Raw genomic sequence first — 57,671 nt, forward strand, 5'->3', positions numbered from 1 at the left:
TCATAGTTTCTGCTGCGAAAACCATATCGCCTTCATTTTCGCGGTTCTCGTCGTCGAGCACCATCACACCTTTACCAGCACGAAGGGCTTCTAGAGCAAGTTCAACACGCTCAAATGGATTACCGAATTCGGAAAGTAGCGTCTGATTCATGGTAAAAAAACCTCAATAATTAATGAAAGTTACCAGAACCAGGGCAGTCTTAGGAGTGGATCTCTGCTTAATAAATACATAAGCAGAAACAACAGGAATGGATACAATGATCCTACTGATGCTATTTTATTCTCTCCCATCCAGACTTTAACTGTCGGCTCCAGAATCACACTGGATCTGCTGACCTTTGCATCACAATGGCAACACAAAGCGCTCGCGGGCTTTACCTAAGAATTCAGGTATCTACCGCCGGTGGGGACTTTCACCCCGCCCTGAGATTAACAGTGAAACTATACGCTTTAAAATTATAAGAGGCAATCATCAATCGGCGACAATCTTTGTTTCATCACATAATCATTTTATGACATACGGTTATTTAACTATTTATAATAAAAAGTAACAATAATCTTGATATCTGGTTTTATTCCCTCTGTCCTCATATTACACTTAGCCTCAGCTTTCTATTTTATTTGTGAGGACTTCCCATGCTGGACCCGAAAAAACTTGAACAAGTCGCGCGCCAAATCCAAAACGTCCTGCCACAGGGCATTAAAGATTTTGGTGATGATATTGATAAAAAAATCCGCACTGTTCTACAATCTCAATTAAACAAATTGGATTTAGTTAATCGCGAAGAGTTTGATGTACAAACTCAAGTCTTATTACGTACTCGTGAAAAACTTAATCGTTTAGAACAACGTTTAAATGAGCTAGAAGCTGGTCTGCAGGCAAAACCTCAAGCTGAAATTGCCCAAGTTGAAGAAGTGGAAATTGTGGTAGAAACTCCAGCAGAAAATAAAGCTTAATCTATTCACTTTATTACTTGTTTTAGTAATAAAGAAATAACCCTGTATCTTACAAAGATACAGGGTTATTTTTTATATACTCAAAATATCCATCAATAGCTATTTTAACGCTGGCCAATAGTCTTTATTCGCTTCAATTAAATCGTCTAAAATCGCTTTTGCAACAGTCGCACTTGGCACTGTTTTAGACATTGTAATCGCCTGCCAAAGTTTCAAATATGATTTTTCAATCCAGGCTTCTACCACTAATTTTTCAACTGCAACTTGTTGGCTCATCATCCCTTTTTGGAATAATGGAATTTTACCCATAACTAAAGGCTCTGGGCCATGACTTCCAACAATGCAAGGGATCTCAACCATTGCCTCTGGATCAAAATTAATAATTGATCCGTTATTAGGAACAATCAGTAGCATTCTTTCTTGAGTATTAAACGCAATAGCTGTTGCTAGATCGACGATGTAAGAAGCATGTTCATCAATCTCAAGATGCCCTGCTGATGATTTACCTGCACTCGTAATGGCACGACAGGCGCTAAATACATTCTTCTCTCTGTGCTCCATCACTTCATTTGCACGAGTATGATGAGGATCAGAATGCGCAACAACATAATCTGGGAATAAATAATATTTCAAGTAAGTATTCGGCATAGTTGTCGGATCTAGTGCCCACACATCTTTTGCTTTCCCGAATGTATCATTCCAACTCGCTTCAACTGGCTCACCTGCCACTTTGGGAATATACCCATGTTCCGCAACATGTTTACGAATAACTGGCAGTAAATCATTACCTTGTAAATCTTCAACCTGAGTCCACCAGCCAAAGTGATTTAAACCGTAATAACGGACACGCATCTCTTTGCGTGATTTTAATCCTGCAATTTGTGCCATACGTGATTCTATGCCAATTGGCATATCGCAGATATTTAAGATCTTCGCATTCGGTTTTAAACGACGAGTAGCTTCAGCGACAATGGCAGCTGGGTTAGAATAATTTAGCATCCAGGCATTTGGCGAATATTTTTCCATATATTCAACCAACTCTAATACGCCACCGATAGAACGCATACCATAAGCGATACCACCAGGACCACAAGTTTCTTGTCCTAATACACCATGGCGCAAAGGAATTTTTTCATCTTTTTCGCGCATTGGATATTTACCAACACGGATATGCGCCATCACAAAATCAACATCTGTAAAGGCCGTTTTGGGATCAGTGGTATAGCAAAAATCAATTTCAGGTGCTTTTTCAGTAAGAATGATTTCACAAGCTTTAGCAATGATTTCTTGCCGCTCAGCATCATTGTCATAAAACTTGATAGCTCTTAATGGAAAACGTTTTAAGTTTTCCAGTAGCATCAAAATAATACCGGGTGTAAATGTACTACCGCCACCTGCAATTACGACTGAGAACTTCTTCATTATATAGCCTCCGACAAGGTGTTATTTTGTCTATCTTCTTTCATAAGTTGTTCAATTTTGTCTCTCACTTGAGAAACGTGTAGCCCGATAATAATTTGCAATGCATGACCTTTACGCACTACACCATGTACACCGAGCCCTTTAAAATAGGCATCTGTTTCAATTATCTCGTTATCTATCACTTCGATACGTAAACGTGTTGCACAGTTATTTAAGGATTTGATATTTCCACTTCCCCCTAAGCCTTCAAGGATGCCTTTAGGAAGTGCGAGCTTGCGATCTTCTTTTGCTGTTTTTGAACTATCCGAATCTTGTGACTTTTTATTTTTATAATCTTGTTTGCTATAGAGCTTGATCTCTTCATCATCCTCTTCACGACCGGGTGTTTTTAAATTAAGTTTGATAATTAATGTTCTAAACACCACAAACCAAATCATTGTAAAAATAAGGCCTATGACTATTTGCGTAATAATCATCCCGTAATGGTTATGAAACATTGGGATCCAATTCATAGGTAGGAAATTATCGATGATCCCTCCGCCCATATTTCCGACAACCCCAAAGTGATAAAGTGTTGTCGCTAATGTGGCAGCTAACACGGCATGAATGGCAAACAATAACGGAGAGATAAATAAGAATGTGAACTCTAAAGGTTCTGTTATTCCCACGAATACAGCGGTCAATGCAGAGGGTATAAGCAAACCTGCAATTTTGGCTCTATTTTTAGGTGCAGCAGTAAAATAAAGAGCAAGTGCGATACCAATAGAACCAAAGACTTTGCTATTACCATGCAATGCAAAGCCACCTTCTGGAAATAACGCTTTTAAAGATTCAGTACTTTGACTGAAATATTGCATATTTTGAGCCCAATCAACTTGAATTCCATGTTCAGTGACTGCGGGGCCAAAAATAAAAGGACCATAAATAAAGTGATGTAGGCCAGTGGGAATTAAAATACGTTCAAGGAAGGTATATATCCAAACACCTAAAGAACCCGATCCAACCATAAATACTTGCAAAGATTGAATGCCAATTTGCACTTTTGGCCAGAAAAATAACGTTATCCACGCTAGCGGTAACATGACAAAGAAACTAATTAATACAACATACGAAGTTCCTTGAAATATACCTAAAAAAACAGGAAGCTGTTTATCAAAATAACGATTATGTATACCTGTTACAATACCCGCAATAATAATCGCCCCAATAATACTGGTATCTAATGTTTTAATTCCAGCTATCATTGTTAAGCCACTATTTCCACCAACATCATTTGTAAAGTCCACACCAAAATAACTGCCCCAAACCATTCCCATTGCATTAATAAAATAATTCCAAGTGAGAAAACTTACCATAACGGCAAGGCAAGCTCTTGCTTGTGCTGTTTTGGCTAAGCCTATTGGTAAACCAATTGCAAAAATAAGAGGCATATTACGAAAAACAGTCCATCCACCCTCTTCAATAATATGAACAATTTGGAAAAATAAACTATCGGGTCTTAATAAATCTTCACTAATAAATAATGGATTCTGTAATAAAATGGCAATGCCTACAACAATACCTGCAAAAGGAAATAGCAGGACAGGGGTAAACATGGCTCCACCAAATCGTTGTATTTGACTGAGCATAAAAATATCCTCTTATTTACTGCTACTAAAACGACATGCTATTTAATTCATATTTTTTCTGTAAATTCAGATTAGATTCTTTTCTCTTTATTCTCTCATCTAAAATGAATTATTCGTGATCTGATTCATACTAATCTTTCAGGCAAAGTGATCTCATTTTTAGTCAAAAATCAGATCACTTTTTATTTTTTGATAACGTTCACATTTTAGAGGTATAAATGATTATCCTATATATCAAAAGATTAGATTCATATAAATTAAATAAAGAAAGCCGGTTTTAAGAATAAAAAGAGGTATAAAAGTGATCTACAAAGACATTGCAAAAAGCCTAAGAATTCAAATAAATTCGGCTGGATACCAAATTGGTGACCCTTTACCAGCAGAAAAATCATTAGCACAGCAATACAACGTATCGAGAATGACAATACGTAAAGCGGTGGATTTATTAGTGGCCGCAGGATTATTAGAACGAAAACATGGTTCAGGAACTTATATTAAAGAAAAAGATGTTCATCATGAAAATGCAAGCTTAAAAGGCTTTGTCGAATTAATGGCAAATACAGGCCACAATGTAAGAAGTGAAGTTATAGAATTTCGTGTTATTCCCTGCCCTTTATCTATCTCCAGTAAATTACGTATCAACTCAAATGAACGTATTTTTTATTCAAGGCGAATACGTTACGTCGATAATAAACCACTTATTGTTGAAGACAGTTACATGCCTGTTAAATATTTTCGTAATTTAACCTTAATGCATTTAGAAGGATCTAAATTTGATTTTATTGAAAATATTTGCCAAATAAAAATATCAGGAAGTTATGAAACTTTTCACCCTATCATGCCTGATAACAATATTTGTCAATTATTAAAAATAGAAACTAACATTCCAATATTAAGACTTAGTACATTATCATATAGTACTCAGGGTGATTATATTAATTATTCGATTATGTATAGAAACACTCAAGATTATATTGTTGAGTATCATTTAAAAAGAGAACAATAACCATTAATAAAAATGTCATTAAAAATGATAATAGTTAGATCCTTTATTATAAAAAAAGCACTCCAAAGAGTGCCTTTCATCGTTAATTTATATCATTATTTCTTTTTAATCGCATTAATAATATTTGTTGTAGAAATGCCATCTTCAAAATTCAGCACTTTTACTTCACCGCCAGCAGCCCAAACTTCTTTGCTACCTGCGATATCCTCAGGCTTATAATCACCACCTTTAACTAAGATATCTGGTAATACTGAGGCAATTAAACGCTGTGGTGTATCTTCTTCAAATGCAACAACCCAATCGACTGCACCTAAAGCGCCTAACACTGTCATGCGCTGTTCTAATGGGTTAACAGGGCGACTTTCACCTTTTAAGCGCTTAGTAGACGCATCACTATTTACAGCAACAATAAGGCGATCACCGAGTTTGCGTGCATTTGCTAAATAGCTAACATGCCCTGCATGAAGAATATCAAAACAGCCATTCGTCATAACAATACGCTCACCACGTTGACGCGCTAATTCGACTGCTTGTTTTAATTGCTCTTCTTCCATCATACCGAAGCCGTTGTCCGCACGACCACGAATAGCATTTTCAAGCTCAATAGGTGATACAGTGGATGTTCCTAGTTTACCCACAACAACACCCGCAGCTGCGTTAGCAAGGAAACAGGCTTCGCCTAAAGGTTTGCCAGCAGCTAAAGAGGTTGCTAATACGCCAATTACCGTATCACCAGCCCCCGTCACATCATAAACTTCTTGTGCTTGAGTTGGTAAATGCAGCGGGGCTTCATTGGCACGGAGTAAGCTCATTCCACGTTCTGAGCGAGTGATCAGTAATGCTTCAAGATCTAAATCTCTAACTAATTTTGTACCTTTCTCCACCAGCTCATCATCAGTTTTACAAACACCAACAACTTGTTCAAATTCAGACATATTTGGTGTTAATAGTGTCGCACCGCGATAACGTTCAAAATCAGATCCCTTAGGATCTATTAATACAGGGACACCCACTTTTTTCGCCAGTTGGATCATCTCTTGAACATGAGAAAGCGCACCTTTGGCATAGTCTGATAAAACCAATGCACCAATAGAAGGTAATGCTTGCTGAATACGTTCATAAATAGGTTGAGGATCAACATTGCTAAATCCTTCTTCAAAATCAAGACGGATTAATTGCTGATTACGAGAAAGAACACGTAATTTTGTGATCGTTGGATGTGTCGCAACAGAGACAAAATCACAACGCACATTGACCTGATTTAATGTATTGCTCAATGCTTTTGCGGCTTCATCAATACCTGTTAAACCCACTAAACGTGAATTAGCACCAAGAGACGCAATATTCATTGCAACGTTTGCAGCACCGCCTGGTCGCTCTTCTGTGGTATCTACTTTGACCACTGGCACTGGGGCTTCTGGTGAAATTCGACTTGTTGGGCCATACCAATAGCGGTCTAACATGACGTCACCGACAACCAACACATTGGCCTTATTAAAATCCGGCAGCGTTACTTTCATCCCATACTCCACATTTATTTTCAAAATAAGCCGAAATAATACCATAACTTGTTAGGCAAAAAGAGATACACATAAGACTTCATTGCCAACAAACCATTACTCTTGTTCACCGAGCCACTTCAGTTTGCTTTTTAATACGCACTCGCGCTCTGCGATAAAACAATGATTATCCACAATAGCAGGTAATGCTTGTAGCGCCAGATGATGTAATTCATTGCGCAATGTGACATAAGCATGTGTTAAAGCGAGAGCTTCATCTTTATCCATCACTTGATGTTTTGCCATTAACTCAAAAATACGCACATTATCCGACCAACGAGTTAAAGCCGGGTATTGGTGAGAAAAACGCAATACTAAATATTGCGCGATAAATTCAATATCGGTAATACCGCCAGATGAAGTTTTTAAATCAAATTTGTCTGCTTGTGTTGGTGCAAGATGTTGCACCATTTTTCTACGCATATCGCGCACTTCATTTTGTAACACATCAGCATCACGAGAAAGACATAGTGTTTCATGACGAATACGTGAAAACATCTGTTGTAATTCATCATCACCATAAATCATTCTGGCACGAATTAGCGCTTGATGTTCCCAAGTCCAAGCCTCATTTTTCTGATATTCATCAAAAGCTTGAATAGTACTAACCAACATACCAGATTCACCTGAAGGGCGTAAGCGCGCATCGACTTCATACAACACACCAGAAGATGTTCTGGTACTAAATAAATGGATAATGCGCTGTGCTAAACGCAGATAAAATTGGCGAGCATCAATCTGTTTTGCTCCCGTTGTCACCGTATTTATTGGACAATCTAATAAAAAGACCAAATCCAAATCAGAGCTATATCCTAGCTCCCATCCCCCCAATTTACCGTACCCAATCACTGCAAAACCCAGTCCATCACGATGAGCTAAATGTTCAGGCTCACCATAACGTTTCACCATATATGACCAAGCTTGATGAACAACAGCATGAATAATAGCTTCAGCCAAATAAGTTAGGTGGTCGCTAACCTTCATGACTGGTAATACACCTGTAATATCTTCAGCGGCGATACGTAGTAATTGAGCTTGCTTAAACTGACGTAATGCTTCTAATCGTTGCTCTTCGTCTTCTTCCGGCACACGTAATAAATATTGTCGTAATTCATCACGATACGCATCTAAAGGTAGGGGTTGATAAAGAGAATTGGGATCAAGTAATTCATCTAGCAATAAAGGGTGAAGCGCTAACTGTTCAGCGATCATCGGAGATGCCGCACAGAGTCGTATAACATGCGTTAAAACTTCATCCGACTCTTGCATCAACTCTAAATACGTTGTGCGACTCACAATGCTTAATAACAGAGGCGTCACGCGTTGTAGTGTCACTAGAGTTTGAGGTTGTTGGCAAATTTTAGCTAATAGTTTTGGCATTAAGGCATCAAGAACATCACGCCCTCTCGGCCCGATCGTTCGCTTGCCAATATCTTGCCGAAAATTCTGCAACGTCTGATTTATCGCTTCAAGAGCTTCGATGGTTAATGTTTCATGAAATAATGACGACGTTTCAGGCAAACGCCCTAATAACCAAAGACGCTTAAATTCAGAGATATCGTCTTCATCATCGTTCTCGTCTTCTTCACCAATTAATTGCGTGAAAATCACGGAAACAGCCTGCATCTTGTGGCTAATTTCTTGATAAAGCGTTTCCCAATCATCAAATCCCATTGCAAAAGTTAACCGTGCTTGATCTTCTTCACTTTCTGGTAAGGTTTGGGTTTGTTGATCACCAATAGATTGCAGTAAATTTTCTAATCGGCGAAGGAAAAGATAACTTTCAGTTAGTTGCGCGGTTTCTTGTGATGTTAACAGCTCAAGTTTAGTGATGACATTAAGCACTGTTAATAATGAATTACTTTGTAACTCGGGCTCTCTTCCCCCACGAATTAGCTGGAAAACCTGAGTAATAAATTCAATTTCACGTATCCCCCCAGAGCCCAATTTTATGTTATCAATCATGCCACGACGACGGACTTCGCGACTGATCATGGATTTCATATTTCTAAGTGATTGAATCACACTAAAATCAATATAACGACGATAAACAAAAGGACGCAACATTTGCCGTAAAACTTGGCAATATTCTTTCTTTTCAGCACCTAGAACACGCGCTTTGATCATCGCATAGCGTTCCCAATCGCGCCCTTGCTCTTGATAATAATCTTCCAGTGCTGCAAAACTCATTACCAAAGGACCACTTTCACCAAAAGGACGTAATCGCATATCAACACGATAGACAAAGCCATCAATAGTATGTTGATCCAAAGCCTTAATAAGCTTTTGACCTAAGCGAGTAAAAAACTGTGCATTATCTAATTCTCTGCGTCCACCTTGTGTAAATCCATTTTCAGGGTAGGCAAAAATTAAGTCGATATCAGAAGAAAAGTTAAGTTCAAACCCACCTAGTTTTCCCATTCCTAAAATCAGTAATGGCTGAGGTTTTCCCTTATGATCACAAGGTGTTCCCCATTGTTGGCAACATTGCTGATAAAGCGTATCTCTCGCAATACAAATTAATGTTTCAGCCAATACGCTCAAATGTTTTAGCGCACAAGGAATATCGCCTAATTGAAAAAATTGTAGCCATGCAATGCGCACTAATTGTTGATGACGAAATTGGCGTAAGATCCGCATCACATCATCTTCATTATCAACATTGGCTAATTTTTCTGTTAATTGAAACTCATAACTCTGCCACTCCACACTGGTTGGTGGATTTTGCCTGATATCAGTCAACCATTGAGGATTAACGCGTAAATGCTCTGTTGCAAAAGGGCTAAAAGCAAAAAACTGTTGTTCGAGCTCACTAAAAGGTGCTAACGCGTTTAATTGAGAAGAGAACCCACACTGTGCTTTATTCCACAATTGTTGAAATACACTGATAACAGACATAAATAGACTCTCAAGTTGTCAGAAAATTAAGCAATAGATAGTAACCACGCCATAGAAGATAACTTAAAGTTCAACCATAAAACATGATAATAGTCGGTTGCAGTTGTAAATGTTAACGGTGAAATACCATTGAGCGACTGTTGCATAGATTCAGGCAGATGAGACTGTTTTTTACACCAATCTGAAAATAGCGCCAACATTGCTGGCATAGTAATTGTCGGTGGTGTTGGGTTAGCAAAAATGGCTTCTTCTAATGCTTGTATTGCACTTAACCATTTTGTGAGTTGCTGAGCGGTTGTATCACTAGGAGAAAGGTTCACCACACTCAACGATAAAGCAGGTTTATCTTTCGCTAAATAATAACCTCTAGCCGCTTTACTGCGAGAAGCTAGGCGCAATCCACCCTTTTCACCTAAATAAGTTGCTAATGCAATAATATCTGACACATCGCCTTTTTTAAGCTCTAACTCGAACTCTTCAATCGGCAACTCATATTGATGAGCACGAATAGTACCTTTATCTAATACCACTTCAATTTGGCTATTTTGAAAATCCACCAGCCAGATTTCGCGATAAAAATCGGTATTAAACAGCACATTGAGTTGTGTTTCTAATAGGGTTAAATCTGTATTTTCAGGCCAGATTTCTGCTGGAAAGCGAGCTAAATCTAATTTAGGTTGCTCTAATTTCACGTTATATTCTGGACGTTGATGCAAACCAGCAACCACTTTACCAGCTGTTTTAATTGTCATTTCATAACTTTCATCAACACCACGAATACGCAATCCCATATCCCAACGACGAATTTGATTATCTGTCGTCTCAAAGTAAAGATTAGTCAGCTTTTTAGGGGCAGAGTGCTGATGAGGTAGAGTCAGAATGCGCTGAATAATGTGAGGAATAGCGGCAGGTATGGCGCTCATTTTGAGTTCAATTTCTAATTGGCTCATTCTATTTCCCTTAAGTAAATCAATTGATTAGTAAAATATTTGACGCATTTTCATTTTGCAAGTGATAGCCTAATAACAATAATGAATAAAAGGCAGATTATCCCTATATTCTACCAGTTAAGAGTGTTCTCATTCTGGTTTACTATTTGCTTACGCAAACTTTACTCTTTAGTATCAGTAAAAATATTCTCTTGTATAGATAAAAAAGTTGAAAACATAATGCGAAAATTACCCTTACTTTTTCTTTCATTACTTAGCTTAGGCGTTTCTCTGAGCTCACACGCAGAAACTCGTTATGTTTCCGATGAATTATCCACTTATGTACACAGTGGACCAGGAAATCAGTATCGAATTGTTGGCTCTTTAAATTCGGGCTCAACCGTTACTGTCATTTCCCGTAACGCAGCAACGGGTTATGTACAGATTAAAGACGATAAAGATCGTACCGTTTGGCTACCAGAAAGCCAACTCAGTGCCCAGCCAAGTATGCGCACTCGTATTCCTGCTATGGAAAAAGAGATCCAAACACTGCGCGATAAACTGGCGAATATCGATCAAAGCTGGAACCAACGTACCACTGATATGCAAAATAAAGTTTCAAACAGTGATGACATCATCAATGGCTTGAAAAAAGAAAATGAACAAATGAGAACAAAGCTCGCTGTCGCAGAGAAAAAACTCGATTTTGCTAATCAACAATTAGATGACAGACAACGCGATATCATCTTACAGTGGTTTATGTATGGTGGTGGTGTTGCAGGCGCAGGTCTTGTTTTTGGTCTGATCCTTCCACATATTATCCCGCGCCGTCGTAAACGTAATGATCGTTGGATGAACTAACATCCAGCCAAAGGAACAGTGATCCCGTGAATATATACCTTGTTGGTGGCGCTGTGCGCGACCAACTATTACAGATGCCAGTAAAAGACAGAGATTGGGTTGTTGTTGGTGCAACACCTCAAATGCTGTTACAACAAGGCTATCAACAAGTAGGCAAAGATTTTCCTGTCTTTCTTCATCCAGATACTCATGAAGAGTATGCCCTTGCTCGTACAGAACGAAAATCAGGCTCAGGTTACACGGGTTTCACTTGTTATGCGGCACCAGATGTCACGTTAGAAGACGATCTCGCCCGTCGTGATCTCACCATTAATGCCATTGCTTATTCTGCTAATGGTGAATATGTCGATCCTTATCATGGCATAAATGATATCCATGCGAGACAACTTCGCCATGTCTCTGAGGCATTTTCAGAAGATCCTTTAAGAGTTTTGCGGGTTGCACGTTTTGCTGCACGATTTGCACCTTTAGGATTTAGTGTTGCACCTGAAACACTACAATTAATGAAAACAATGGCACAAAGTGGCGAGCTAAATGCGCTGACTGCTGAACGTGTTTGGAAAGAAACAGAAAAAGCCCTTGAGAGCCCCGCGCCTCAAGTCTATTTTGAAGTTCTACGTCAATGTGGTGCTTTAAGTATTCTTTTTCCTGAAATTGATGCTTTGTTTGGTGTTCCTGCGCCTGAAAAATGGCACCCAGAAATCGATACAGGCATTCATGCCATGATGGTACTCAATATCGCTAGCCAATTAACCGACGATATTGCAGTGCGCTTTAGCGCCTTATGCCATGATTTGGGAAAAGGATTAACACCTGCTGAAAATTGGCCTCATCACCATGGACATGGCCCTGCTGGTGTTCCTTTAGTTGAAGCCTTATGCCAACGTTATCGTATTCCTAATCATATTCGTGATTTGGCACGCTTAACTGCAAGATTTCATGATCATATCCATCGTATCGATAGAATGCGCCCTTCAAAAATAATCCGCTTATTTGATGCTATTGACGCATGGCGAAAACCTGAACGTGTTGAGCAATTAGCGATGGTGAGTGAAGCCGACGCCAGAGGACGCAAAGGATTAGAAAATCTCGTTTATCCACAACGCGCGTTTCTTTGCCAAGCTTTCGCAATTGCAAATAATGTGGATATTAAGCCAATTATTGAAAGTGGATTAAAAGGTAGTGCAATACGAGATGCGCTAACCAAGCAACGAGAAGTCGCGATTATAAAATGGAAATCGCGACTTAATCAGGATCAGATTTAATTAAGCTTTACGCTCAATAATTACACCCACATTTTTGGCTTGTGCAACAGCCCCGGGTTTCGCTAATTTAATTTTTACTCTAGGTACAGCAAATTGAGTTATCAATAGCTGTGCCACTTCTTCTGCTACACGTTCAACTAATTCAAAACGTCGAGTCTCAACATAATCAATGATTGCGTTGCTCACACTGGCATAATCTAAACAATGAACCACATCATCGGTTTGGGATGCGCGTTTGTTATCCCATTCCATTTCGATATCGAACACTAATTTTTGTTTTATGGTTTTTTCCCAATCATAAACACCGATTGTGGTTATTACTGATAATTGCTCAATAAATACGATATCCATCACGTCATCTCTTATTTTTTCTGCTCATCGGATACCACTTCCGATGAAATATGCGTATTATCCATACATGCCTAACGAACTTACATAAACATTGGAGAATACAAATGAGTGCTAACGCACTTGGAATGATCATCTTCGCCTACTTGTGCGGCTCAATCTCCAGCGCGATATTGATTTGCCGACTGGCAAGACTACCTGATCCAAGAAAATTTGGCTCTGGCAATCCCGGAGCGACCAACGTCCTACGTATTGGTGGAAAAGCGGCCGCAGCGGCAGTACTTATCTGTGACGTCCTAAAAGGGATGCTCCCTGTTTGGCTCGCCTACTACTTAAATGTGCCTCCTTTTTACCTCGGCATTGTGGCAATCGCGGCTTGCCTTGGGCATATCTACCCTGTTTTCTTCCACTTTAAAGGCGGAAAAGGCGTCGCCACTGCATTTGGTGCTATCGCTGCCATTGGTTGGGATTTAAGTGGTCTTATCGCAGGAACATGGTTACTCACTGTCTTACTGAGTGGCTATTCATCACTTGGCGCGATCATCAGCGCACTACTTGCTCCTTTTTACGTTTGGTGGTTTAAACCAGAATTCACTTATCCCGTCGCGTTATTATCATGTCTTGTACTTTACCGTCATCATGACAATATTCAACGTTTATGGCGTGGCCAAGAGAGTCGGATCTGGCACAAATTGAAAAAGAAAACCGAAAAAACGGAAAAAGAGATCATTCAAGAAGCGAAAGAGCAAGAAAAAGAAGATTAATTAACGTCCGTTTAAAATTTGAATTGAAAAAAGAAAGCCACTTATAAAGTGGCTTTCTTTTGCAGATATTGAGTGTCAAATTAGAAATAGACACTTTACAATACATTATTTATTTTCAAGGGCAGGCAACTCAGCTAAAGGCCAGCGTGGTCTTACAGTCACACTTAATGGGCCTTCAGTGCCGCCTTTAAAGCGGATCATCCCCGCTAATGCAATCATTGCACCATTATCAGTACACAGCTCAGGACGCGCATAAAAAACTTCGCCGCCTAATTGCTTCATCACGGTTTCCATTTTTGCACGTAATGTCCGGTTAGCACTTACACCACCCGCCATCACTAAACGTTTAAAGCCCGTTTGTTCTAAAGCTCTACGACATTTTATCGCTAACGTATCAACAACAGCATCTTCAAATGCCCGTGCAATATCAGCACGAGTTTGGTCTGAATCGTCATTTTGACGAATGGTATTAGCCGCAAAGGTTTTTAAACCAGAGAAACTAAAATCAAGCCCCGGTCTGTCTGTCATTGGACGAGGAAAAACAAATCGACCTTCTGTGCCTTGTTGCGCCATTTTCGATAATACAGGACCGCCGGGATAATCTAATCCTAGCAATTTTGCTGTTTTATCAAATGCTTCACCGGCAGCATCATCGATAGATTCACCTAATAAAGTGTATTCACCAATTCCTGTCACACTGATTAATTGTGTATGACCACCAGAAACCAAAAGAGCCACAAACGGAAATTCAGGTGTTTTCTCTTCAAGCATTGGTGCCAATAAATGGCCTTCCATATGATGAACAGGAATAGCTGGAACATCCCATGCAAAAGCTAATGAGCGCCCAATTGTTGCGCCTACAAGCAAAGCCCCAACAAGACCGGGCCCCGCTGTATAAGCAACCGCATCAATATCTTGTGCCGTAAGATTTGCTTCTTTCAGTGCCGCTTGAATAAGAGGTACTGTTTTACGGATATGATCCCGTGAAGCAAGTTCAGGAACGACACCACCATAATCGGCGTGCAGTTTAATTTGGCTATAAAGTTGATTCGCTAATAGACCGGCTTTATCATCGTAAATTGCGATACCGGTTTCATCGCAAGATGTTTCAATACCTAAAACTCGCATGACGCTTCCAAATTCTTCTTCGCGGACTCGCGTAATAAATCGATTGTACCATTATTTCGGTGATTTTATACGCCTTCAGCACATCTTTTACATACCAGCATGTGACAAATTCCTTTTTCTGTTCTATAATTACCCACCTATTTTAAGTGATTTAAATGTGTGGTTAGCGACTTTCGCTTTTTGTAGTCTCCCAAAAAAGACACAAAAGTGAGAGTTTGCGTTTCAATTTTGTGCATCTCTTTACAAAGTGCCCTGCTTTGAAGTAAAATTCCGCACCATTTTAAATGTCGGCTGGCTTAAATAATGCCAGCGCAAACCGATTTCTATTGAGGTGAGAGGCACATGCCGGTAATCAAAGTACGTGAAAACGAGCCATTTGACGTTGCTCTTCGTCGTTTCAAACGCTCTTGTGAAAAAGCAGGCGTATTAGCAGAAGTTCGTCGTCGTGAGTTTTATGAAAAACCAACGACTGAACGTAAACGCGCTAAAGCATCAGCAGTAAAACGTCACGCTAAAAAATTAGCTCGCGAAAACGCACGTCGTACTCGTCTGTACTAATATTTTGCGGCTTATACCGCAACATATGCAGACACTGTAGTCGCAGTTAAAGGCCGTGCTTTCTTCTGAGAGCGCGGCTTATTCTCGTTCAACAACAGGCGTAAAAGGGCTTATGGCTGGACGAATTCCACGTTCATTTATCAATGATTTGCTTGCTCGAACCGATATCATCGATCTTATCGACGCTCGCGTGCCGTTAAAAAAACAAGGCAAAAATCATTCAGCGTGTTGTCCGTTTCATAATGAAAAAACGCCCTCTTTCACAGTAAATAGCGACAAACAGTTTTATCACTGTTTTGGTTGCGGCGCGCATGGCAATGCTATTGATTTTTTAATGAATTACGACAGGCTCGATTTTGTCGAAACCATTGAAGAGTTAGCAGCAATGCATGGGTTAGAAGTTCCTTATGAATCAGGAACAGGCAGTAGCCCTATTGAACGACATATAAGACAAAATCTCTATCAAGTGATGGAGAAGTTGAATCAGTATTATAGTAGCGCCCTCAATAAACCTGATGCACAGGAAGCAAGAAACTATCTCGCGCATCGAGGTCTTAGTGAAGATATTATTACCCGTTTTTCTATTGGATTTGTGCCAACAGGTTGGGATAACGCCCTAAAACGTTTTGGTCAAAGTGCCGATAATAAAGCCTTACTTCTTGAAGCGGGTATGGTAATAACTAACGATAATGGTCGCACTTATGATCGTTTTCGCCAACGAGTCATGTTTCCTATCCGAGATAGACGTGGCCGTGTTATTGCCTTCGGTGGGCGAGTGTTAGGTGATGATTTACCTAAATACTTGAACTCACCAGAAACAGAGATATTCCATAAAGGTCGCCAACTTTACGGACTTTATGAAGCGCAACAATCTAATAATAACGTCACAAAGCTATTAGTTGTTGAAGGTTATATGGATGTTGTGGCATTAGCGCAGTTTGGTATTGATTATGCCGTTGCCTCATTAGGAACCTCCACTACAGCAGAACATATCCAGTTGCTCTTTCGGACAACGGATAACATTATTTGCTGCTATGATGGAGATAGAGCTGGTCGTGATGCCGCATGGCGAGCATTAGAAACCGCCCTTCCTTTTTTAAATGATGGCCGCTCTTTACGTTTTATGTTTTTACCCGAAGGTGATGATCCTGATTCATTGGTTCGTCGTGAAGGTAAAGAAGCTTTTGAAAAACGTATGGAACAAGCACATTCATTATCAGAATTTTTATTTGATTCACTCGTTCCGCAAGTGGATCTGAGTACTCAAGAAGGCAATGGTAAGCTATATAGTTTAGCCAGACCATTAATAGATAAGATCCCAAGTGAAACTTTACGTCTATATTTATTAAGAGAGCTTGGAAGCTTAACGGGAAATCCCGATATTGAGCAAATGGATCGTTTATTTGGTAGAACGCCGGTTAATCACGAGTTGTCGTATCAACCGACAAAATTACGCACGACACCAATGCGTATATTGATTGCCTTATTGATACAAAACCCAGAATTCTCTAAATTAGTGCCCCCTCTCGAGGGAGAGGGATTAAGTACAGAAAAAATTGCAGGTCTATCGCTTTTTATTGAATTAGTTTCCGTTTGCCAAGCACAACCTGGCCTAAATACAGGACAGATTATCGAACTCTATAGAGAGAATAAATTCGGTAAACAGCTTGAAAAATTGGCAATGTGGAACGATATAGATAGAGATGAGATTGCAGAGAAAACCTTTACAGACACGTTAGATCATCTTTTTTTAACCGCAATGGACGAACGTTTAAACGCGCTTATTGCGAAAGAGAGAACAGAAGGCCTAACGCAAGATGAACGCGAAGAAGTCCAATTGATAATACAGGCACGCGTTAAAAAGTAAACACAAAATTAAGATTAAAAACACGGCTTAATTGCCGCTATCGGTAGGTACTAAAAACCTACATTTGCTACGCTGAGGGGACCGTAGCAATCGACAATGAAAATGCCCCTCCGTAGTTATTGTTGGCTGAACAGTTATCGCCGACCGACACCAACCCAAATTACTTTGAAGTGTGGATACCGTCTTATGGAGCAAAACCCGCAGTCACAGCTGAAGCTACTTGTTACTAAAGGTAAGGAGCAAGGCTACCTGACCTATGCTGAGGTCAATGACCATCTGCCGGAAGATATCGTCGATTCAGATCAAATCGAAGACATCATCCAGATGATTAACGACATGGGCATTCAGGTTATGGAAGAAGCACCTGACGCCGATGATCTGATGCTGGCAGAAAATTCAAATGATACTGATGATGATGCTGCAGAAGCCGCAGCTCAGGTACTTTCTAGTGTAGAATCTGAGATTGGCCGTACAACCGACCCTGTGCGTATGTATATGCGCGAAATGGGTACAGTTGAACTGCTCACCCGGGAAGGTGAAATTGATATCGCAAAACGCATTGAAGATGGTATTAACCAAGTTCAATGTTCCGTTGCAGAATATCCTGAAGCAATTACTTATCTTCTTGAACAGTATGATCGCGTTGAAGCTGGCGAAGCACGTCTTTCAGACTTAATTACTGCGTTTATTGACCCTAATGCCGAAGAAATGGCAGAAAGTGAAGATGTCAATTTAGACAAAGATGATGATGAAGTTGACAACAGCGCTGAAGACGAAGATGAAGACGAAGATGAAGATGGCGACAATGACAGCGATAGCGATGATGATAACAGCATCGATCCTGAATTAGCGCGTCAGAAATTTACTGAACTTCGTGAGCAATACGAAAAAACTCGCCAAACTATCAAGGCGAAAGGTCGTAACCACAAAGATACAGAGCTTGAAATCTTATTGTTATCTGAAATTTTCAAACAGTTCCGTTTAGTACCAAAACAGTTTGATTATCTGGTTAACAATATGCGTGAAATGATGGATAGAGTTCGTGCTCAAGAACGTCACATCATGCGTCTTTGTGTTGATCAAGTTAAGATGCCAAAGAAAAACTTCATTACTTTGTTTACAGGTAACGAAACCAATGACACATGGTTCACTGCTGCTCGTGCAATGAATAAGCCTTGGTCTGAAAAACTGGCAGGTATTGAAGAAGAAGTACAACGCAGTTTACAAAAACTGCAACAAATTGAAGTTGAAACTGGACTGACAATCGAACAGGTTAAAGATATTAACCGTCGTATGTCTATCGGTGAAGCCAAAGCACGTCGTGCGAAAAAAGAGATGGTCGAAGCGAACTTACGTCTCGTTATCTCTATTGCGAAAAAATATACCAACCGTGGCCTACAGTTCCTTGACCTGATCCAAGAAGGGAATATTGGTCTGATGAAAGCGGTTGATAAATTTGAATACCGTCGTGGTTATAAGTTCTCAACTTATGCAACATGGTGGATCCGTCAGGCAATTACTCGTTCAATCGCTGATCAGGCGCGTACAATCCGTATCCCTGTTCACATGATCGAAACGATTAATAAACTGAACCGTATCTCTCGTCAAATGTTGCAAGAGATGGGACGTGAGCCTTCACCAGAAGAGCTTGCAGAACGTATGCTGATGCCTGAAGACAAGATCCGTAAGGTACTGAAAATCGCTAAAGAACCAATCTCCATGGAAACCCCAATCGGTGACGATGAAGATTCACATTTAGGCGATTTTATCGAGGATACGACTCTCGAATTACCACTGGATTCTGCAACATCAGAAAGCTTACGTTCAGCAACTCACGAAGTGTTAGCAGGTTTAACATTACGTGAAGCGAAAGTCCTGCGTATGCGTTTCGGTATCGATATGAATACCGACCATACCTTGGAAGAAGTGGGTAAACAGTTTGATGTTACCCGTGAACGTATTCGTCAGATTGAAGCAAAGGCACTGCGTAAATTACGCCACCCAAGCCGTTCTGAAGTATTACGTAGCTTCCTTGACGAGTAATCAACTTACTTTTCAATAAAAGTTATAATAAACGCCTGTGATATCACAGGCGTTTTTTTATGGAATTGTGAAACAGTATCTACACACGATTTAAGCTACGATAGACTTCATCTAAATATATTTATAAAAAAATAGCCTTATTATTTATATTATTGTACCTATATGTAAGCTTACCCATTAATCATTAGACTATGTTATTGATATCACAGTTATTCTCTGTTTTATTTTTTTATTGTTTAGATTGAACAGAAATTGCGCATACAGTCATTCAAAGGCTAGACCTAGTGCCAAATGGCACGTATAATCTCACTCCATTAGGCCCCTTAGCTCAGTTGGTTAGAGCAGGCGACTCATAATCGCTTGGTCACTGGTTCAAGTCCAGTAGGGGCCACCAAATTTCAGCTGTTAAATCAGCGCATTAAGCCACTTCTTAGCAAGTGGCTTTTTTGTTTCCATTAAGCATTGCCCCATTTTTGCCCCATCAAATATATTTAACTAAGTTAATTTTTTATCAGCCCCCTTTTTCTACACTTCAAGTTTTACCCTTTCATTAATAGAATATTATATTTCTATTTATTTTCACCAGATAAAGCTTTCAAAAACACATTCGCATTGTAAATATTATTTTTCCATTACAATATGTTAAAAAAAAATATTTTAAAAACAACTTACCTCTGTATATTTAAATCACTTCCATTATTTTGATGTACATATTAAATCCAACAATGAACATCAATTATTTATTTAATGGAATTAACGGCAATTACATATAAACACCATAAATATAGAGGTTATAAATGAAAAAATTACTTATTATTAGTCTTCTTTCCTTTTCATCATTTTCGCATGCCGGTACTGATTTTGACGGTTATTGCAACAAATTAAATGGAAGTGTAAAAAATGGCAAAATTTCCAACTTAACCGTTGTAACTAATAGTTATAACAATGGGGAAAAACCAGTATTAGCAGCCAATATAAAATTTGTCCCTAAAACGGGTGGCTCCTATCATTATGGTATTATGTACAATGCCACTACACTTTACGATATCGCTAAAGTTTCATTTCTGACACAGGCAGATATAGCCGTATGCGTTGGGGTAGAAAATGCTTTTCCTGGTAACGATGCCTTATATATGATTGGATTATCAAAACATTAATTACTCCAAAATAAAAAATTATGACTAAATAAAAAGAAAAATAACATAGCACTCTAAAGCATTTATAGAATAATAAGAGGTTATAATGAGAAAAATAATTTTAATTATATTATTTATTTTATTTAATATACAACTATCATATGCAAGACCCGTAAGTAAAGTGTACAGAGCAGATTCAAGACCACCAGAGGAGGTATTTAAAAAAGGATTTGTTGCTTGGGGAAATAATATCAATTTTCATGCTCATGTAAACGGTGTTTCAGGGAGAAGAGGAAGTAAAGACTCTGCATTTATTCCTACGACATCAAGTTTTAAATCAAGTGAAAAATTCGCAAAAGATTTGCTCAATGTCTCAAGCGAAAATAAATCTTATATTTATAAGATAAGGCCAACAAATAATTTTTATTCTGCACTTGATACCGTCTATTATTATCATGATCAAATTAAAGAACGTGTCAGTGATATACTCAGAACCGTATTAACTGAAGAGCAAGAATATTCTGCATATATAAACATTCCAAATCAATTAATAGAGCTTGTCACTATCTACACAAAAATAGGTAGTGATATTATTGAAGAAACAATTCCAAACCCTCATTATTCACAAGAAGAAACGCATTCATCTGATGAACCATATAAAGGTTATAACCCATTAAAGATAGATAATTTACCTCACCTTGTAATGGGATTATCTATGACTAATATAAACAATGAATTAGCAGAAGCATCCGCAGTGCTACCTTCTTCTTCATTCACATGGGGCTCTGTGCTAAGTACAGTTATGGAGGTGGCTGAAACATTATGATTAATAAATCAGATCAACTATGCATAAATTATTATATTAACAATAATTATATTTAATAATATAAATTTATCGTTCTGATTCATACATGCAGGTATGAACCAGCTTTTTATCCTCTTTATTTTTCAAGAGAATTAATTAGCTTATTACTTCTTTTATTGAGATAATATTCCAACAAATTTAAACCTCGTTTTATATCATTACTATTATGGTCATTCGTCCTAATCAACACTGGTTCTTGCGGTTATTTGATTGGCATGGTTCTGTGCTTTCAAAAATAATCTTTCGTTTATGCCTTAATGTTATCATGTCAATTATCGCTATTTTGATTTATCAATGGTATGAACAATTAGGAATACACTTAACAATTGCTCCTTTTAGTTTGTTAGGTATTGCCATTGCGATATTTCTTGGTTTCAGAAATAATGCAAGCTATAGCCGATTGGTTGAAGCAAGAACCTTATGGGGTAATATGTTAATTACTCATCGCAATATATTAAGAAACATAAAGGCTTTATTACCTGAAGATAAACAATTCAATCGAGATTTTTCTAATTTATTAATTGCTTTTAGTTGGAGCTTAAAACACGAGTTAAGAAAAACTAATCCAATGGTTGATCTCTACCGTTTATTACCTCGGCCTTTGTTTGACGAAATAGTGAATAGCCCTTATCCTACCAATCGTATCTTATTGCATATTGGCTTGAAAATAGGCGAACTGAGAGATAATAAAATTATAAGTGATGTTATCTTTCAATCAATTAATAAAGATATTAATAAATTATCTGATGTTTTAGGCGGCTGTGAGCGTATCTCAAATACCCCTGTTCCCTTTGCTTATACCTTAATATTACAACGTACTGTTTATCTGTTCTGTGCATTATTGCCTTTTGCTTTAGTAGCCGACCTCCACTATATGACACCATTTGTATCAGTATTTATCTCTTATACCTTTTTATCTTGGGACTCATTAGCGGAAGAATTAGAAGATCCATTTGGTGTATCTGCAAATGACTTACCCTTAAATGCCATTTGTAATACGATTGAGAGAAACTTATTAGAAATGCAAGATATTAGCCCATTACCGATAACTGTAAGACCAGATAAACATTATAATTTACTCTGATTAACAGATAAATAATACCTATAGTTATAAGCGCTACGCACTATACCCAAGTACACGCTAATGAGAATAAAGGCACGAGAAATAAAAGCCAGCATCAAATGACGTTTCAAAAATAAAGCTCACTCTTATATCGCTATTAAAGTGAGCTTGTTTTAAATATAAACGTTAACCAGCTATTTCAATTATTAATATTGTTCTTTAATTTGAAAGACTGAAACTTTATCTGTTAAGTTTTGTGCTTTCTCATCTAAAATCATTGTTGAAGTTGCCCCCTGTTCAACTAAAGCTGCATTTTGCTGAACAACAGAATCCATTTGGTTAATGGCGACTGCAATCTGTTCAATACCCACTTTTTGCTCTTCTGATGCGATACTAATGCCCTGCATGATATCGCTAACTTTAGTAATAGAAGAAACGATGTCCTGCATATGCTCGCCCGTTCTATTTACTAATTCTCGACCATGAGCGACGTCAGCAACGGATTCTCTGATGATTTGATTAATTTCACGTGCGGCATCCGCACTTCTTGCTGCTAAATTTCTCACTTCTGTTGCAACAACAGTAAATCCGCGACCTTGTTCACCCGCACGCGCCGCTTCAACCGCTGCGTTTAATGCCAGAATATTAGTTTGACTTGCAATGTTATTAACTACATCATTGATTTCAGCAACTTTTAATGTACCTACCTCGATTTTTTTCATCGAGTTAATGGCATCATTCATGATATTAGAACCATCAATCGCCAAATCACGTGTTTCTGCGGTAATGGAGTTGGCTAAAATCGCATTATCAGTATTATTCACTACCGCAATTTTAATCTCTTCCATACTTGCTGCTGTCTGTTGCAGAGCACTCGCTTGCTCTTCGGTACGAGAAGAGAGATCTTGGTTACCAGAAGCAATTTCCGCTGAGCCTTTTTTGATCTCTAGTGCTTCTTCTTTAACTAGTTGAATAGTCGATGTTAGCGAAGTTTGCATCTCTCCCACATTAGAGAACAAGGTTCCAAACTCATCATTTCGTTTCTTAGGTAGAGTGAAACTTAAATCACCCTCTCCCACTTTCTGCAAAATGGCTGATAGCGTATTCAAGTTAAAGATAAACGTTTTATTTACCCAACGAATAACGATATACAGAAGAACAAGAATGATCCCCAGGGCAATAATGGTTGTATAAATTGACAGCTGCACCATCCAAGCTTGCTGTGCTTTAATATCATCATTCACACCTTTCGTGATCATCAGATATTCATCGAAAAGTTCAGATAGACGAGTAAAGTCGTTAGAGAGATTTGATTCTGTGTAATCTAGCGTATCAATAGGTGCAATAAGTTCATCTAGAAGATAATAGAATAACACTGAGAGCTGCTCTGAATTACGTTGAGCATCAGGGCTTATTTTCTTCACACCTACCCAATGAGTAATAGTCGCTTTTGATTTTGTCGCCAACTCTTTCGCTTCAGCAACAAGTGATTTAATAGTTTCTTGCTTATTTTCATCCGTCATCGTTTTCAACAACATTAGATAATTGACGTGAGAACGAATAGTCGCTAACTCATATCTTGCCTCTTGAACACTATTCAATCTGGTATTCAAGGAATCCAATGACGCAAAGTTTTCTTGCATTCTATAAATAAAAAATGACGACAAAACTGATGATAATAAGAAAATAGTTAATAGTATGATGGAACCTACTTTCGCTGATCTTTCAATACTCATGAAATAATCTTCCCCGATAATAAAATGATACAAATGCATTCATTTATCGGCACGAAATAGATTTTATTTACTTATTAATCAGAATTCTCGATATAAACACTTAATACAGTTCTCAATCAATGATGCCAATCAGTCTTTTACTCTGTTTTCATACCATTAACGAAGATCATATACCGCAATGAAATAATATTTTAGTGTTATTAATTGATCAGTAATTAGAGTTTTGTTTTGATTAAAACTAAAATTTGATAAAAAATTTTAATTTCACAAAAATAGGAACCATCTCTTATAGATTAATAAATCTTAAGTATTTTTACGATCTAGCTCATATATTTTAGATAAATAGTTTCTGAATCCCCTTAAAATAGAGTATATACACTTAGGATATTATTAATGAAAAATTATCGTCATTTTAAACGAAAAAAGAGAGAGATAAACACACAAATTGTTTTTAACCTCGTATAGAAGGATAAATAAAACATTCGAGAAAACAAATCAAACATCATTGCAATTAACATTTTCAAAAAAAACCATCTACTTAGCATCAAGCAACAAATCCTTCTTTATATGAATATATCCCACAATAATTACCGCGTTAGATCAATTCTTACTTTTCATTCTTTTAAATAAAAAAGTTGTTTTTATAATTTTTTATAAAAACACATAATTCATTTTCATCATATACTCCAATTTTTGATTTTATTCAGAGAATTCTTACGTTCTACAATTTTCACAAATACCCATAATCCGCGTAAAATACATTTCCTTACAATATCTAACCCTTTCATACAGTTCATCTTATAAAGATGAAAAATGAAATATAAAATAACATATAACTTATTAAACGAGATTTTACACCCAAATAAAACCCATATAATAAGTATCGCAATTAGTTTGTAATTTCATTAAATTACTTAACGCATTGATATGCCTATCACTTACTAAAACTTAAGTATAGCCTTACAATAATTACTCTCTTGATAGGAACAGCCTATTACAAAATGATATCGTATAGGGCAAACCATTTTTACCCATTAATTTATGTGTAATATAGTTATTCAAAATGAAATGGCTAATTTTAATATGTGATAACTTCTAAATATTAGACCTCATGTTATTGGAATTAATTTATGAACGATCTAGACACAAAAGTAGGCTTTTTTTTTAAGAAGGCTAGAAAAGAGAAGAAATTATCAGGTCGTGAGCTGGCAAAAATAATTTCTGTTAGCCAACAACAAATATCTCGTTATGAAAATGGCAAAAATAGTATGTCGCTTAGTTTAATAAACAAGCTACTTATTATTTTTGATAAGTCATGGGATGATTTGAATCGTGAAGTAATAAGCACCTATAACGAAAAGGTGCCAAATACGCAATTAAAAAAAAGAGACTATGAATTTATTGGTACTACTATTAGCCAGCTAAATTAAAAATAAATATTTAACAAGATTACGTAATATCATTATAAGCAATTAACCATGAAAATAAAATATTTAATTATGTTTTATTTTCATGAGCTATTAGCTTTATGAAGTTAGGGATGTTAACAACCGACAAAACTATTATTTCGTATTAATAGATAATTATTAGGAAAATAGAAAATGCTTAATAAGCGTTTTTATTCGCCATGGATAGCTTTTATTTATTTTTACGCTAATAGCGAGTCAATAAATAAATTACTAAATGTTATTTAAATATTTAGCGATTTATTAAAACGTAGTTATCTAATATAAAACGAAGGAATTGAGAATGAAAAAATCTATCATTGGTGCATCTTTAGCAATGGCATTTGGTCTGATGGCTGGTAATGCATTTGCTGCTGATAATACTGGTACTATTACTTTTAATGGTGAATTAACTGATACAACTTGTAAAGTTGACATCGAAGGCCAAGGCCCTGATGCAACTATTACTCTGCCTACAGTCAGTACTGCAACTTTAACGGCTGCAGGCCAAGTAACTGGTCGTACTAGTTTCAATATGAACCTGTCTGACTGTAAAGTCGGTGCTGCTGGCCATAGCAAAGTATCTGCATTCTTCGAAACTGGTGCAACCGTTGACCAAGCTGCTGGCCGTCTCAAAAACATGGATGTCGCTGCAACTGGTGCAAAACTGGTTCAATTACAACTGTTAGATGGTAGCAATGCATTCGCACCAATCAAAATTGGTAATACTTCTCAAGTAAATGCAACTACTTACGTTCAAATTACTGATGAAAAAGCCACTCTGCCATACGCTGTTGAATACTACGCTATCGGTAAAACCGAGGCTGGTAAAGTAACAAGTAGCGTTGTTTATACTCTTCAGTATAAATAATCGAAATAAACAGGAAGGAGAAATGCTCCTTCCTGTTTGCTTTTTATTAATGGAATAAAGATAAATATGAAAACCACTAAATTAATTAAAAGCTTTTTTTTGAGTTTATTAATTATTATTCCAACATGGGTGAATGCTGCCGTTGTTATTAGTGGCACTCGTGTTATTTATAATGAAAATGAAAAAGAAGTAACGCTTAAAGTTTCTAATGAAGGAACGGTTCCTGTATTAATTCAAAATTGGCTTGATACCGGAGATGTTGATGTAGCTCCTGAGACTATACAAGTTCCATTTGTTTTAACACCACCTGTTTTCCGTATTGAACCGACTAAATCACAGACATTAAGAATTGGTTATACCGGTGGTGTTGCTTTAGCAAAAGATAAAGAAACTATTTATTGGCTTAACGTATTAGAAATACCACCTAATGCAGCAAGTGAAGAAAATAAATTACAAATTGCTTATCGCTCTAGAATAAAACTATTTTATCGTCCAATCGTACTAAAAGATAAAATAGGAGCAATTAATGCTGCTGAAGGCTTAAAGTTTTCAGTTTCAGGTAACACGTTAAAAGTCATCAATAATGCCCCTTATTATGTTTCTTTAGTTTCTATTTCTCTTAATGGAAATGATAAACAGCCTATTGATGGTGAATTAGTCCCACCATTAGGTAGCCATGATTTTTCTATACCAAATGGTGTATCCGCAAATATAGGAAATAAAGTCGTTTATCGATATGTAAACGATTGGGGCGCAATGAAGATAGTTGAATCAAAACTTTAATTCTCCAGTGATTTCATAAAATATACGGGAATACTTAAATGAGCAGTTATATTTTAAAAACTATTATAATATCTGCTGGTGCGACTTTTTTTCTAGTCGCGCCCTATACCTATGCAGAAAATATAACAGTAACAGAAAAGAATAAATGGTTGCCGAATAGTAATCGTGCATTATCAAGTGTAAATACATTACCCGCGCATGTTGCGACACAAAGTTTACCAGCAAGTATTAATGGCAATAATTTGCCTACCACAAATGGTAATAATAATACCGCAACCACATTTAACCCGATTTTTATGAATACGTCACAAAGTGATATTGATATCAGCCGTTTTGACAAGGAAAACTCAATATTACCTGGTACGTGGGACGTTGATGTTTATGTCAATAATCATTTTATTGCTAAACAGAAAATCACTTTTAGAGAAATGACTAACCAAAAAGTTGAACCCTGTCTCACAAAAGACACGATGAGTCTTATCAATATCAAGGATGATAAGCAGTCTCCATTACTAAAAAGTGCAATGGAACTTCATGAATGTATTGAATTAGTCAATATCGTTCCTTCAACAGCTGTTACCTATGATCCTTCAATACAACGCCTTAATGTTGAGGTACCGCAAGCACTTGTTGGCTATAAACCAAGAGGTTATGTTAGCCCTTCACTATGGGATAGAGGGATCAACGCCCTGTTAGTGAATTATAACGCTAACTATTTTACGTCTAGAAATAACGGTACAAACTATGATTCCGCATTTGCGGGTATTGATAGCCATGTAAATTTGGGGACATGGAGTTTTCATCACACTGGTAACTATTCATGGGACGAAAACAATGGCCATGATTACACATCAACCTATAACTATTTAGAGCGTATTATCACCACAATTAGGGGGGTAGTACAAATTGGTGATGTGTTAACAACAGGTCAGTTATTTGACTCTCAACCACTAAGAGGTATCCAGCTTTTTAGTGACGAGAAAATGTTACCGGATTCTCAACGTGGGTTTGCACCAACCATTCGTGGTATTGCGAAAACCAATGCGCGAGTCATCATTCGCCAAGATGGACGTGTTATTCACGAAACTGTGGTTTCACCAGGCCCATTCGAAATTGATGACCTCTATCCTTCTGGTTATGGTGGTAACTTGGATGTCACCATTCAAGAAGCTGATGGTTCACAACAAAACTTCAAAGTTTACTACGCTTCACTAGTGCAATTATTACGCCCAGGGCAACATAACTACACTGTTGCAGCAGGTCATTTAAACTCCAAGTCTGTAGATTATGATCCTACTCTATATCAAGCTACCTACCGCCGTGGTTTAACCAATATTATTACAGGTTATGCAGGTGTTCAGGGTACTGGTGCAGATTACTACGCTGTTCAAGTCGGTTTGGCATTAAGTACACCTTTAGGTGCCTTTTCTGCCGACGTCACACAAGCTCGAGTACATTTAAATAGTACCGCTTCTGCAGTTAATAGCGGGCAGAGCTACCAGATTAGTTACAGTAAATATATTCAAGATACCAACAGTAACTTGACTATTGCGGCATATAAATTTAACTCAGAAAACTTCTACGACTATACCTCTGCGGTACAGGCAATAAATGAAGAAAAACATGGCAGAAGTATTAGCAATATCTGGCGTCCAAAGAGTCGTTTTAACGTCACCATTGATCAGGGGTTAGCTGAAAGTTGGGGTAACTTTTATTTGACCGGTTATACCCAAAATTACTGGAATAATGATACTACCGACTTACAGTACCAATTTGGTTATAACAACAACTGGCGCAGATTATCTTACGGTCTAAACGTAGGTCAAGTCCGTAATGCCGAAGGTAAAAAAGAAACCACTTTTGAGATGAACTTTACCTTACCATTGTATGATCTCAGTATTGACCATATGCCAACCTTAACCGCCGCTGTGACTCGTGATGGTCGAGGCTATGTGGGTGAACGTCTCGGTATTTCTGGCTCTGCGGGTGCGGATAACCGTTACTCTTATGGTGTAACCGCAATGAATACAAATCACGGCATTGGTTCAAGTATGACAATGAGTGGTAATGCGAGAACGAACTTTAGTAGCTTAAGTGCAACTTACGGTATTGGTGAGCACTATCAAAATGCGTCAGTTGGAGCAAGTGGTTCGTTAGTTGGTTGGCCAGGTGGTTTGGCTACATCGCCTTATCAAGGTAATACCTTCACCATTGTTGATGCTGATGGCGCAGAAAGGGCTGCAGTGAGTGGCTATCCAGGTATCGAAGTTAACAGCTTTGGTTATGCTTTAGTGCCTTACTTAACTCCGTATCAATTAAACGATATCACAATTAACCCTAAAAATATGACCACTAGCGTTGAATTACAAAATACTCAAGCCTCTGTCGCTCCGTTTGAAGGTGCAATAACTAAAGTTGTCTTTGAAACTGACAAGGGTATGCCATTGTTGATTACTATCCAAAGAAATAATGGACCGATTCCATTTGGTAGTGTCGCTTACGATGAACAGAACAGTGAAGTGGGTAGCATTGGTCAGGGAGGACTTCTCTACGCCCGCGTTAAAAATCCATCAGGTCGCTTAACTGTTAAGTGGGGACCAGGTGAAATTCAGCAATGTACCATTAACTATAGTGCCTCAGCACAAGATAAAAATAACCAAAGTAGTTTTGTTCAACTTACTAGTGTATGTGGAGAATAAAGTATGAAGCCTATTATTAAAAACTCATTAGCCTTAATGCTTCTACTTTTTCCTGTTTCGGAAGTAATGGCAAAACCTGATGTCAAATGTACAATGGATACCCCTGTATTTACTCGCTCGATGATAGTAACTGGTAATATTTTTGTTGGGCCTGATATGCCAATAGGTTCCGTTGTTTATCAGGGACAAATAGATTATAACAACAAAGCACTAAATTATGGGTGTGCTGGTGATTTTTCAGAAGATCCAAATAGAGTAATCTGGTTTGCGGAAAGACAGGAGTTGAAAATACTAAGCACAGCAGGAACGCCAGTAACACGTCCAGGTATTCCATCTAATGTTTTTCGAACAAATAATCCAGGGCTAGGTATTGTATTTTATGCAAACCGGAATAAAGAAAATACATTACCACTTGGCATTCCTAAGTTATCTTGGGAAGGACAACGAGAACTTAATGGAAATCGGAAAGCAATTCGGTATTATGCTGCACCAATATTACATTATTCAATAATTAAAATTGGTCCAATTCAACCGGGTACTTTTGATCTAACTAACATTGCACGGATGCAACTTGATGTTAATTATCCCGATAAAAATCAAGTTGATGCGCCAGGATTTCCCATTGTAGCTTCATATATAGAGATCTCAGGCTCCATAACTGTGACATCTTCAAGTTGTAAAACCCAAGATTATACGGTGGAGTTGGGTAAACACGAAACATCTACATTACCCAATAAAGGTAGTACAACCAAATGGATAAACTCCGATATTATATTAACCAATTGTCCTGCATTTAGGGGTTATTATTCAGGAGGTAAGGGAAATGTATACACAAGTGAAGTGGGCCAAACATTCCCTGAACGCGATCCAAATGAGATCAAAGTCACCATCAAACCTGTGAATCCAACTATTCCTGAATATCCGGGTACTTTTAAAGTAAATGATGTCCCAGGTGCAGCAAAAGGTGTAGGGATACAGCTTGCATTTGGTGATGTGAGCGAGGATTTTGTTAAATTTAATACGCCAACCACCTTTGCACAACCAATCACTGAAAAAACTGGTACGGTAAGCATTCCATTGCGAGCACGCTATATTCGTGTCGATGACCGCTTATCAGCAGGTTCAGCTAATGGGGCTGCAACCTTTATGATTGAATATTATTAATCCCTTATTCTATTTGCCAACAGCATAAAATCACACCTCTTAGCCTAAATCACTAAGAGGTGTTTTTTATGGTTCATTATTCTATTTTCCGTTATTAACAATAAAAATCATTATTTATCAATCAATAAGACCACCTCTATCTCATTTTTAGAACAATGATATAATAAGTAAAATATATTTCTCAAACTCTGATGATTTACGGAGCCTTACCCTGTATGCAACCCCAATTTGAAAACGCGAAAAACACCGTAAAAACGTTATCAGTGTTTGATTTTGATGGCACGCTAACCTATCACGACAGTTTTATTCCTTTTCTAAAATTCGCCTTTGGCAAACGTAAATTCTCACGCCGTTTAATTAAAATGGTATTACCAACATTACGTTGCTTTAGACGCAAACTCACTCGTGATGAACTAAAAGAAGTGCTTATCAAAACCTTTCTAACCAATATTGATGAACAATGGTTAAAAGAAAAAGCAGAAGAATTTTGCAAGCTATACTGGGCTAAATTGATGCGCCCTACTGGCTTATTCGCTGTTGCAGAAGAAGTGAATAGCAATGCTGAAGTGACGATTTGCTCGGCATCACCTGCAATGGTGTTACAACCTTTTGCCAAGCGTTTAGGCATTAAATTAATAGGAACAACGCTTGAAGTTGTTGATGGAAAGCTGACGGGTAAAATTATTGGTAATAACTGTCGTTGTGGTGAAAAAATAAAACGATTAGAAGCAGTATATGGGGACTTAACACAATACCATTTAAGGGCGTGGGGAGATTCTCGTGGTGATCATGAATTGCTGTTTGCAGCGCAAGATCCTCATTGGCGCCACTTTCATACTGGTCGTCGTAAATCCAAAAACTCACCGATTAAAGTAACCGTAAAAAAAGAGTCTTAGTCGCTTGCTCCTTGTTTATCGATACAAACAAATAGCCCTCGCAAAAGCGAGGGCTAAATAAAGCATTAGATATTTACGCCGTGTTGTGATGCTAACGCACTTAAACCACCCGCAAAACCTTGACCAACTGCTTTGAATTTCCACTCTGCGCCATGGCGATATAACTCACCAAAGATCATTGCAGTTTCTGTTGATGCATCTTCAGAAAGATCAAAACGTGCAATTTCAGTATTATTGTCGTTGTTATAAACGCGCATAAAACTGTTGCTGACCATACCAAAGTTTTGTTTACGGTTTTCTGCATCATAAATAGTGACTGCGAATACCAGTTTTTTCACTTCAGCAGGGACTTTTGATAGGGTGATTTTTACTTGCTCATCATCACCATCGCCTTCCCCAGTACGGTTATCTCCTTGGTGCTCAACGCTTCCGCATTGACTCACTTTGTTATTAAAGAAGATAAAACTTGCATCTGAAAGTACTTTTCCATCTTCACCTACCATGAACACTGACGCATCTAAATCGAACTCTGCGCCATCAGTCACGCGGGCATCCCATCCTAGACCAACCATAGCAACCGACATTGTTGGTGCTTCTTTAGTCAGAGAAACATTACCACCTTTAACAAGGGAAACTGCCATATCAAAGCTCCTACTCTATTGAATAAACTGGCAATCACATCTTATGACTGCCAGCAGTTAGTGTCTTACAAATCGACTATTAAGAGGCATTAATACCATATTGAGCACAAACTGAACCCAAACCACCTGCATAACCCTGACCAACAGCACGGAATTTCCACTCCGCGTTATGGCGATATAGTTCACCAAATAACATTGCTGTTTCTGTTGATGCATCTTCAGTTAAGTCATAACGAGCAACTTCAATTTGGTTGTCATCATTAACTAAACGAATAAATGCACCTGATACTTGACCAAAGCTTTGGCGACGAGCTTGCGCATCATGGATAGTCACAACGAAGATAACCTTATCGACATCATTCGGGATCATGTCTAATTTGATTTTCAGCGCTTCATCATCACCATCGCCTTCACCGGTACGGTTATCACCTGTGTGAACAACTGAGCCATCAGCAGATCTTAAGTTATTATAAAAAATGAAATCGGCATCGCTACGCACTTTTCCATTTGCAGCTAACAGAAATACAGACGCATCTAAGTCAAAATCTTGACCATCTGTAGAACGGGCATCCCAACCAAGTCCGACAAGGACGTTTTTCATCGTTGGGGCTGCTTTGCTCAGAGAGACATTACCACCTTTAGAAAGAGAAACGCTCATTTTATAACCTCTTTAGTTTTGTTTTTAATATTCTGATTTCTCAAGAATATTTATTAATTTGTCTTACCTTCATCATCTTTTTTCTCTGGGAATACAAAACTTGCAATAATACCCAGAGCAAGAACACCTAGCACAACAAATAGGCTAGTTGTCGCGGAGATGCTGTATCCATGTTGCCAGATGTGATCTGTTGCATTTAAACCCAGTTTTGCAGCAATAAAGAACAACAACACAATAACCGCTTTTTCAAGGTAAACCAGATACTGTTTTAACGCTTCTAACACGAAGTAAAGCGTACGTAAGCCTAAGATTGCGAACATCATTGCACTATAAACAATAAGGGGTTCACGGCTTACTGCGATAATAGCGGGAACCGAGTCGAAAGCAAACATCACATCGGAAAGCTCTACAACCGCCACACACAGCATAAGTGGTGTTGCATATAACGCTGCTTTTGTACCACGACCGATAGTAATTTCTTTGTTTTCTGGTTTTGCTAGTTCAGCATCGACTTCTTTTTGTGTTAATACGAAAGCGTGCCCTGTGATTTTTGGCCATATAGGGAAAAATCGTTTAACTAAGCGATAAGCAAGATGTTGTGAATAGTCTTCAATCTCTTCACTATCATCACCGCTTTTCAGCATCATAACCGCCGTCCAAGCAACGATTAAGGCAAATACTATCTCAACATATGGTCCTAAACTTAACAGTCCTGTACCGATGGCAACAAAGATCCCACGGAAAACGATAGCACCGATGATACCCCAATAAAGAACGCGGTGACGGAAGCGGTCAGGTACAGCAAACCAAGAGAAAATCGCCATCATGACAAACAAGTTATCAACGGAAAGCACCTTCTCTAATGCATAACCTGTTACGAATAAGCTCGCAACTTCTGCACCATGGTGAATATAAAGGAATCCTGCAAATGCCATTGCAATGGCAACCCAGAATATAGACCAAAATATGGCATTCTTTAACGTTATCGGCTTATCTGCACGATGCATAAATAAGTCGATAAAAATAGCGCCAATCGCAAGTACAACAAAGACAATGACAGTTTCTGTCGGAAAACCAATATGTGTGGATACCATAATAATTCCTGAACGGTTCCCTATATTAAATTAATTACAAACCAAATTCTGCGGGCTCAAAGCCTAATGCAATGGCAATAGCACGCACCGCTTCTTTTTCATCATTGTCAAAATCACCATCACTCTTCGCAACAGCAATACCGACACGAATAGCTAATTGCGCAGCTTCTGGCTGATCTTTCATTGCCAGAATATACTTCATGGTTTCGCCTTTACCGACTTCAGTATCGAACTCGAAACTCAAGATTAGCTTATTAAAGAATTCGATAACTTCAGTAGTATCAAAAACTTTAAGTTCATCTGATGCTTTTAAAAAACCAAGCATCTTCTGTTTTTCTTCAGAACTCACACCGTCACTGGCAATGGCGATACGCGCACAAACCGCAACAGTACCTTGCATAAATTTTTTATTTTTAAAGCGACCAACTTGCTTGGCTAACTCAGAACGGCCTGTATTAAAACCTTCTTTTAATTTGTTAAAAAAACTCATGTTATTTTTCCTTATATCAATTTGATCACTTAGAGCCCGCTGTCCAGCGAAACCCCCACCCGTACGCATTATCCATATCACGGTGGCCTTTAAAAAACTCATTGAGACGTTCAACTTTTATTGATCCGTTCTCATTAACGAGTCGGGCAATCGCACACATGCCGCGACCATTATTACCATCAGTTAAGCGTGTTTCGATAGGTGGTTGATCTGGCACATGAATAGTGACCACGCCATCCGTCTTGCTCCAATTCGGCACACCTTCATAAATAAACGCGAAAATCAGCACTTGCTTGATATTTTTCCATTCACGTCCATTCACAAAGATCCATTCACCACCAGCAACATCGCCGGTGCGATCATCGCCTTGCAATTCAACATAAGGAATACGATTAAAATCGCCAAATCCGTTTCCTAATGCCTGAATAACAGACTTATGCCCTTGTTGAAGTTCAACGAATGCACCGATATCTAAGTCGATACCTTTATTACCACCGAACAATCCACCTAATAACCCAGAGCCCCCGCTTTTGCTTTCACGATGCCAATCAAGGTTGATTCGAATTTTACCGAAGTCATCTTTCTTCGTGAGGCTGATTGCCGGTTTCTCTTTGGTTAAAGAGACCTTACTTAAGTTCACTGAACTTGGCTCTGGCGCTGGCGTTGGAGCTGGTGCCGGTTTCTGTGCTGGTGCTGGCGCTGGATCTGCAATATCAACACCAAAATGTTCAGCAAGTGGTTTTAAACCGCCGTTAAAGCCTTGAGCAATAAAACGGAACTTCCAACTACCATTACGACGATACAATTCACCTAAAATTAATGCTGCTTCTGGACGGCCGTTAATATCAACATTACCGTTCGCTACAACTTCATTATTAGCATCAACTTGAATCGATAATCGTTGTAAATTTGCAATTGTTTGCTGGCCATCACAAGTTGCCGTAAACGCAATCTTTTCAACATCAGGACGTAAACGCGCTAAATCCACAGTAAAAGATGTGCTGTTTCCTGCTGTCGCATAAATAACGGTGCGATCATCATTGGCTGTCTGCCCATAAAACACCATATCGGAGTCGCCATTCACTTTACCTGATGCATAAAGTCTAAAAGCAGAAACATCAACAGGTGCACCTGATTGAATTCTAACGATTAATGTTTGATTAGGAACTGGTAAGTTCCCACCAGGAGTCATATTCATTTATCGCACCACCGTAGCCACAATATCAGGCATCATGTCGTTGATAACACGGCCTTTACAAGGCGCACCAAACGCAGTGAAATCCCATTGACCATGATTACGTTGCAAAGAAGCAATCACGATACCTGTATGAGAGCCTTGCTCTGTTAAGGTATAACGCACCAGCTCTTTGTTAGTTGTTTTATCAACAACACGGCAGAATGCGTTTTCAACTTCATTAAATGTTTGTCCACGGAAACTGTTTACTGTGAATACCAAGTATTCAACATTTGTTGGTAAACGGTCTAAATCAACGAAAATTGTTTCATCATCGCCATCACCGTCACCTGTTAAGTTATCACCAGAGTGAATAACTGACTGACAACTTGATTTTAATTTTCTAAACCAAATGGTATCGATTTGATTGCCACTTGCGTCAAGCAATACGCAACTTGCATCTAAGTCAATAGAACCACCACCACCAAAAAGACCGCCTAATAATCCTTTTTTCTTAATCGGATCCCAGCCCAAACCAAACATTAAATGGCTCAGTGTAGGTGCTTGTTTACTGAGAGAAACTGTTTGATTCTTGCTTAATGAAACCATAATTAAATTCCTTCAGAGGTAGAGTGAAACAATAACGCCATTTGTGATTAATTCCATATCATGAAAATCATCATATCATGATGAAGTACACGAGCAAGACTATTTTTCTTATTCAAACTTAAAGTTTTGTCAACCTATTGATATTAATGATATTTTTATTGTAATAAAATGTTAAAAACATAAGAAAACCATAATAATAACGCAATCAATCACCCATTTTTAAAATTAACTCAAATAAATCATATTATGATTGACACAGTTCTTCGAAATCTTCATGATTATAGGCATCGAACCCTACACTTTTATTTCACGGTATACAGAGTAATGAATAACACAGTTTGGTTTATGGAAGGTTTATCATCACAACGCGATATAATTCAAAGTGTTAAAGACTTTGCAAAACAGCAGCGCCAAGAGATCGTTGTGTTTGCATCTCATCGTCATACTCGAAATGAGATTTTATCGCTTGCTGATGGGGCTTTTTATGAACCGCTTGAAGAGACATTACGCTTAAAATTTATCGCTAATGTTGTAAAACAGCATCAAGTGAGTGTCATTCACACGGGGCGTAATAGCGCATGGTTTGAATTACACCGCCAAGAAATTGAGTCTTTAGGGGTAAAATTAACAACCGGAGCCACACAACTTGAACAGCTTCAATTAGCTGATAATAAAGTCGCCTTTGCACAAGCAATGGAACAATGTGGACTTCCCGCGGTACCTTCTATTTACATTGAATCGATCGATGAATTAGAAGCGCATATAAAAGAGCCTCCTTTTGGTGAAACTCCTTTATGCATCAAACCTGTAAAAGGGATTTATGGCATGGGTTTTTGGCGTTTTGATAATCAAGTTTCGCCGATGGCACTGTTTAATCACCCAGAAAATCGCCAAGTCAATCCTCAACAATATCTTGATGCATTAAAAGCGGTTGAGCGTTTTGAACCTTTAGTCTTAATGCCTTATTTACCGGGTCCAGAATACTCGGTGGATATGGTGGTTGAGCAAGGTAATGTTATTGCCGCTGTTGCTCGACGCAAAGAGGGTGCAATACAGCATTTGGAAATTTCAGGTGAAGCTTATGAATTAGGTAAAGCGTGCGCAACAGCGATGAAAGCCGATGGGCTTGTGAATGTGCAGACTCGAAATAATCATCAAGGTCGCCCGCTCTTACTTGAAATTAATATGCGCCCTTCTGGTGGTATTGGTTATACCCAACATTGTGGAATTAACCTTGCAGGTATTTTTGCTTTACGCCAATTAGGATTAATGAGTATTGAAGAGGCTCAAGCCCAAAATAACCATTTTACACCAACAAAAATACGCTCAATCACCGATTCTATTGTTTTCAATTCAACGTTAACAAACTTAATCAGTACGGATAATAATTAATAATGAAAAATAGTATGAGTGACTCATCCGTTTATCGTCGCCCTCTTTCTAGTGGCACATTAAGTGTGACGCCAAATTGCCCTATTGAGTTACTTGATGAATTATTTGATATTGCAGAAAGACGCAATCCTAAGCGTGCATTTTTATTTGTCAGTAAAGTATTGGGGCGGCATATCCCTGTTTCACCGAAAAAAATGCGTGAAACCTATCAAAAGCTTGCCTGTCAATTTCCTGACTCACTTGAAGGCCCTGTTCTGTTTATTGGTATGGCAGAAACCGCAGTCGGTTTAGGTGCTGGCGTTTTTGATGAAGTGAGAAATCGCTATCAACAAGCCATTTATTTAACATCAACACGTCATCCTGTTGATCAGGGTGAATTGCTGTGTGAGTTTAAAGAAAATCACAGCCACGCGACCGATCACTTACTCTATTTGCCTAAAACAGCAGAGCAACGCCAGTGGGTACAACAAGCAAAAACTGTTGTATTAATTGATGATGAAGCCACTACAGGCAATACCTTTATTAACCTGCTTTCAGCACTACGTGAAGAAGGTGAATTAACCCATATTGAGCAGGTTATCGCTGTAACCTTAACTGATTGGAGTGGTGATTCTATCTCTGAGCGCTCCCCATTACCGATTAAGACTCTCTCTTTAGTTCAAGGGAAATGGCAATGGGACGCCAATCCAAACGCGCCTTTACCTGTTATGCCTAATGTTAATATTACTGCATCAGGGCAAGTTGCGATCACCGGTAAACAGAGCTGGGGTCGATTAGGGATGACAACGCCGGCAAGTGATCTAGGCTTATTCATCAATGCTTCTTTGGGTGAAAAGATCCTTGTTTTAGGATCGGGAGAATTTGTCTGGGAACCGTTCTTACTCGCTGAACGTCTTGAAAAACAAGGTGCTATCGTAAAATATAGCTCGACAACCCGTTCACCTATTTCAACCAATTTTGCCATTCAATCAGCGATTACATTTACTGATAATTATGGTTTAGGTATTCCTAACTTCGTCTATAACGTGGCTCATCAACAATTTGATCGCATTTTGCTTTGTTGTGAAACACCAGCCGAAAGTATTGACCACCAACTGATTGAAGCCCTCAATAAAGTTGCCCCTATTGTTGAGGTAATCAGTTATGACTAAGCCTGTTATTTTAACTGATCTCGACGACACCTTATTTCAAACACGTCGTAAAATGGTCGATGAGTTAGCGCTAGAACCCTATAAAACCGGTGCGCTCGATAGAAGCTTAGAACCCCGTAGCTTTATGACTCAAGAGCAAGCCATGCTTGTCGATTGGATGTTAGAGCACGCGGATTTAATTCCAGTTACTGCACGCGGAACGGAAGAAATTAGCCGAGTCACCATTGCGTTTCATTCTTGGGCGATTACCACACATGGTGCGGTGATATTAACGCCTGAAGGTAATGCAGATGCACAATGGCAAAACCATATCACTCAAAGCTTAGCACCCTATACACAGCGTTTGCTGACGCTACAACAATCAATTACGCAATTGATGGCGCAACGAAATATTGATGGTTGGGCACGTATTAACTATGAATATGGTGATTTGCCTATTTATTTAGTCATGAAGCATAACGATAGCACTCGCTTGGACGAGCTATACGCCATAGGTGATGAAATAGAAAAAACATTTTCAACCGACGGTTTTTATATTCATCGCAACAGCAACAATATTGCTTGGTTACCAGAGCCTATCGAAAAAGGCAAAGCTGTAACCTATTTGCTCAATAAATTAAAAGCTGAGCGAGGTGTTTTCCCTGTGATTGGACTTGGCGACAGCCTTAGTGATCATCGCTTTATGAAATTATGCAGTTGGTATGGGCTTCCTCGTCAAAGCCAATTTGCAGATGCGATTAACACAAAAATTTTTGGAGAATAAACATGATGGATCATAAGCCATTTTCTGGCTCTTATGTATCAGGAGATGTCGATTTCCTACTTCAACCGGTGAACATCGAAATGACACCCGTTGAGTTAAAAGAAGAGCTGATACAGTCGGGTAAACGTCACTATTCTGACATGCTAAGTCAAGAGCCAGAACCAACAACATGGCATTTAGATCTCTTTGAAAAAGCGCTAGAAACAGGCGCTACTCGCTTAGCAACTGAAGTCATCATGTTGGCTAAATCTCTGATTGAACGCTTTGGTGATACCCCAATAATCCTAACAAGCCTGGTTCGTGCAGGTGTTCCTTTAGGTGTCATGTTGCAACAGACATTGCGTAAAATGGGAAAAATCTCTTATCACTACGGTATTAGTATTATTCGAGATAGAGGTATTGATAGCGAAGCGCTTTCATGGATAGAACAACGCCACGGTACAGAAGGTATTGTTTTTGTTGATGGATGGACAGGAAAAGGCGCTATTACAGGTGAACTTATTCGTTCGTTATCAGGGCGAAAAGGCTATCCTGCTCAACCTCGTCTTGTCGTCCTTGCTGATCCTTGTGGCTGTGCATGGTTAAGTGCCAGCGATGAAGATTGGCTTATCCCCTTTGGGATCATGGGAGCCCCTGTTTCAGGATTAATTTCACGTTCAATTTGGACTGAAAAAGGCTTTCACGGTTTTGTGGATTGCCAACATTTAAAACAGTATGAATGCAGTCGTTACCTTGTTGATACTGTTGGAAAAGTCGTTGATACATTAATTGACAACGATATTCCACTCGCCACATTTAAAGAACAACAATCAGACTTAAAAAAGCTGAGCGAAAACGTCGTTAGTTCACTTGCAAACAAATATGATATTTCAAATATCAATCGTATAAAACCCGGTATTGCTGAAGCCACACGCGCTGTTTTACGCCGTGTACCTGACCATGTTCTTGTAAGAGAAATAACCGATCCTGATGTTGCGTTACTGGTTTATCTTGCGCAGGAAAAAAATATTGCTGTTATTGAAGCGGGGCAAGCGCTTGGTCAATATCGTGCAGTGACTATCATTAAAAAGGTGAAATAATGATTGAACGATTATCCCCGTGGAATTTAGGGGCAACGCTTTATATGCCTGCAACACGAACAGATATCGCAACAACGATTATCAACCAGAAAATTGAAGGGTTACGCTCTTTAATTATCTGTTTAGAAGATGCCGTGAGTGATGCCGATATTCCTGTTGCGTTAGAAAATTTGACTACGTTATTAAATACCTTAGCAGAACACAAAAAAAACAGTGATTGTAGCCATTGGCCACTGCTGTTTATTCGCCCTCGTCACACTGAAATGGGGCAATGGATCACTGAAAACCTTGATGTCAGTGCTATCGATGGTCTTGTTTTGCCTAAATTCACGCAAGCTTCTCTGCCAATTTGGTGGAATATTATTGAAAATACGCATTTATGTATGATGCCAACACTTGAAACAGAAGAAGTGTTTGATGTTATTCAAATGACAGAACTTGCAAACCACCTATTAACTCACCCTTGCCATAATAGAATTATCGCATTACGTATTGGTGGCAATGATTTAATGAATGTTATTTCTCTTAGACGTAATCGCCAATTAACACTTTATGATGGTCCAATGGGTTACGTGATCAAAATGTTGGTTGCTGTCTTTGGTGCTCGTCAGTTCGCCCTTACTGCGCCTGTTTGTGAGCATATTGATGATCACCACATTATGGATAAAGAGCTGGCACTTGATATTGCCAATGGCCTTGTTGGTAAAACGGCAATTCATCCAAAGCAAATTCATAAAATTGAACAAGCGCTCATGGTGTCTCAATCTGATCATTCAGATGCGTTGCGTATTTTAAATTCAACACAAGCCGTCTTTAAATCACAAGGTGCAATGTGTGAACCGGCAACACATCGTCGTTGGGCATTGAGTATTTTAACTCGAGCTAAAATTTATGGCATTATTCCTAACCAACAAAATAATGCTCAACGTTTTAACGCAACATAAAATACTCTATAACGGGCGGTAATCTCTATGAGATAAAATAATTATCTTATATTGATTTCGATTTATAAGTTTCTAGTTAAAGCATGTTATCTTTAGCTAGAACTTATAAGAATAACGCGAATTTTTTTATTTAAAAAAGTGTATTTTTTTTATTTCAATTATTAATTTATACTACATTTAATAGGAAGCTTATTTTATTTATCCTTGTCAATACAGAACAAGAATAATAGAAATTACTGCTGAATATTTTAACACACGAATGACAGAATAAGTGGTAACTAAGCATGCAATTAAGCACTCGTCAGGTCAGAGTCTTTACACTGGCAACCCTTTTAAGCTCTGGAAAAAAGGTTCCAACCATTAAGATTATTTCTGCTCTTGAATGCTCAGAGCCTACGTTAACGCGCGTTTTAAAAGAGATAAGAGATTCTTATGGCGCTGAAATAAAGTACAGCAAAGCTTCTCGCGCATATCAAATGACTGAACGAGGTCAACTCGATAGTAAAGCATTACGCCGTATGCGTGAGGCATTATCTGCCAGTGAAGATCTTCGCCATAATGGAATGACAAGCCGAGTTTATCTCGATAAAGATAAGAAAAAATCAGTTTCACTTTCATTAAAAATGTCGGCATTACGTAAGATTGATAGATTATCTTATTTAAATAATTCCACACGTAGCGAAGCTGTTGAATTATTAGTTGATCACTATATTGAAAATTTAATTCAATCAACACTCGCTGAAATAGCCGAGAAAGAAAAAGAAAAAAAGAATTAAAAATAGATAATAAAAAGTGACTTGATACTTCGGTATCAAGTTATTTTTTTATAAAGTAATAAAAATGAATAAATATATATAAACTTATTTAATAAGTTTATATATATTTATTCTTACTCTTCTTCTATTTTAAATTACGTTAAAATAGAAATCACCAATACGCTAACAGCTTGAATTAATTAATTTTTCATAATTTATATTGTTTTTAATTAAAAAGTATTTATACCTAGTCATTATAAGTCAATCATTTAGCGCCACTCTTATTGTGATAGCACAATAAAAAATATTTTCTTTGATAAAATTAAATCACTCGACAACTCAATTTAAGAGTAAAAGATAGCCCAATTCCTCTTTTATTTTACTTTTCATACTATCTTTATTCAGATTAATAATATTGGACAATCATCACTGCGTTTTTTCCCTAATTTAATTAAACTAAGCATTATCTCAATTGAACACCTTCATGAGTCGGTTAGTATATTAATCGCTTATTTCTATCTCACTCACAGGATAAATGCATGAGAAGATTGCCAGTCTACCTTTTACTTGATACATCAGGTTCTATGTATGGAGAACCTATTGCAGCAGTAAAAAATGGCGTTGAAATGCTCTTATCAACACTACGCCAAGATCCTTACGCATTAGAAACCGCTTATATTTCTATCATCACCTTTGATTCAACCGCACAACAGATTGTACCGCTCACTGATTTAATTAATTTTAAAGTACCTGATTTAATCGCAAGTGGAACAACTGCATTAGGTTCAGCACTTACTTTAGTTTCCAGTCGTATTGAAAAAGAAGTACAAAAAACCACGGCTGAAACAAAAGGCGATTGGCGCCCATTAGTTTTTGTGATGACAGATGGTGCCCCAACAGACGATTGGAAAAAAGGCGTTGAGAAATTTAAAGCGGCACGCACGGGTGTTGTTATTGCGTGTGCGGCAGGACGAGCGGCACAAACTGATGTGCTCAAAAATATCACCGAAATTGTATTACAGCTAGATACTGCAGACTCCAACACCATTAAGTCATTCTTTAAGTGGGTTTCAGCCAGTATTTCTGTCGGTAGTCAAAAGGTCGATTTAACTAAGAAAGATATTAGTGATCTTGATGACTTACCACCGCCACCTCCTGAGGTTAACGTTGTACTTTAAATAAAAAAGGAATGAATATGTCTATTAGTTTAAAAAAAGGACAAGGTGTTAGTTTAAAGAAAAATGAATATGACCTTTCCTCTGTCACTATCGGTTTAGGCTGGGATATCAACGAAGAAAAACGCGGATTCCTTGGTGGGCTTTTTGGTAAAAAAAGCGAAGAATACGATTTAGATGTTATCGCCTTCTTATGTGGCGAAAACGGTAAAGTAAACGATTTAGGCAAAATTGAAGGTGGACACCCTTCACTCGTCAATGGCGATATTATTTTCTTTAATAACCTACAACATAAATCAGGACAGATTTGGTTAACTGGTGATAACCGAACAGGTGCAGGCGATGGAGACGATGAGCAGATCATCGTGAAATTAAACACACTTGATCCTAAATTTACTAAAATTGTCTTTATTGTTCAGATTTACAATGGCCGAGAGCTACAACAACACTTCGGTAAAGTACAAAACGCCTTTATCCGCGCTGTTGATGCCAAAAATGTAGAAATGGCTCGTTTTGATTTATCTGGAGGCGAAGCCTTCAACAACCAACGTTCAATGCTGTTTGCTGAATTAATCAGAGAAGAAAATGGCTGGAAACTTATCGCCATTGGCGAGCCTTCAAGTTCAGATAGCTTCATTTCTTACTTAAAGGACTTCACCTAATGAGAAGACTTCCCGTTTACCTATTAATTGATACTTCTGGATCAATGAGAGGTGAATCTATTCATGCGGTTAATGTCGGGATACAAACAATGCTTAATGCATTGAGACAAGATCCTTACGCATTAGAAAGTGTGCATATCTCCATCATTACCTATGATAATGAGGCGCGTGAATTTATCCCATTAACCGCATTAGAGGATTTCCAATTCTCTGATATCACCGTACCTAGCTCTGGCGGTACTTTTACGGGTGCAGCACTGGAGTGTCTAATCAAGTGTGTCGATCGTGATATTAAACGCTCTGATGGTAACCAAAAAGGTGACTGGCGTCCCCTCGTCTTTTTAATGACCGATGGCACACCTTCTGATGCTTACGCTTATGGTGAAGCGATTAAAGAAGTGAAAAAACGTTCATTTGGTTCGATCATCGCTTGTGCTGTTGGCCCGAAAGCCAAACACGATCACCTTAAAGAGCTCACATCTCAAGTAGTGGCTTTAGAAACACTAGACTCCAATGCCTTCTCTGGCTTCTTTAAATGGGTTTCTGCCAGTGTTGCATCCGGCAGTTCAAGTGCAGGCGTGAATACGGATAAAGATACCCTACCGCCACCACCTCCTGAAATCCAACTGGTACTGTGATCCGCAAAAGCAAAGCGCTCCAAAAGGCTTTGCTTTTATTTTATTCAGGCTTTGGTTTATCCATCACAATACATAACAGCCACAATAAAGTGATAAGGTACAACAATGAGAAGGCTACCCATTTTCTTTGTTTTAGATTGTTCAGAATCGATGATTGGTGAAAACCTAAAAAAGATGAATGACGGTCTAACAACTATTATTAGCGATCTAAGGCGTGATCCACACGCCCTTGAAACTGCTTATGTTTCTATTATCGCCTTTGCTGGTGTTGCAAAAACGATTGTTCCACTCACTGAAGTCGTCTCTTTTTACCCTCCTCAACTTCCATTAGGAGGAGGCACTTCATTAGGCAGTGCATTACGAGAACTTTCTCACCAAATCGACACTCAAGTAAGAAAAACCACGCTTGAGCAAAAAGGTGATTGGAAGCCTGTCGTTTACCTTTTAACAGATGGCAGGCCTACCGATGATTACACACAAGAGATCAAGCGCTGGAAAGCTCACTACGCCAACAAAGTTAATTTAATTGCGATTGGATTAGGATTAAGTGCAGACTTACATGTACTGTCACAATTAACTGAAAATGTACTGTTATTTACCGAAGCACAAGAAGGCGATTTTACTCGTTTTATTAAATGGATAACGATGTCCGTGGTTTCTCATAGCCGATGTGTTGGCGAAGAGCCACCACCACTTTTAAGTCAAACAGAGCATATTGTTCGTCTTGCAAAAGATGATGTCGAGCGTGCTTATGATGAATCTTGTGTCACTTTTGTCGGTCGTTGTAGCCACACACGCTCACCTTATTTAATGAAATATGAACGCCCACCCATGAAAGCTTCAGGGCTGGATTTTAATCTTAACCTTAATGGCTTTAATTTAACGGGTTGCTACACCTTAAATGAAGATTACTTTGCATGGAGTGATCTCAGCGCCACCGCATATCAAGTTAATACCAGTGAACTTCATGGCACTCCAGGTTGCCCTTATTGTGGCAATGCGACTGCTTTTGCTGTTTGCCAATGTGGCAAATTGCTCTGTGTAAATGGCCCTGAAACCGTTATTTGCCCTTGGTGTGATAATAACATCACCTTTGGGGATAACAGCAATCAATCTGACTTTGATGTCACACGAGGTAAAGGCTAATGAATAAAAAAGCCCTACTCACAAAACTGATTATTGATGACATACTGACACAACAGCGCATTCCGATAGATGAAGAGCTGGTTATTGCGCTGTATGAAGATACAGAAATCGCACAACATATTGATTTTATTATTGATAGAATCAAAGCAAAAACGACAGAAAAAATAACAACGCAAGACAAAGCACAACCTATTCTTCTGTTATTACCACCAGCCCGCGATTTAGCCTCTGAAGAAACATCGTTGCCAGAAGAGAGCCTATTAAAACCGGGACAAATTCCAACACACTCATCGCCAATGCCAACAGAAAAACCGATTATTCAACGTCCTACGGCAAAAATTACCCTTTCTAATGCCAAAGTAGGTACCGCGTTTAACTCCACGCTCAATATCGAGCTAGATACCCTCGAAATTGCCGAAATTGAATCGGTTAATTTCCCTGAAGCACTTGGAATAAGTTTTGATCCTGAAAGTCGTTGCTTAGTAGGTATGCCAACAAAAAGTGGCAATTTCACATTGGTTGTCCATTGGTCTGTTAATAGCACTCGCTATCACAATGACGTCTTATTAATCATCAATCCTGATCCTCGTAGCTTATGGCAAATCAACGAGCCTCCCGCAGACAGCCCTTATCCCAAAGCACATATAGATAGCAAACTTATTCTTGAAGAAGATATTCGTATTGCAGGTGCTAGCCGTCGCGGTCGCTCTCATGAACATGCAGGCACATTCCGTGATGATGATTTTTATATTCACCACGATGAGCAAAGCCAGTGGAATATTTTAATTGTCGCAGATGGTGCGGGTAGTGCACGCTATTCTCGTGAAGGTTCACGCATTGCTATCAATACCGTAAGCCACTATTTAAAATCACAGCTAAGTGAGGGGAATGAAGCGTTTAAACCTCATCTTGAAGCCATCCATCAATGGAATGACAATAATGCCATTAATAAAGTAGGAAACTTCTTTGCTCAACTCTTTCGTAATGCAGCACAATTGGCAGTTAATAACCTCAAAAACGAAGCCATTCATATTAATGAACCGGTAAAATCTTTTTCGACTACGTTATTAGCCACGGTTTCTTTGCGTATCAATGATGAGTTATTTGCTGCCTCATTTTGGATGGGAGATGGTGCAATTGCGGCTTATGGTCCCGCAGGAAAAGTGCGCATTTTAGGTATTCCTGATAGTGGTGAATATGCAGGGCAAACCCGTTTTCTTGATGATAGTGCACTCAATGATGTTGAGTTTAATCGACGCATTATTATTGGTAAGTGGAAAGAAATTTCACATCTTATTTTAATGACGGACGGAGTGTCTGATCCGGTATTTGAAACAGATAATGGCTTACAAGATCCCAATAAATGGGCTGCACTCATTGATGAAATATCGCCTTGTTTAGCCTCTCCTGAAAATGCAGATAAAGCATTGACTGAATGGCTGAATTTCTTTTCAGCAGGCAATCACGATGACCGCACTCTGGTTGTGGCTTGGTAATCATAAAAGAGAGAATGGGTGAGTTTCATGGCAGAGATCATTACCTGTACAACGCAAAGTGGAAAAACAGTTCAGTACGTCAATGAAATTATTGGCTCTGGTTCAATGAAAGATGTCTATTTTTCCCCTGACCGAACCTATGTTGTTGCCTTCTATAAAACAAAACAGAATGCACAAGCCAAAGATAGAATCGATATGATAACAGGCTCTTATCGACATAATATCTTTGAGCAAAGTGGCGGAGAATATTGGAAAAACCTCTTTTGCTGGCCAACAGATGTTGTCGAACATCAAGGTAAAATTGGTATTGTTGTTCCGACTTATCAATCCCACTTTTTCTTCAAATATGGCTCTAAAAACAACGACTTTCTGGCAATAAAAGGTCGAGAAAAAGAAGGTAAATGGTTTGCAAGTGCCAACAACCAAAATAAATTTCTCGATCCTCGCGAAAGAGGCAATCTATTAAATTATCTGAAAGTCTGTTTACTGCTCTCTCGTGCCGTGCGCCGAATGCATGCCGCAGGCTTATGCCATAGTGATTTAAGTTATAAAAACGTCCTTATCGATCCTGAACAAGGCCATGCCTGTGTTATTGATATTGACGGTTTAGTGGTTCCCGGCAAATACCCACCTGATGTTGTGGGTACTCCTGATTTTATTGCGCCAGAAGTGGTAAAAACCAGCCATTTACCGAAAGAAGATCCTAACCGTATCTTGCCAAGCATTACGACCGATAGGCACGCGCTTGCGGTATTAATCTATATGTATCTGTTTTATCGTCATCCATTACGTGGCGGTAAAATTCACGATCTTGACGATGAAATGCGTGATGAAACACTGTCTATGGGTGAAAAAGCGCTGTTTATTGAACACCCAACCGATCGTAGTAATGCGGTCAAATTGAATCAGGTAAAACCGTCATCTCTCCCTTGGGCAGATCCTGAAAAAATCCCATACACAATTATGGGGCCGTACCTAACACCTCTTTTTGAAAGAGCCTTTATTACAGGGTTACACGATCCTTCACAACGCCCTACCGCAGATGAATGGGAAACCGCTTTAGTCAAAACGGTAGACTTAGTTCAACCTTGTCAGAACAAAGATTGTGAACAGCAATGGTATGTTTTTTCAGGAAAGACTCAGCCTGTTTGTCCTTATTGTCATACCCCATATAAAGGGCAATTGCCGATTTTAAATCTCTACTCTTCACGAAAAGCTGGTAGCTTTAGACCTGACGATCACCGCTTAATGGTTTGGAGTAATCAATCACTCTTTCCTTGGCATGTTAATCGCCTTATTGCACCTAATGAACGCACCACCGATGAACAGAAAAAGCGTGTAGGTTATTTTGTTTATCACAATTCAACATGGTGGCTTGTTAATGAGCGTATTGATGGATTGATGGTATTGCCAGAGAAAAAGCAGATAGCAATTGGCGATAAAATTGCATTAACTGATGGATTGCAATTTGTATTATCGACAGAAGAAGGCGGACGACTTGTTGTGGTGCAATTAGTGTCAAATTAATAAAGTAAGAGAATAATCCGTTTAATTTATCGCGGGTTATTCTCTTTTTTCATTGTGTTAAATTTAATATTGAGATCAAAGCTTAAATTCTATAACCAAATTTAAATCTTTTGCTGGTTTTCCTGTTTCATAGCGCCATTGTTCCATAGCGTGAATAAGTGACAAACCAAAAACATCCACTAAAGGGGAATCTAACAGCCTAATATTTTGTACATGCCCATTTTCATCAACATCAAATTTCGCCTTTAATCCACCTTCAATGCCTTGAGTAGCCGCTTTTACAGGATAAGTAGGTAATGGACGTGATAAATTCTTAGGATAATTTTTAACCGTAAGATTTGACTCTTTTATTTCACTTTGAGTCATTTTCTCTGGTTCATCGACTAATTTTGTTTTCAATAACAAATTAGATTGAGCATCCGGCTGTATTGATTGAGTAGCACATCCATTTAGTAAAATGGTGCTGCAAAATAAACTTAAAATAGCTAATTTTATTTTCATTTTTCGTTTCTAAAATAAGATTAAGTATTAAAACACAATAACACATATCATAATCATTTCTATTCTCAGATCTACGTTTAGTTAAGAAAAACTGTGCAATTAATCCTATTTTTGCCATTTTATTTAAATCCAAGTCAGATCACATATTTACCTCTCACTCCTTCCATTTCGCGCTAACGTTCAATATTGGATATCAAGATCCCAGTTTATTAAGCCTCATTATTTACAATACCCCACAGTGATAATTGGAGGCATGAATGAAAACTAAAAATAAAATCAATGTGCTAGAACTTATTTCGCCAGAGATGAAACAAGTTATGCAATTTTATGCAGATAATCCGCAACCTGCGCCAGAAAATGATGATTATCCATCAATGCGTCTTGCTTATAATCAAGATAGGCGTTATTGGAATGCGGATGCACCAGAGATGTTTAGCATACAAGATATTTCGGTGAGTACTTCTTATGGAAGTGTATTAACGCGTCTTTATAAACCCAAACAAAAAACACCCGCGACACTCTATTATCTGCATGGCGGTGGGTTTATTTTAGGAAATTTAGATACTCACGATCGCATTATGCGACTGCTTGCCTGCTATACCGGTTGTGCCGTTATTGGTATTGACTATTCATTGTCTCCCGAAGCTCGCTACCCCCAAGCTATCGATGAATCAGCACAGGTTTGTCAGTATTATCATCAAAATGCAAAACGCTACGATATTAATACACAATATATTGGTTTTGCGGGTGATTCTGCGGGTGCAATGTTATCTCTTGCTACTGTATTGTGGCTACGCGACAAACAAATTCACTGTGGAAATATCAGTGCTGTTTTGCTTTGGTATGGATTATATGGATTACGCGATTCCACCAGCCGTCGCCTTTATGGGGGAGAATGGGATGGATTGCGCCAGCAAGATCTAGAAGAATATGATAATGCATATCTAACCGCACTTGGCAGTCGCGATGCACCTTATTATTGCTTATTTAATAACGATTTAACGCAAGATATTCCGCCTTGCTTTATCGCCAGTGCACAATATGACCCACTTATTGATGATAGTGTGACGCTATTTAAAACCTTAGAAGCCCATCAATTAGCTTGTGAATATAAAATGTATCCAGGCACATTACATGCCTTTTTACACTACTCACGGATGATGAAAGTGGCTGATGACGCCATTCGAGATGGCGCTCACTACTTTGTCAAACAACTCGCTTTGTAAAACGTCAGCCTATTAAAACTCAAGGTTTCGAATAAAACGATAATCCGCAGACGCTTCTTTGAGTCGATACAGACTTGCAGGGCGTCCTCTTTCTGCGCGTTTTTCTCCAGTATCAATTAATAAATCGGCTTGTTCGATGCGTCGTCTAAATGATTTTTTCTGGATCTCTTTCCCAATCAAAATTTCATGAACATGCTGTAACTCTGGCAAGGTAAATACTTCGGGTAATGCAAATCCGGGAACAATCGAATAGAGTGATTTTTGCTTTAATCGCTCTCTTGCTTGAGCAATTAATTCATGGTGATCAAACGCTAAGCTCTGTTGTGCAATCTCATCAATAGGACACCACATCACCGAATCCACGGTATCTATATGCGCTTCACAGGCTTGATGTGCAATCAACGCGGTATAACAAACCGTCACCGACCAACCTCTTACATCACGCTGGCTATTTCCCACTGAACAGAGTTGCTCAATATAAGGGGGGATCACGCCCGTTTTCTCTTTTAATTTTCTTAGCACCGTATCTTCAAGGCATTTATCTTGCACTTCGTCGACAAATCCACCGGGTAAACCCCATTTTCCTTTTTCAGGATGCTCTCCTCTTTTCACCAACAACACTTTTAACTGCTCTTCATGGTAAGTAAATAGTACGGAATCAACAGTGATCAGGGGTGATAGGAAATCACGACGGTTATAACTGGCTAAAAAATCTTGTTCATTCATGGCGTAAGTTTTATTAGAAGACGATGAAACTATTTTAAGCCTAAACAGCAAAAAATCAAATTTTGTCATAAAGACACTAAATCAGTTGACAAGCATAGTGTCTATAGGACAAAATTCAGTTATTGTCATAAGGACACTAATTGGAGAGGCACTATGTTTAACTTAAATTACTTTAAAGCTGATTCATCAACATTCATTATCAAATCTGTCAATGGTAACGTTCGCCAACAAGGTAAAGGCTTGAGTTTTTGGTATAACTCCGCCACAACCTCTATTGCGGCATTACCTTTAAACGCTCAAGAAGCACCTTTTATTTTTAACTTCCAAACCTCGGACTTTCAGGGTTTACGCATTCAAGGGCAGATCTCATTTCAGGTTAAAGCACCTGAAAAAGCCGCAGAAGTACTCAACTTTAACTTAAGCAAAAACGGCAAATCGTATGCCTCTGAAGATCCACTCAAACTCAGTGATCGTGTTGTACGTATTGCACAAACTTTAATTCAAGCAAAGATCCAAAGTACACCGCTTAGAGAAGCGTTATTACTTAGCCAATCATTAGTGACTTTGGTAATGGAGCAATTAATTGAACATCCCTCATTAGAGGCATTAGGTATTGCGATTTTAGATGTTTCTATTGCGGCAATCACTCCATCACCAGAAACCTTAAAAGCACTCGAAGCTGAAGCGAGAGAATCCTTACTGAAAGAAGCCGATGATGCCATTTATGCTCGTCGTAAATTCTCAGTAGAACAAGAGCGCACCATTAAAGAGGCTGAATTAGAAACCGATTTATCTGTTCAACGTAAACGCCAAGAGATTGAAGAAGCACGTTTAGAAAACGAACGTACATTATTACGCGAACAAGCTGAGATTGAAAAAGAACGCCTTGAAGCCAAAGTTAATGCGGAAGCAAAACGCAAAGAACTGGTCGCGTTAAGTGCTGAAAATCAGCGAACACAATCAGAAGCGGATGCTTATGCTATTGAAGCTACCATGCGTGCTTATCGTGAATTGCCCGTTGAGAACCTAAAAGCAATGGCATTAGCAAAAATGGACTCACAACAATTAATGGCAATGGCATTTGAAACCTTAGCACTGAATTCAGGAAAAATCGGAGAGTTAAATATCACACCTGATTTATTTAGCCAATTTATGAAAAAAGGCAGTAAATAATGCAACGTAACGAAGATTTTCGCTTTGTACTGGTGATGAGAAAAAGCCGCTTACAGGAATTAATTGAGCGCTTTAATACCTGGTCACAAGCCAAATTCTATTTAGAACACAACAATGTTGAGGTAAAGGATTACCTCAATGAACACAATTTATATCAAAAGCAACTCACAGAAGCTGAGCTGATTTTAAAATCATTAGGACGATTTCAACTTTTAGAAAGAGGCTTATTACCTAGCTATCAATTCTCACCTCACGATATTGTGGTGGTGATTGGTCAAGATGGGCTTGTTGCCAATACGCTGAAATACCTTAATGGGCAGCCTATCATTGCCATAAATCCTGATCCATCAAGATGGGATGGTAAATTATTACCCTTTGAAATAGGGCAATTAAAAGAGACCGTTATTAACACCATTAATAAAAAAATGCCCTTTAAAACGGTCACTTTTGCACAAGCGACAACCAATGATGGTCAATCTTTATTAGCGGTTAATGACTTATTTATTGGCCCTAAAAGCCACACCTCTGCGCGGTATATTTTGCAATGGAATGGCACTGAAGAAGTGCAATCTTCATCAGGCATTATTGTGTCAACAGGATTGGGATCAACAGGATGGTTTCAATCTATTCTTGCTGGTGCGATGGCAATCACAGGAGAAGCTTCGCACCCTCTGTTACAAGGTTTTAGTTGGAGTGAACGAAAGCTACAATTTAGTGTAAGAGAGCCGTTTCCAAGTAGAACAACAGGTGTTGCACTGACTTTTGGCACTATTGAGCCTGATTCACCACTGCAATTAGGATCTTTGATGCCAGAGAATGGCGTGATTTTCTCTGATGGTATCGAAGATGACTATTTACAATTTAATGCAGGTTGCATTGCCCACATTGGTATCGCTGACATACAAGGGCAACTAATTAGCCAAAAAGGACGTCAGCAAATTTAGATTTATTTAGCGCTCTTTAACACCGTTTCAAGTCCAGAGATCATCACATCTAGGACAAACAAAAATGCGGCATCACCATTATCACTATCCATAATTGCAACGGCTTGGGTTAATAATGGCGGATAGGCAACAGTATCCGTCTCTACTTTTGGTTAGCAGCCTATTGTATTCTAAAGCTGTTATTTCAGCCTCTTAATACTAGAAATTATAAAGATTATAAAAGTCCTATCTGCTCTTAATATCGTTGATAGGACTTTATTTTAATGGCCGCAATCATAAACATTGGTGTTGAGCGATAGAGCAGGTAAGAGAGCAGTTTAGTTACATAGTTATTTTATGATAGCTATTTTCAATCATATTCAGCCTGAGTAAAAAACAAATATTTCATTATTGATTTACTTTTTATTTACATTGTAAAATTATTATCCAACTAAGAATAAAATATAATTTCTATTAATTTTAACTCTATTTAAATAAAAATTATTTGTAGTAACAGTCATATATTAATTTAGATCAATATTCACCAATCATTTTTAGATACTTCCAATAATAAAGTTTATCTGTTAATTAGAAATCCATCATAAAAAAAATAAAACACCAAAGTGATTCCAAAAAAGACTAATTTATTGGGCTTATATTTCTAAAAATTACCTTACAAAATAAAAAAAAACAAAAAGAGAGTAAATAAAATTTTTTATATAGTGATAACTAATCATAAATACTTAAGTTATTTTTACTTAATAGTGATGAAAAACTCTGTTTACGCGTATAAAAGTTAATATAAGGTTTAAAAATACTAATATTTTTATTTTCCAGCATAAAATGCTATGGGATTAATCCTATCCCTATAAAATTTTTAAATTGTAGAATTGACCTCAAGACAAATTGGTAAATAAAACAAATAATCCAAAAAAGAATAAATACACTTATTTTAGCTTTATCTCTTTTTTGCATATTTGAATATATTGACTAAAAGCATAAAGAGAATCGACATTAACAAATTCAAACAATCACTTTTCCATCTCAATAATATATTTTATTTAAAATGAGTCTATTTAAAATTCATTTTAAATAAGTATTTTTACTAAAGCCTAACTAACTGAATAACAGATTATTTTTAAATAACATCTGTTATTTAAAAACATTATGTAATAAGAATTAATCTACGAAGGATATTTTATGAAAAAGCTGACATTAGCCGTTCTTGCAGTTGCTATTATGGGTACAACAACTCTTGCTCAAGCTGATACTCGTACAGCAAGTGCTGTTGCTTCATGGGATGCGAAAGCATACAAAGATACTAAAAGTATGTTAGTTGTTACACCATTAAAATCTTTAACTTTCAATTATGCGGAAGGTATTAAAGCATTTAATTCTCAAGATGGTGCGTTCGATATCACTATCCAAGGTCAAGAAAAAGCGACTGATTTTAAACTAACTTCAAAAATCATCACCGATAAATTAGTACGTGCTTCTGATAACAGTGAATTAACTGTTGGTGTTAAATGGAATGGTACTGACTTAACTAGCTCAACAGAAACCACCATGGTTGACGTTGCTGCTGGTACAACGGCTGGTCTTGATTTCTTAGCTCAAGACGGTGCTTACAACGGTAAAGAGCGTGTAAGCGGTCAAAGCCAATTCACGTTCAATATTGCTTCCGCAAAAATCGCTGGTACTGATGCTCAATTCTCTGATTTAGCTGATGGTTACTGGGATGGTGACGTTAAAGTTCAATTTACTGCAACTTGGGAAGGCGACTTCACTAAAGCACCATAAGTTACAAAGTCAGTATTTTAATAAATACGGGATGAGCGAATTTTCGCTCTCCCTCAAGGATCCACGATGAAAAAAATAATATTAGCGTGTTTGAGTCCTTTGGTTTTTTATAGCCAATTTGCAGCAGCCATCCATGTCGGCGCTATTACTGAAACAATGCTGTCTGATCAAACGATTCTTGCTAAAGAAATTGAAAATAATGTCGAGCAAGCACGGTTAGTCGGATTGTCTATTGAGCGAATTTCATCGCCTTTAGAAGATGGAAAAGTGATCCCTTTAGTTAATAATGAGATTTTGATCTCACCAGCAAACTTAATTTTACCCGGAAAAACCAAAGAAAATTTCAAGATTTTCTATAAAGGTCCTAGTGATAATCAAGAACGCTATTATCGCTTAGTTTGGCGTGATGATCCCGTGACTGAAACCGGATCAACACAGAGCTCAAAAGCAGCAACTGCGACCACATCAGCAATGATAAGCACCATTTTAGTCGTCGCTCCACGTCAAGAAAACTTCAGTTACCGTTTCGATAAAAGCACTCGTATTGTTTACAACACGGGGAATAGCTCATTCCGTACTGTCGCCACGGGCGATTGTATGCCTAATGCCGTGACAAAAAATGAAAATAATCGTTGTAGTGAACGTTATTACGTCATGCCAGGCCTTGGTGTTAAGTTAAAACAAGTCGATGTTCAAAGCAAAAGAGCAACTGTCGGTATTTGGCATAACGATGATTTTATTATTATAAATTAATTTAATAAGGATTCATTGTGCGTAAATCAGGGATAGCTCTAGGTATCGCTTTATGCCTTTTATCTGGAAGTGCATTTAGCCAATCATCTAGTTTAAAGATGGGTAACTACATCATTCCTAGTGTCTTCGTAACTGCGTTAGAAGAAGGCATGACGATCCCTGTTTATCTGCGTTATAACCTCTCTAATCAATCTGTATTAGAAGAACAAAGTCGTAATAAAATTGCCGATGCACTAGTGGTACTTAAAGACAATAAAATCACGATTAACTCAGTGACTCCAACACTAGATGAAGGTGATGCACAAGTTGCCTCTATCAATGAACAACTCCTCCAATCATTAAACGAACTTAAAGATAAGCCCTTTGATCAAAATAATAAGATAGCGCTTTCCTCAGATGCTACGCTTAATTTTGATTTAAGTACCTTTATTATGTCGTTAGATGTTAATGAAGCAGGCCTTGCCACTCAAATCAAAGCACGTTCGGAAATGTTAGGAAAATCAACCGTTGATAATATTTCCTCCGTTACCACCTATGATTTAGGTGTCTATAACAATCAAATGAAACAGCAAAAAGATAACACTAATAGTTATTTTTCAATCGACAGTATTTGGAGTTTTGCTGAAAACCATTTGAACTTAAGCGCCACAGCGTATGGCCTAGGTACTGCAGAGCAGTCTTTTGACTTTTATCGAGCCATGTTTGAACGTGACTTTAATGGTCGCCGTTTTGCTTTTGGTCTATTAAATACGTGGAACTTACAATCTATTGCTTCCATGTCAGCACTTAACAGCAGTAAAGTTTATGGTGTTACTTACGGTAATAACTCATCGTCTAAAGTAAGCCATTCTCAACTCTCTTTAACACCCATTACGGTCTTTTTGCCGAGTGCCGGTGAAGTCCGCCTTTATCGTGATGGCAAATTATTAAGTATTCAGAATTTCCCAATGGGGAGTTTTGAAGTGGATACCGCACCACTCCCTTTCGGTATTTATGAAGTCGATGTCGAAGTGGTGATTGATGGCCAAGTTCGCTCTAAGCAGCGTCAAACCGTCAATAAATCTTACAATATGAAAGGGGCAACTTTAAACCAATTTCGTTGGGAATTATATTCTGGTTATGTAGATTACAAAAAACGGATTAAAAATAACAATAACGAATATCGTACAACCAGTGGCGATAATACGGTCTTAGTCGGTGGTGCAGGTGCGATTACATTAGGTGTATTTTCAGGCTTAAACTTACAGGGTTCTGTTTATGCCTTTGATAATCTTGCCGTATTAG

Annotated in this window: 52 protein-coding genes, 1 tRNA gene, 1 pseudogene and 1 riboswitch (2 of these 55 running past the window's edge); of the genes and pseudogenes, 36 read left to right on the top strand and 18 right to left on the bottom strand. The window is 38.2% G+C overall.

The window, feature by feature from the left end; genetic code table 11:
• A protein-coding gene (ribB, locus tag C0T34_RS10550) for a 3,4-dihydroxy-2-butanone-4-phosphate synthase (RefSeq protein WP_072070063.1) crosses the window boundary here: on the bottom strand, positions 1-151 show its 5' portion. It extends 503 nt beyond the left edge of the window; 151 of the gene's 654 nt are visible here — the first part of the coding sequence; its start codon is at positions 149-151; its stop codon lies beyond the left edge, outside the window.
• A gap of 124 nt (positions 152-275) precedes the next feature.
• A riboswitch (FMN riboswitch) is annotated at positions 276-435 on the bottom strand.
• Positions 436-636: 201 nt separating this feature from the next.
• Here ribB and C0T34_RS10555 point away from each other — a divergent pair.
• Positions 637-957, top strand: coding sequence for an accessory factor UbiK family protein (locus tag C0T34_RS10555; RefSeq protein ID WP_098941958.1), 321 nt, complete (start codon positions 637-639; stop codon positions 955-957).
• A 99-nt stretch (positions 958-1,056) separates the two neighbouring features.
• On the opposite strand, the gene C0T34_RS10560 is transcribed toward C0T34_RS10555, so the two are convergent.
• Positions 1,057-2,379, bottom strand: coding sequence for a 6-phospho-alpha-glucosidase (locus tag C0T34_RS10560; RefSeq protein WP_075672904.1), 1,323 nt, complete (start codon positions 2,377-2,379; stop codon positions 1,057-1,059).
• Entirely contained in the window at positions 2,379-4,007 is a 1,629-nt protein-coding gene (locus C0T34_RS10565; RefSeq protein WP_109850146.1) for an alpha-glucoside-specific PTS transporter subunit IIBC, read from the bottom strand. Before C0T34_RS10565 ends, C0T34_RS10560 begins: the two co-directional genes overlap by 1 nt.
• A 301-nt stretch (positions 4,008-4,308) precedes the next feature.
• On the opposite strand from C0T34_RS10565, the gene C0T34_RS10570 reads away from it, so the two are divergent.
• Positions 4,309-5,013, top strand: coding sequence for a GntR family transcriptional regulator (locus C0T34_RS10570; protein ID WP_109850147.1), 705 nt, complete (start codon positions 4,309-4,311; stop codon positions 5,011-5,013).
• Positions 5,014-5,108: 95 nt separating this feature from the next.
• Here the strand turns inward: C0T34_RS10570 and hldE are convergent, their stop codons facing one another.
• The 3 genes from hldE to C0T34_RS10585 all read right to left on the bottom strand — a co-directional run bounded on the left by hldE (position 5,109) and on the right by C0T34_RS10585 (position 10,420).
• Positions 5,109-6,533, bottom strand: coding sequence for a bifunctional D-glycero-beta-D-manno-heptose-7-phosphate kinase/D-glycero-beta-D-manno-heptose 1-phosphate adenylyltransferase HldE (hldE, locus tag C0T34_RS10575; protein ID WP_098941956.1), 1,425 nt, complete (start codon positions 6,531-6,533; stop codon positions 5,109-5,111).
• A 96-nt stretch (positions 6,534-6,629) separates the two neighbouring features.
• Positions 6,630-9,470: a bifunctional [glutamate--ammonia ligase]-adenylyl-L-tyrosine phosphorylase/[glutamate--ammonia-ligase] adenylyltransferase gene (glnE, locus tag C0T34_RS10580; RefSeq protein WP_109850148.1), complete on the bottom strand. Its 2,841-nt coding sequence runs from the start codon at positions 9,468-9,470 to the stop codon at positions 6,630-6,632.
• A 26-nt stretch (positions 9,471-9,496) separates the two neighbouring features.
• Positions 9,497-10,420, bottom strand: coding sequence for a CYTH domain-containing protein (locus tag C0T34_RS10585; protein WP_109850149.1), 924 nt, complete (start codon positions 10,418-10,420; stop codon positions 9,497-9,499).
• A 219-nt stretch (positions 10,421-10,639) separates the two neighbouring features.
• On the opposite strand from C0T34_RS10585, the gene C0T34_RS10590 reads away from it, so the two are divergent.
• Together C0T34_RS10590 and C0T34_RS10595 are read left to right on the top strand one after the other, a co-directional pair.
• Positions 10,640-11,260 carry a TIGR04211 family SH3 domain-containing protein gene (locus C0T34_RS10590; RefSeq protein WP_098941953.1) on the top strand — a complete coding sequence of 207 codons (621 nt, stop codon included), beginning with the start codon at positions 10,640-10,642 and terminating at the stop codon, positions 11,258-11,260.
• 26 nt (positions 11,261-11,286) lie between these two features.
• Positions 11,287-12,525 carry a multifunctional CCA addition/repair protein gene (locus tag C0T34_RS10595; protein WP_109850150.1) on the top strand — a complete coding sequence of 413 codons (1,239 nt, stop codon included), beginning with the start codon at positions 11,287-11,289 and terminating at the stop codon, positions 12,523-12,525.
• On the opposite strand, the gene folB is transcribed toward C0T34_RS10595, so the two are convergent.
• Positions 12,526-12,876, bottom strand: coding sequence for a bifunctional dihydroneopterin aldolase/7,8-dihydroneopterin epimerase (gene folB, locus C0T34_RS10600; RefSeq protein WP_075672896.1), 351 nt, complete (start codon positions 12,874-12,876; stop codon positions 12,526-12,528).
• Between the two features lie 104 nt (positions 12,877-12,980).
• On the opposite strand from folB, the gene plsY reads away from it, so the two are divergent.
• Complete coding sequence (gene plsY / locus C0T34_RS10605) at positions 12,981-13,637, top strand: glycerol-3-phosphate 1-O-acyltransferase PlsY (RefSeq protein WP_075672895.1); 657 nt, start codon at positions 12,981-12,983, stop codon at positions 13,635-13,637.
• Between the two features lie 105 nt (positions 13,638-13,742).
• Here the strand turns inward: plsY and tsaD are convergent, their stop codons facing one another.
• Positions 13,743-14,765, bottom strand: a complete 1,023-nt coding sequence (gene tsaD, locus C0T34_RS10610; RefSeq protein WP_098941951.1) for a tRNA (adenosine(37)-N6)-threonylcarbamoyltransferase complex transferase subunit TsaD — start codon at positions 14,763-14,765, stop codon at positions 13,743-13,745.
• Positions 14,766-15,107: 342 nt separating this feature from the next.
• On the opposite strand from tsaD, the gene rpsU reads away from it, so the two are divergent.
• The 7 genes from rpsU to C0T34_RS10645 all read left to right on the top strand — a co-directional run bounded on the left by rpsU (position 15,108) and on the right by C0T34_RS10645 (position 22,318).
• On the top strand, positions 15,108-15,323 hold the full coding sequence (gene rpsU / locus C0T34_RS10615; RefSeq protein ID WP_001144069.1) for a 30S ribosomal protein S21: 216 nt from the start codon (positions 15,108-15,110) through the stop codon (positions 15,321-15,323).
• 112 nt (positions 15,324-15,435) lie between these two features.
• Entirely contained in the window at positions 15,436-17,190 is a 1,755-nt protein-coding gene (gene dnaG, locus C0T34_RS10620; RefSeq protein WP_109850151.1) for a DNA primase, read from the top strand.
• A gap of 186 nt (positions 17,191-17,376) precedes the next feature.
• Positions 17,377-19,233 (top strand): RNA polymerase sigma factor RpoD, encoded by a 1,857-nt coding sequence (gene rpoD / locus C0T34_RS10625; protein ID WP_069369657.1) that lies wholly within the window; start codon positions 17,377-17,379, stop codon positions 19,231-19,233.
• A 317-nt stretch (positions 19,234-19,550) separates the two neighbouring features.
• Positions 19,551-19,627, top strand: a tRNA-Ile gene (locus tag C0T34_RS10630).
• Between the two features lie 403 nt (positions 19,628-20,030).
• Positions 20,031-20,390: a hypothetical protein gene (locus tag C0T34_RS10635; RefSeq protein ID WP_098941950.1), complete on the top strand. Its 360-nt coding sequence runs from the start codon at positions 20,031-20,033 to the stop codon at positions 20,388-20,390.
• Positions 20,391-20,475: 85 nt separating this feature from the next.
• Positions 20,476-21,195, top strand: a complete 720-nt coding sequence (locus C0T34_RS10640; protein WP_098941949.1) for an enterotoxin A family protein — start codon at positions 20,476-20,478, stop codon at positions 21,193-21,195.
• Positions 21,196-21,400: 205 nt separating this feature from the next.
• Complete coding sequence (locus C0T34_RS10645) at positions 21,401-22,318, top strand: bestrophin family ion channel (RefSeq protein WP_098941948.1); 918 nt, start codon at positions 21,401-21,403, stop codon at positions 22,316-22,318.
• A gap of 185 nt (positions 22,319-22,503) precedes the next feature.
• Here C0T34_RS10645 and C0T34_RS10650 read toward each other — a convergent pair whose 3' ends face one another.
• Entirely contained in the window at positions 22,504-24,033 is a 1,530-nt protein-coding gene (locus tag C0T34_RS10650) for a methyl-accepting chemotaxis protein (RefSeq protein WP_075672889.1), read from the bottom strand.
• A 1,130-nt stretch (positions 24,034-25,163) separates the two neighbouring features.
• Between C0T34_RS10650 and C0T34_RS10655 the strand changes: the two genes are divergently transcribed.
• From C0T34_RS10655 to C0T34_RS10680, 6 genes are all read left to right on the top strand, one after another.
• Positions 25,164-25,463 carry a helix-turn-helix transcriptional regulator gene (locus C0T34_RS10655; RefSeq protein WP_109850152.1) on the top strand — a complete coding sequence of 100 codons (300 nt, stop codon included), beginning with the start codon at positions 25,164-25,166 and terminating at the stop codon, positions 25,461-25,463.
• 319 nt (positions 25,464-25,782) lie between these two features.
• Positions 25,783-26,349 (top strand): fimbrial protein, encoded by a 567-nt coding sequence (locus C0T34_RS10660; RefSeq protein WP_109850153.1) that lies wholly within the window; start codon positions 25,783-25,785, stop codon positions 26,347-26,349.
• 66 nt (positions 26,350-26,415) lie between these two features.
• Positions 26,416-27,132, top strand: coding sequence for a fimbria/pilus periplasmic chaperone (locus tag C0T34_RS10665; RefSeq protein ID WP_109850154.1), 717 nt, complete (start codon positions 26,416-26,418; stop codon positions 27,130-27,132).
• A 38-nt stretch (positions 27,133-27,170) separates the two neighbouring features.
• Positions 27,171-29,831, top strand: a complete 2,661-nt coding sequence (locus C0T34_RS10670; protein ID WP_109850155.1) for a fimbria/pilus outer membrane usher protein — start codon at positions 27,171-27,173, stop codon at positions 29,829-29,831.
• Positions 29,832-29,834: 3 nt separating this feature from the next.
• A complete protein-coding gene (locus tag C0T34_RS10675; protein WP_098941944.1) occupies positions 29,835-30,995 on the top strand; it encodes a fimbrial protein in 1,161 nt (386 codons plus the stop codon).
• Between the two features lie 215 nt (positions 30,996-31,210).
• Positions 31,211-31,891, top strand: a complete 681-nt coding sequence (locus C0T34_RS10680; RefSeq protein ID WP_098941943.1) for an HAD family hydrolase — start codon at positions 31,211-31,213, stop codon at positions 31,889-31,891.
• A 65-nt stretch (positions 31,892-31,956) separates the two neighbouring features.
• On the opposite strand, the gene C0T34_RS10685 is transcribed toward C0T34_RS10680, so the two are convergent.
• The 6 genes from C0T34_RS10685 to C0T34_RS10710 all read right to left on the bottom strand — a co-directional run bounded on the left by C0T34_RS10685 (position 31,957) and on the right by C0T34_RS10710 (position 36,557).
• The gene (locus C0T34_RS10685; RefSeq protein WP_098941942.1) at positions 31,957-32,532 is read right to left on the bottom strand and encodes a TerD family protein; all 576 of its coding nucleotides are present in this window, start codon (positions 32,530-32,532) and stop codon (positions 31,957-31,959) included.
• Between the two features lie 79 nt (positions 32,533-32,611).
• Positions 32,612-33,190, bottom strand: coding sequence for a TerD family protein (locus C0T34_RS10690; RefSeq protein WP_072070083.1), 579 nt, complete (start codon positions 33,188-33,190; stop codon positions 32,612-32,614).
• A 53-nt stretch (positions 33,191-33,243) separates the two neighbouring features.
• Positions 33,244-34,284 carry a TerC/Alx family metal homeostasis membrane protein gene (locus C0T34_RS10695; RefSeq protein WP_098941941.1) on the bottom strand — a complete coding sequence of 347 codons (1,041 nt, stop codon included), beginning with the start codon at positions 34,282-34,284 and terminating at the stop codon, positions 33,244-33,246.
• A 34-nt stretch (positions 34,285-34,318) separates the two neighbouring features.
• Positions 34,319-34,774, bottom strand: coding sequence for a tellurite resistance TerB family protein (locus C0T34_RS10700; RefSeq protein ID WP_023582792.1), 456 nt, complete (start codon positions 34,772-34,774; stop codon positions 34,319-34,321).
• Between the two features lie 25 nt (positions 34,775-34,799).
• Positions 34,800-35,972 (bottom strand): TerD family protein, encoded by a 1,173-nt coding sequence (locus C0T34_RS10705; RefSeq protein WP_098941940.1) that lies wholly within the window; start codon positions 35,970-35,972, stop codon positions 34,800-34,802.
• Positions 35,973-36,557, bottom strand: coding sequence for a TerD family protein (locus C0T34_RS10710; RefSeq protein WP_072064329.1), 585 nt, complete (start codon positions 36,555-36,557; stop codon positions 35,973-35,975).
• A gap of 324 nt (positions 36,558-36,881) precedes the next feature.
• Here C0T34_RS10710 and C0T34_RS10715 point away from each other — a divergent pair, with 324 nt between their 5' ends.
• From C0T34_RS10715 to C0T34_RS10770, 12 genes are all read left to right on the top strand, one after another.
• A complete protein-coding gene (locus C0T34_RS10715; RefSeq protein ID WP_109850156.1) occupies positions 36,882-37,949 on the top strand; it encodes an ATP-grasp domain-containing protein in 1,068 nt (355 codons plus the stop codon).
• Positions 37,950-37,963: 14 nt separating this feature from the next.
• The gene (locus C0T34_RS10720; RefSeq protein WP_192940917.1) at positions 37,964-39,100 is read left to right on the top strand and encodes a phosphoribosyltransferase domain-containing protein; all 1,137 of its coding nucleotides are present in this window, start codon (positions 37,964-37,966) and stop codon (positions 39,098-39,100) included.
• Entirely contained in the window at positions 39,093-39,863 is a 771-nt protein-coding gene (locus C0T34_RS10725; protein WP_098941937.1) for a hypothetical protein, read from the top strand. Before C0T34_RS10720 ends, C0T34_RS10725 begins: the two co-directional genes overlap by 8 nt.
• A gap of 2 nt (positions 39,864-39,865) precedes the next feature.
• A complete protein-coding gene (locus C0T34_RS10730) occupies positions 39,866-40,942 on the top strand; it encodes a cysteine protease StiP family protein (RefSeq protein WP_098941936.1) in 1,077 nt (358 codons plus the stop codon).
• Complete coding sequence (locus C0T34_RS10735) at positions 40,942-41,886, top strand: HpcH/HpaI aldolase/citrate lyase family protein (RefSeq protein WP_109850157.1); 945 nt, start codon at positions 40,942-40,944, stop codon at positions 41,884-41,886. The genes C0T34_RS10730 and C0T34_RS10735 overlap by 1 nt, the downstream gene beginning before the upstream one ends.
• A gap of 284 nt (positions 41,887-42,170) precedes the next feature.
• The gene (locus tag C0T34_RS10740) at positions 42,171-42,662 is read left to right on the top strand and encodes a hypothetical protein (RefSeq protein ID WP_023582799.1); all 492 of its coding nucleotides are present in this window, start codon (positions 42,171-42,173) and stop codon (positions 42,660-42,662) included.
• Between the two features lie 518 nt (positions 42,663-43,180).
• Positions 43,181-43,819, top strand: a complete 639-nt coding sequence (locus C0T34_RS10745; RefSeq protein WP_098941934.1) for a VWA domain-containing protein — start codon at positions 43,181-43,183, stop codon at positions 43,817-43,819.
• A 17-nt stretch (positions 43,820-43,836) separates the two neighbouring features.
• Positions 43,837-44,478 (top strand): TerD family protein, encoded by a 642-nt coding sequence (locus tag C0T34_RS10750; protein WP_098941933.1) that lies wholly within the window; start codon positions 43,837-43,839, stop codon positions 44,476-44,478.
• Positions 44,478-45,116 carry a VWA domain-containing protein gene (locus tag C0T34_RS10755; protein WP_098941932.1) on the top strand — a complete coding sequence of 213 codons (639 nt, stop codon included), beginning with the start codon at positions 44,478-44,480 and terminating at the stop codon, positions 45,114-45,116. The genes C0T34_RS10750 and C0T34_RS10755 overlap by 1 nt, the downstream gene beginning before the upstream one ends.
• A 105-nt stretch (positions 45,117-45,221) precedes the next feature.
• Positions 45,222-46,262, top strand: coding sequence for a TerY-C metal binding domain-containing protein (locus C0T34_RS10760; RefSeq protein ID WP_109850158.1), 1,041 nt, complete (start codon positions 45,222-45,224; stop codon positions 46,260-46,262).
• A complete protein-coding gene (locus C0T34_RS10765; RefSeq protein ID WP_109850159.1) occupies positions 46,262-47,758 on the top strand; it encodes a PP2C family serine/threonine-protein phosphatase in 1,497 nt (498 codons plus the stop codon). Before C0T34_RS10760 ends, C0T34_RS10765 begins: the two co-directional genes overlap by 1 nt.
• A 27-nt stretch (positions 47,759-47,785) precedes the next feature.
• Entirely contained in the window at positions 47,786-49,285 is a 1,500-nt protein-coding gene (locus tag C0T34_RS10770; RefSeq protein WP_098941929.1) for a lipopolysaccharide kinase InaA family protein, read from the top strand.
• A 75-nt stretch (positions 49,286-49,360) separates the two neighbouring features.
• Here C0T34_RS10770 and C0T34_RS10775 read toward each other — a convergent pair whose 3' ends face one another.
• A complete protein-coding gene (locus C0T34_RS10775; protein ID WP_109850160.1) occupies positions 49,361-49,786 on the bottom strand; it encodes a TonB family protein in 426 nt (141 codons plus the stop codon).
• Positions 49,787-50,043: 257 nt separating this feature from the next.
• Here C0T34_RS10775 and aes point away from each other — a divergent pair, with 257 nt between their 5' ends.
• Positions 50,044-51,012 carry an acetyl esterase gene (gene aes / locus C0T34_RS10780; RefSeq protein ID WP_109850161.1) on the top strand — a complete coding sequence of 323 codons (969 nt, stop codon included), beginning with the start codon at positions 50,044-50,046 and terminating at the stop codon, positions 51,010-51,012.
• A 12-nt stretch (positions 51,013-51,024) separates the two neighbouring features.
• On the opposite strand, the gene C0T34_RS10785 is transcribed toward aes, so the two are convergent.
• Positions 51,025-51,738, bottom strand: a complete 714-nt coding sequence (locus C0T34_RS10785) for an NUDIX domain-containing protein (protein WP_098944044.1) — start codon at positions 51,736-51,738, stop codon at positions 51,025-51,027.
• Between the two features lie 153 nt (positions 51,739-51,891).
• On the opposite strand from C0T34_RS10785, the gene C0T34_RS10790 reads away from it, so the two are divergent.
• Together C0T34_RS10790 and C0T34_RS10795 are read left to right on the top strand one after the other, a co-directional pair.
• Positions 51,892-52,911: an SPFH domain-containing protein gene (locus C0T34_RS10790; protein ID WP_109396262.1), complete on the top strand. Its 1,020-nt coding sequence runs from the start codon at positions 51,892-51,894 to the stop codon at positions 52,909-52,911.
• Entirely contained in the window at positions 52,911-53,855 is a 945-nt protein-coding gene (locus C0T34_RS10795; protein ID WP_098941925.1) for a sugar kinase, read from the top strand. The genes C0T34_RS10790 and C0T34_RS10795 overlap by 1 nt, the downstream gene beginning before the upstream one ends.
• A gap of 2 nt (positions 53,856-53,857) precedes the next feature.
• Here C0T34_RS10795 and C0T34_RS10800 read toward each other — a convergent pair.
• A pseudogene (locus C0T34_RS10800) lies at positions 53,858-54,004 on the bottom strand (TetR/AcrR family transcriptional regulator C-terminal domain-containing protein); the annotation flags it as partial.
• 1,030 nt (positions 54,005-55,034) lie between these two features.
• Between C0T34_RS10800 and C0T34_RS10805 the strand changes: the two are divergent.
• From C0T34_RS10805 to C0T34_RS10815, 3 genes are all read left to right on the top strand, one after another.
• Positions 55,035-55,634: a common pilus major fimbrillin subunit EcpA gene (locus tag C0T34_RS10805; RefSeq protein ID WP_098941924.1), complete on the top strand. Its 600-nt coding sequence runs from the start codon at positions 55,035-55,037 to the stop codon at positions 55,632-55,634.
• A gap of 66 nt (positions 55,635-55,700) precedes the next feature.
• A complete protein-coding gene (locus tag C0T34_RS10810; protein ID WP_098941923.1) occupies positions 55,701-56,387 on the top strand; it encodes a hypothetical protein in 687 nt (228 codons plus the stop codon).
• 17 nt (positions 56,388-56,404) lie between these two features.
• A protein-coding gene (locus C0T34_RS10815; protein WP_109850162.1) for a CS1-pili formation C-terminal domain-containing protein crosses the window boundary here: on the top strand, positions 56,405-57,671 show its 5' portion. It continues 1,244 nt past the right edge of the window; only the first 1,267 of its 2,511 coding nucleotides appear in the window; its start codon is at positions 56,405-56,407; its stop codon lies beyond the right edge, outside the window.

Source organism: Proteus sp. CA142267 (assembly GCF_003336825.1).
GTDB classification, from domain to species: Bacteria; Pseudomonadota; Gammaproteobacteria; order Enterobacterales; family Enterobacteriaceae; genus Proteus; species Proteus terrae.

Bases quoted from the DNA above. Each gene is read 5' to 3' on its own strand.
- rpoD (WP_069369657.1), top strand. From the start codon at position 17,377: ATGGAGCAAAACCCGCAGTCACAGCTGAAGCTACTTGTTACTAAAGGT.
- C0T34_RS10775 (WP_109850160.1), bottom strand. From the start codon at position 49,786: ATGAAAATAAAATTAGCTATTTTAAGTTTATTTTGCAGCACCATTTTA.
- C0T34_RS10655 (WP_109850152.1), top strand. From the start codon at position 25,164: ATGAACGATCTAGACACAAAAGTAGGCTTTTTTTTTAAGAAGGCTAGA.
- C0T34_RS10735 (WP_109850157.1), top strand. From the start codon at position 40,942: ATGATTGAACGATTATCCCCGTGGAATTTAGGGGCAACGCTTTATATG.
- C0T34_RS10750 (WP_098941933.1), top strand. From the start codon at position 43,837: ATGTCTATTAGTTTAAAAAAAGGACAAGGTGTTAGTTTAAAGAAAAAT.
- tsaD (WP_098941951.1), bottom strand. From the start codon at position 14,765: ATGCGAGTTTTAGGTATTGAAACATCTTGCGATGAAACCGGTATCGCA.
- C0T34_RS10710 (WP_072064329.1), bottom strand. From the start codon at position 36,557: ATGGTTTCATTAAGCAAGAATCAAACAGTTTCTCTCAGTAAACAAGCA.
- C0T34_RS10660 (WP_109850153.1), top strand. From the start codon at position 25,783: ATGAAAAAATCTATCATTGGTGCATCTTTAGCAATGGCATTTGGTCTG.
- C0T34_RS10705 (WP_098941940.1), bottom strand. From the start codon at position 35,972: ATGAATATGACTCCTGGTGGGAACTTACCAGTTCCTAATCAAACATTA.
- C0T34_RS10725 (WP_098941937.1), top strand. From the start codon at position 39,093: ATGACTAAGCCTGTTATTTTAACTGATCTCGACGACACCTTATTTCAA.
- C0T34_RS10765 (WP_109850159.1), top strand. From the start codon at position 46,262: ATGAATAAAAAAGCCCTACTCACAAAACTGATTATTGATGACATACTG.
- C0T34_RS10760 (WP_109850158.1), top strand. From the start codon at position 45,222: ATGAGAAGGCTACCCATTTTCTTTGTTTTAGATTGTTCAGAATCGATG.
- C0T34_RS10635 (WP_098941950.1), top strand. From the start codon at position 20,031: ATGAAAAAATTACTTATTATTAGTCTTCTTTCCTTTTCATCATTTTCG.
- C0T34_RS10560 (WP_075672904.1), bottom strand. From the start codon at position 2,379: ATGAAGAAGTTCTCAGTCGTAATTGCAGGTGGCGGTAGTACATTTACA.
- C0T34_RS10795 (WP_098941925.1), top strand. From the start codon at position 52,911: ATGCAACGTAACGAAGATTTTCGCTTTGTACTGGTGATGAGAAAAAGC.
- C0T34_RS10785 (WP_098944044.1), bottom strand. From the start codon at position 51,738: ATGAATGAACAAGATTTTTTAGCCAGTTATAACCGTCGTGATTTCCTA.
- C0T34_RS10700 (WP_023582792.1), bottom strand. From the start codon at position 34,774: ATGAGTTTTTTTAACAAATTAAAAGAAGGTTTTAATACAGGCCGTTCT.
- C0T34_RS10690 (WP_072070083.1), bottom strand. From the start codon at position 33,190: ATGAGCGTTTCTCTTTCTAAAGGTGGTAATGTCTCTCTGAGCAAAGCA.
- C0T34_RS10665 (WP_109850154.1), top strand. From the start codon at position 26,416: ATGAAAACCACTAAATTAATTAAAAGCTTTTTTTTGAGTTTATTAATT.
- C0T34_RS10590 (WP_098941953.1), top strand. From the start codon at position 10,640: ATGCGAAAATTACCCTTACTTTTTCTTTCATTACTTAGCTTAGGCGTT.
- glnE (WP_109850148.1), bottom strand. From the start codon at position 9,470: ATGTCTGTTATCAGTGTATTTCAACAATTGTGGAATAAAGCACAGTGT.
- C0T34_RS10740 (WP_023582799.1), top strand. From the start codon at position 42,171: ATGCAATTAAGCACTCGTCAGGTCAGAGTCTTTACACTGGCAACCCTT.
- C0T34_RS10695 (WP_098941941.1), bottom strand. From the start codon at position 34,284: ATGGTATCCACACATATTGGTTTTCCGACAGAAACTGTCATTGTCTTT.
- C0T34_RS10565 (WP_109850146.1), bottom strand. From the start codon at position 4,007: ATGCTCAGTCAAATACAACGATTTGGTGGAGCCATGTTTACCCCTGTC.
- C0T34_RS10680 (WP_098941943.1), top strand. From the start codon at position 31,211: ATGCAACCCCAATTTGAAAACGCGAAAAACACCGTAAAAACGTTATCA.
- hldE (WP_098941956.1), bottom strand. From the start codon at position 6,533: ATGAAAGTAACGCTGCCGGATTTTAATAAGGCCAATGTGTTGGTTGTC.
- C0T34_RS10645 (WP_098941948.1), top strand. From the start codon at position 21,401: ATGGTCATTCGTCCTAATCAACACTGGTTCTTGCGGTTATTTGATTGG.
- folB (WP_075672896.1), bottom strand. From the start codon at position 12,876: ATGGATATCGTATTTATTGAGCAATTATCAGTAATAACCACAATCGGT.
- C0T34_RS10555 (WP_098941958.1), top strand. From the start codon at position 637: ATGCTGGACCCGAAAAAACTTGAACAAGTCGCGCGCCAAATCCAAAAC.
- C0T34_RS10805 (WP_098941924.1), top strand. From the start codon at position 55,035: ATGAAAAAGCTGACATTAGCCGTTCTTGCAGTTGCTATTATGGGTACA.
- plsY (WP_075672895.1), top strand. From the start codon at position 12,981: ATGAGTGCTAACGCACTTGGAATGATCATCTTCGCCTACTTGTGCGGC.
- C0T34_RS10720 (WP_192940917.1), top strand. From the start codon at position 37,964: ATGAGTGACTCATCCGTTTATCGTCGCCCTCTTTCTAGTGGCACATTA.
- C0T34_RS10685 (WP_098941942.1), bottom strand. From the start codon at position 32,532: ATGGCAGTTTCCCTTGTTAAAGGTGGTAATGTTTCTCTGACTAAAGAA.
- rpsU (WP_001144069.1), top strand. From the start codon at position 15,108: ATGCCGGTAATCAAAGTACGTGAAAACGAGCCATTTGACGTTGCTCTT.
- C0T34_RS10810 (WP_098941923.1), top strand. From the start codon at position 55,701: ATGAAAAAAATAATATTAGCGTGTTTGAGTCCTTTGGTTTTTTATAGC.
- C0T34_RS10755 (WP_098941932.1), top strand. From the start codon at position 44,478: ATGAGAAGACTTCCCGTTTACCTATTAATTGATACTTCTGGATCAATG.
- C0T34_RS10790 (WP_109396262.1), top strand. From the start codon at position 51,892: ATGTTTAACTTAAATTACTTTAAAGCTGATTCATCAACATTCATTATC.
- C0T34_RS10650 (WP_075672889.1), bottom strand. From the start codon at position 24,033: ATGAGTATTGAAAGATCAGCGAAAGTAGGTTCCATCATACTATTAACT.
- C0T34_RS10745 (WP_098941934.1), top strand. From the start codon at position 43,181: ATGAGAAGATTGCCAGTCTACCTTTTACTTGATACATCAGGTTCTATG.
- C0T34_RS10640 (WP_098941949.1), top strand. From the start codon at position 20,476: ATGAGAAAAATAATTTTAATTATATTATTTATTTTATTTAATATACAA.
- C0T34_RS10715 (WP_109850156.1), top strand. From the start codon at position 36,882: ATGAATAACACAGTTTGGTTTATGGAAGGTTTATCATCACAACGCGAT.
- C0T34_RS10670 (WP_109850155.1), top strand. From the start codon at position 27,171: ATGAGCAGTTATATTTTAAAAACTATTATAATATCTGCTGGTGCGACT.
- dnaG (WP_109850151.1), top strand. From the start codon at position 15,436: ATGGCTGGACGAATTCCACGTTCATTTATCAATGATTTGCTTGCTCGA.
- aes (WP_109850161.1), top strand. From the start codon at position 50,044: ATGAAAACTAAAAATAAAATCAATGTGCTAGAACTTATTTCGCCAGAG.
- C0T34_RS10770 (WP_098941929.1), top strand. From the start codon at position 47,786: ATGGCAGAGATCATTACCTGTACAACGCAAAGTGGAAAAACAGTTCAG.
- C0T34_RS10585 (WP_109850149.1), bottom strand. From the start codon at position 10,420: ATGAGCCAATTAGAAATTGAACTCAAAATGAGCGCCATACCTGCCGCT.
- C0T34_RS10675 (WP_098941944.1), top strand. From the start codon at position 29,835: ATGAAGCCTATTATTAAAAACTCATTAGCCTTAATGCTTCTACTTTTT.
- C0T34_RS10730 (WP_098941936.1), top strand. From the start codon at position 39,866: ATGATGGATCATAAGCCATTTTCTGGCTCTTATGTATCAGGAGATGTC.